Source organism: Longibaculum muris (assembly GCF_004343035.1).
In the GTDB taxonomy this organism is placed as follows: Bacteria; Bacillota_I; Bacilli_A; order Erysipelotrichales; family Coprobacillaceae; genus Longibaculum; species Longibaculum muris.
On record NZ_SMCQ01000003.1, the window covers coordinates 57,672 to 115,342 of the forward strand.

A 57,671-nucleotide genomic window follows, 5' to 3' on the forward strand; every position below is an offset into this window, starting at 1 on the left:
ATATATGTTATTATAAGCAATAAAGGAAGTGTAATTATGACAAAATATGAAACTGTTGCTAATAGTTTAGCTGATAGAATAAATAATCATGAATTTAATGAAACTAAAAAAATCCCTACTGAAGATCAATTGATGGAAGAATACAATGTTAGTAGAAATACTGTAAGAAATGCAATTAAAATTTTAACAAAATTAGGTTTACTCTATCCTGTACAAGGAAGTGGTATGTTTATTAGAGAATCTCGTAAATGTGATACAGTTTTTCTCAGTGGAACAAGAGGAATTACTAAAGATCATCCTGGTAATAAACTCACGAATAAATGTTTAAGTGTAGAAATTGTTGAAGCTGATGATAATTTAGCTCAAATTATGTTATGTGAAATCGGAACACCTATCTATTATATTGAAAGACTTCGTATTGTGGATGATATTCCTTATGCAATTGAATATACTTATTATAATAAAAATATTATTCCTTATCTTGATAAAGAAATTATTGAATCTTCTATTTTTAGATATATTAAAGAAGATTTAAAAATACCTTTTGGTTTTTCTGATAAATATATTAGTGCCAGAAAATTAACTGATCAAGAAAGTCAATTATTAGAATTAGAAAAAAATGATCCCGCTATCATTATTGAAGACGATATTTATTTAACAAATGGAACATTGTTTAATTCATCTCAAATTGTTTATAATTATAAACTTGCTCATTTCTTTATGACTGTAGAATAAAAGATAGAAAAATTCTATCTTTTTTATATTTCTATACTCTCCAAATCATCAGGAATGAATAAATTCCCTTGATAATACTGTAGACCTTCTTCACTATATAATCTTTTACGTTCATGAATATGTTGATCTTCACTATGATATAACACTAAGTTTTTAACCTTTAATTGTTCAGCTAAAAGACAAGCATCTTTAACTGTAGAATGGTGTTTTTCATAAGGTTTATAAATATCTGCTTCACTATATAAACAAAAAGCTTCATGAAGTAACCATTGACTTTCTTTAACATATTCCTGATTACATTCATTATATGGTTCATCTCCACAACAAGTTAACTTTTCCTGATCATTAAGTTGCATTGTAAAACCATATTGTTTTGCTTTCGTTGAATGAATATCAAAGAATGTCACTTCATGATTAAGAATCTTTTTCTTTTCTCCATCACCAATAACAACCAAATGCAATCTATCCCCAATAAATCTTGTTTCCTTTTCTTGAAGAACCATATGTGCAACATCATGAATAATCTGAATCACTTCATCATGTCCATAAATATAAACTTCACCCTCATATTTATTTTGATTCATTGCTTGGGTAATCAAACGAACCATCCAAAAAATACCCGTAATATGATCCAAATGTTTATGTGTAACAAAGATTGTTTTAATATCCTGCCATTTGATATGAGCACGTTCAAGTTGAGTAAGCAAGGTACTTCCCCCACCACCATCAACTAAAAAATATTCGTGATTTTCACTCAATACAAAACAAGTATTGTAACATTTTGTAACAACCGCATGTCCAGTTCCTAACATTGTTAATTTCATTTTCTCACGCCTCAAATCTAGCTTCATATAAATAACATCATCCATTGGATTTTCATAATAGGCTTCAATTTCTTTAAAGCCATATTTCTTATACAAATGAATTGCACTTTTTAATGGTTCTATTGTATCTAAAACCATTTCCTTATATCCTGCCTGTTTTGCTTCTTTAATAATTTCTTCAACCAAAAGTTGACCAATATGATAACTTCTCGATTCTGGTAAAACATATAATCTTTTCATCTCACATATTTCATCTTTAAATTGATGAAAAGCTACACAACCAACAACTTTTTGATTCATTAATGCAACCAAAAGTTTTCCTTGAGGTTCTTGATATTTCGTCTGTAAATGATTTAATTCTTCATCAATATTTTGAAAATCTAAATTTCTATCTAATTCCTTATAATAAGCTTCAATTAATTTTTTGACATCCTCAATGTATGTATATCCGTTAACAATTTCAATCATATAAATTCCCCCGATTTCTGTTATATATATTTTATAACAGCTATTCTTGAAATACAATATCTTATGAAAATGATGATAAATCATGTTTTTGTAAAACTGCATACAATAAATCAGGAAGTTTTAAAGGTGCACAGGCAAAACAAGGAATCCCTAGATTTGCGACTTTTTGTGCCATGTCTTTATTATAATATGGCTTTCCTCCATCTTGGATAGCTAAAAGACAAACAACTGTTACACCAGATTCTTGTATTTCTTGTAAACGATGCAATAAACCTGCATGGTTGCCACCTTCATCTAAATCAGATATCAAAAAGAAGATTGTTTGATCAGGCTGTTCAATGAGCTGTTCACAATATTTAACAGATTTATGAATATCTGTTCCTCCACCTAATTGAAAACCATATAACAAATCTACCGGATCCTGACATAAATCAGTTAAATCAACAACTGTTGTATCAAAAGCAATAACATTTGTTTTCACAGCATTCATACTAGCTAAAATACATGCCGTAAGTGAAGAATACATAATTGAGCTCGACATTGAACCACTTTGATCAATATCCAAAATAACATGAAAATGATTACTCTTTTGTTTACGATCAAAAAAGTAAACACGTTCAGGAATAATTGTTTTTAAATCAGGAGAATAATGTTTTAAGTTTTTACGTATTGTATATGGAAAATCAATAGCAGTGGAACTAGGTAAAACAGAATGTTCCCTTTTTTGAATAGCCGCAAATACACTACGTTTTAAATCTGTTGCGATTTGTTGATTAATAATATCAACAATTTTTTGAATATAGATTCTCGCTTGATCTTTTGATTTAGAAGGAATCATATCTTTTAAAGTTAATAAGACACTTGCCATTTCTAAGTTGGGTTCTAATTGTTCTAGTAACTCTGGTTCCATTAAGAGTTCTTTCCAGCCATTACGTTCAATGGCATCTTGTTGAATGACTTTAACTAAATCAGTATCAAATAACGAACGTAAATCCTTCATCCATTTAGAAATGTTTGGTCGACTTGACTCTTTGCCAGCCCCACCTCTTTGACTTTGTATACTCTTACTTCCATAAATAGCTGATAATGTTGCATCCATCAGTAAATCCTTATCACTTAACAAAAAGTTTTTATCCATGTCTTGAAAATCATTTTGTGTTTCTTCACCGAGAATCAATCTCCAACGTAATAATTCTTTATTCTTTTCCATTAAAAATCACCAAAATCAAAATCTTCTAATTCATCTAAAAGATCTTGTTCTTCCTTCTTTAAATCTCCATTTAATACTTCTGCAACACTATTTTCATCCAAATGCCATAAACTTCCTAAATTCTTAGCTATATCATGCTTTTCCTTTGCGCTATAAGTTCCAAAAGCTCTCCTTAAATATAACAATGCCCTTAAAAAATCTTGTTCCTCTAAATCTTGAATATATTCATCAAGTTGTTTCCAAACAAAAGAACGTGCAATCAAAGCATAGTGATTTCGCATCATAAAACCTTCAAACCAGTTAGCAGCAATATCTACAGATATTCCTTGGGATATATGATAAGTAAGAATCTGTTGAAAATCATTCTCCTGTAAGAATCCACGTTCTAGCAAAATAGCTGTAGCATAACCACTCAAGAAAGGATTCATATCATCACGATGAATCAGTTCAACTAAAACTTGTAGCCATTCTTCTTCCATATAATGATCATGTTGAATAGATAAGTCATTCATTGTTTTCATTGCTTCCATGATTGTATGTGCTACTTTATCATCACACTGACAACTTTCAACACATAACAAAAGCGCACGATAAAACAATTGATGAAATAAGGGTTCAATATTTTCATTGGCACTATGTCGCAAGGTTCCAAAACGCATAATTCGACTTAAACGTTTAGCAGTTGAAACAATATCTTCAAATGATGAAGAATCAATTGCTAAGGATTGAACAGCCTGCAAAGCATGTAACAAACTATCTGGTAAACCACATAAAAAAGCTTCTTCCATTAAAAAAGCACATTCACTCATATTAGTACTTTGTTCTAGTTTTTGTTTTATACAAAACTGAGTTGCATAGGCAATACTTTCACCATATAATGAATTTTCAATTAAGATAATTTCAGCTTCACTACTCCATTTTAACTCCCAAGTTTCCTTCCAATCTGCAGTGTCTTGTTTGCTAGGCAATAATGCACAAAAAGGAATCTCTAAAAAACGCAATTGATGTAAAAAACAAGAACGATGAAGATCTAAAAAAGCTGAATTTTTTGATTTTACAGTTGTGTTTTCACGTAAATCAAGTTCTAAAGGAGTGGCAACAATAGTTTGAAAACGTTCTAATTTTAATTGTTTTAATTGACTATAAAAATCATTTTGAATAGCTGTTTTGGACATACCTTTAGGTAAGTATCCCATTGTTGTTCCAATATCATTAGCTATAAAAGCTTCCATTAATTGACTTTCGCTTCCTTGTCCCATACAAGCAATTGCTGCATCTTTTAAATCTTGTAAAGATGGTAATGTTTCTTGATGCATAGCTGCTAGCATTTGTGCTAATTGCAGGGCTTCAATCACCTGCGCAGTTGAACAGTTATAACCATGTTCTCTTTGATATAAAGAGATTCTTGAAAGATAATCATAGGCAGCTTGTTTAGGTTGATTTTCTAACATATGTTGCCACAACAACTCATAATAAGCAGGTGCTTTATTTCCAGCTCCATAACCAGAGAGTGATGATAAACGAAAATATGAATAAGGCATCAATGTACGATTGACTAATTTTTGATTGATTTTTTGATACTCATTATCACTTAAACATGTTGCTTGTTGAATTCCTTCAATATGAAAAGCTCCACAAACCACAACAATATCATCTTCTAATAAACCTGTTTCCTTGATTTTTTCTATCGTGGTTTTCATATAAGCTTCACGTAAACAAGTTTGCCCATCAGGTGGATTAAGCTCACGCAAGTGATGAGCAAACAAAGTTATTGCTTCTTTAAACTGAAATGTATCATCTACATGCTCAAAAATACGTTCCCATTGATCATTAACATCCATATCCAAATCAATAACTTTATCTTGTTGTAATTGAGATTCTTCCATTGTTAAAAAAGCTGATGAAGGTAAATCCATAAAAGCACAAGGAATATGATGTTGATAAGCCCATTTCATAGCAACATATTCTGGTGAATAATTAGCAAATGGATATAACAAAGATTGAATCGGTGTATCTATTGTATATGACATCATTGCAAAAGGTGGTATTAAATCATCTTGTACAATATCTTCTATCATATCATTACAATCACTAGGTCCTTCAATTAAAACAAAGCGAGGCTTTTTTTGCTCAAGAAAATGCTTTAAGTGATAAGCCGATGCTGGTGATAAATGACGGATTCCAAAAATATTTTCCATCACTGATTAAGCTCCATGCAAGCATGGTAAAGATCATAATAAGACATGCCTTTTTTCTTTAAAATATTTTCTAAATATTCCTTCCAAGCCAATGCATCTTTTGATTCATCCTTTACAATTGCTCCCTGTAATCCTGCAGCAACATCTTGAACACGGATTTTCCCATCACCAAAGCTAGCTGCTAATGCCATACTATTAGCTAATAAAGAAATCGCTTCAGCCGAAGATAAAACCCCCGTTGTTGTTTTGACTTTTTGTTTACCATCTATTGTTATTCCATTTCTTAACTCTCTAAAAATAGTTACAACGCGTTCAATAACATCTACACTAGGAACTTTAGCTTGTAAACCAAGTGAAGCAGATAATTGTCCAACACGTTGTTCAACAATCTCCATTTCTGTCTTTAAATCTTTAGGGGCTGGTAAAACAACAATATTAAAACGACGTTTTAACGCTGCTGACATATCATTAACACCTTTATCTCTTGTATTGGCTGTTGCAATTAAAGAGAAACCTCTTTTTGCAGGAATTTCCATATTTAACTCAGGAATAGAAACACGTTTTTCTGATAGAATAGAAATTAAGGCATCTTGCACTTCACTAGCACAACGACTTATTTCTTCAAAACGAACAATGCTACCTGTTTCCATAGCGTTTAACAATGGACTTTTCACTAAGGCTTCTTCACTTGGACCTTTAGCAATCAACATCGCATAATTCCATGAATAACGAATTGCTTCTTCACTTGTTCCTGCTGTTCCTTGAATCACTTTTGTAGAATCACCATTGATGGCAGCACATAGATGTTCACTTAACCAAGATTTTGCTGTTCCTGGTTCACCAATTAAAAGCAAGGCGCGGTCAGTTACAAGTGTGGCAATCGCAATTTCAACCAAACGCTCATTTCCAATATATTTAGGAGTAATGTCCATATTCCCACTTTTACCTCCACAAATATAAGTTAAAACTGAACGTGGTGACATCTTCCATCCTTCAGGGATAGGATATTTTTCATTTTTAATTAAGGTCTCTATTTCTAATTGAAATAGGATTTCAGCAGGTAAACGTTGATATTCTTGTTGATTCATTTAGATTATTTCCTCACTTTCTTCATAACGATTAATAGCATTTTCAATTTCATAAAATTGCCATGCATAATCACTTTTTGTTTTCTTCTTTAAATAAGTTAAGATTTCTTTTAAAACATATAAACCATCATTTTTATTACAGAATGTTTCACACATTGAAACCATTTGATGATAAGATATACGATTACCGCTTAAAAATGTATTTTGTTTTTTAAAATAAGCGAGTAAATCATCTCTTAATGGTAATTGATATAATTTTTCAATATACAAATGACAAGCTGTAGATTTATGTTGTTCAAAATATGCAATCAAAGTATCTTTAAGTTCTAAATTATCCTTTGAAGCCAAATGAACCATAATACAGCTACATAATGGAATTTCATTACCATAGACTATCATTTCTTCTTTTTTAAACAATCCTTTTGTTATTTGTTGTTTTCCTAATAACAAATCAATCCAACGATGATCTAATTCATCACCTAAAACAATAGTTATAACTTCTGTTTTTAATGGATATGATATCAGTTTTGAACGATAGACATATTGTTTTGTTTCTTGGTCATATTCAACATATTGGAAGATACGTGAATAAAAATCTCTTGGTTTTTGACAGTCAATGAGCGTTGTTAATGTTTCATAAGCATGTTTATAATCTTTAATCAATAACATTCGTGCATAAGCTGATGTCATGAATTGTGGATAACGTTCATAAAGTGTCTTTATTAAAGTTTCACTTTCTTCATTTTGATAAACCAAATAGGTATTCAAGATAACTTCTGCAACATATTCTGCGATTGTGTAACGATTATTTTCAAGTTCCATATAGCTCAATGGAGTTACATTGCTATAATTATCCAATTGAACAAATAAATGTTGTTGACTATCCTTGACCATACATAACTTATCATCATGATCAAATATCCAAGCAACAATATCAATAATTTGTGGACCTGTTTTATATGCTAATAAAGATAATTTTTTTATGATTTCAACTGCTTCTTTATCTGTTTCAATTTGCTGATATTTCATTATTTTAGATAATTGTTGTTGAATATCTTCACATATTATTTGCTTAATATCCTCATTGTTAGAATAGAGTGTATAAAACAAAGTCTTTTGACTTTTCTTCATTTTCTTCAATAAATACTTATCTACTTCATCATCTTGGATATGACTCAATGCATAAAGTGCATATTCCTTTAATTTTCCTCTTTCTACATCAGCTATATTCATTAAAAAATCTCGATTTGTAGAGTTGTAAGATAATCCTATAATGATTTGCTTTTGAATATCTGTTTGAGATAAAGGATACATATCTAAATAAAATTGGTTTTCATCTTTACCAGCTAATTCTACAATCAAACTAATTCTTCTTAACATTTCTTTTTTACCACTAGGATTAAAGTTTTCTTTTAAAAGAGGTACAACTTTCTTACCACAGCTTTTTAAAATATCCACACATAAATTAGCGATTTCAGAATAAGAATCACCTAATCCGGCAATGACATAAGGTAAAACACGATAATCTTGAAATAAATCAGGATATTTATTCCAAGTTGATAAAATGATTTCATAGCGACCACTTCCTGGTTGACTTAATGCTTGAATCAATGGTTTTAATTGTGAATACTTGATATTGGTATAAGGTTTTTCCGTAAGAATTGTAATATCATAGGTATCTTCTTCATATTTCCATTGTGCCTGTGTCATAATTAAAGCATCTAAAAAAGACATAGCTTCCATAATATTGTTTTCTAAATGGTCTTGATCATTAAATATTGCTAGACAAAGATTATAGAGCTTTTGAAATACAGGTGATTTTTGAGCCAATGCCTCAACCTTTTTTAAAAGGATCGGAAGGCGTTCATCACTCAACAAAATATGACTACCTGCAATCAAGCCTGTTTGAAAGCGTGATTGTAATTCTAATAAAATTTGTTGTAACATTTTCAACACCTCCTAATAAAGTAGACGAACAATCTGTTCGTTACTAATAAGACTCATCGGTTTTGCTAATAAATGATGTGTATGATAATCATAAGAAAAAATAACTAAAGCACACTGTTTTGATAGTAGATTTTGTGAAGGGAGTGTTGTCAATGCATGTAATGATGTTCTTTCCATCGCTGTAAGTTTTAATTGATGATTGAATTCATCCACCATAACAAAATCATCTTGGTTTTGTTTGATTTGATCATAAGCCAATATAATTGCTATTTCTTGATCACATAAAGGATTTTTCAATTGATTTTTGACTTCCTTTATAACTTGTTCAAAATCTATTTTGGCAATTTCTCGTATATGTACATAATCTTGTGCTTCAATATCACAAGTTGTAAAGTTTTCATCATAACGCATACGACGATTGTTAACTCCAGGATAGAGATATAAACAGGATGTTCTCACTTTTTCTAAAACACTGTCATCTTCTTTTATGTATTTAGCAACTTTTAAAGGGCGCATATTGACTGTTTTATGTATCTCTTGGAGAGGGTGAACATACCAATAACCAATTTGTAATGTATCTTCATTTTTACTACAAAATCCTAATTGTATGAATTCTTGGTTTTCTTCATAAAAACCAGCTTCTTTTAATTCTTTTAAATTCCAAACATGTCCTAGTAATTCATCCATGATTTGATCATCCTGCGTAATTTCTTCTTCATTTATTTTCTTATCTAAATATTGTTTTCCTTTTTTAACAATTTGATAAAGACGAAGCATGTTTGCAATTACACCATCATAAACAGCATCACTAGTCAATGCATTTTTCGCTTCAATAACAAGTTCTAAGATGAGACGTTGGATTCCAGGTAAAAAATAATCATTCATTTGTTTTGCTATATTTTCATAATCTTTTAGTTGACTATTCACAAAAGCAGCAACTCCCATTCGTGTGATATCCTGCAACATTGTTTCACAGACAAACAACCCTTCTTTTTGTTTCATCCAACGTTTCTTTTGTCCTGTTTTATTAACTTTTTTAGGCTTTTTCTCTGTATTATCTTTAGGTTGAGCACGTTTTATAAGGCGTTCTCTTTTTTTTACAATATCTTCAGGAATTTCACAAATCTCAAAATTTGCTTTATCTTCAATAGCAAATAATAATCCAATGCTATGTTTACAAGGAAATTGTCTACTAGGACAATTACAACGAAAGATTGGATGAGATTGATCCTGAAAATCAACAGAAGTGATATAATTTTTACTTCCGCTACCAAGACATTCTCCCATATAAAAAGTCTCATCTGCTGAACGATATAATTTTATAAATTTACCACTTTGATAAATAGCTCTCCCATTTTTTAATGCATTTGCATTCACTGCTTGTTCTTCTATCCAAGCAACATTTATGCTCATTTGTTTTCCTCCCATCTTATCCTATATTTTATATATCATAAATCTATTTTAACATATATAGAGAATAAATAGTATAAGAGTTAAATTTGTAAAAAACTTACCAATTAAAAAGTATTTTTTCCATCTACTTTACGCATCAAAAGATAAATTTTAATTAAAAAATCTAGCGATATGTAACAATAACATTTAAAGCTTAAAAATACTGACATTTACTATTTATTACCTATAAAAAATATCATCCAAGAAAAAAATCATAAAAACGATATAATTGAAATAAAAAATCTATTATCAGTTGTAGATTAAAAAAACAATTCCTATAGCAAATGGATGTTATCGTGAAATAGATATTAGAAATCATAAATACAGAGATTTACTAGCCAAAGAATATGCCTTCTGTCAAAAAATATGATTTTTAGTAAAACAACTATAAAAAAAGTTTAACTAACGTAAAAAAACAACCAACACAAATGTTAGTTGCTAATGAAATGAATAGAATGTTTTCTATAAATTGAAAGCAAATCAGTCTGCTAAAAATTCAATAAACACTCTATTTATCAGTAAAATTGGCGTCCTTGAGCGGATTCGAACCGCTGACCTTTCGCTTAGGAGATTAGAAAATTCATGTTTCTTAAATCACTTAAAATGCTCTAAAAGCCCTTGTTTTATCACGCTTTTTCTTTGTTTTATGTTCCTTTAATACCCTCATGTTTTCTAAGTGTTTCTATGGTATTTTGGGGTGTTTGTTGAAAGAATATTGAAATATTCAAGTTGCACCCTATTGTTGATAAGTTGTGCCCTTTTGTTGAAATATATTTATATGTTAGTGAACATTATCCTATTTTTAATCAAAAAAGCATAAAAAGCCCACACAAAATATAAATTTTGTATGAGCTAATGAAATAACATATTCTGTTGTGAATGATAGGCTATAAAGGAGAGTTTTCTGATGTCGATCTGTGCTTAAAGCGTTCCATATGGCTAGCCTCCTCTACGATGCCATATCGTCTTAAATCTTTAGTTTTGTTCGATCGGAAATCGTGCAGATGTATTCTTCTGGTGTTGGCACACGATTTCAAAAATAACTTTTGTAGTTTTCCTGTACTGCTGGATCTTGACTATTCATCTGTTCGTCGGTTATCGTCTGCAATTCCACATGAAATTTCAACAGGGAAATTCCTCTGGCTTTTGCACCAACTCTCAATATGGACATTATATCACTTCTATATAATCTCATAGTCAGTCTCTGCTTTCTATTAATTTTTTCTCATTTTACGTTTTCTGCTTGTGATAATGATAATGCCAAGAACTGATAGTACAGCAGTCATGTTCCACAAGAAGATGTTCGTTGCATCGCCAGTTTCAATAATAATCTGTTCATTGTCGCCTTTTTCTGGCTTATTAACAGTATCTTGTGAACCAGCTTTTTCCTTGACAGTTACTGTGATTGCTTTCGTTGCAGTTGCCTTCTGGCTGTCCACAACTTGATATATAATCTTATATGTTCCAGCCTTTGTCATATCCACTGTATTCTTAATCACCTTGATATCTTTTGTTAAATTACCGTCCTCTTTATCAAATGCACTCACATCTTTCAACGGATCAAATTTATCTCCAACTGTAACAGTCTTATCTTTCGCTTGAATCGTTGGTATGCTGTTAAGTGGTATTATAGGTGCAACGACTTCAACAATGATATCAACCTCTACACTCTGATAATTATTTGTATCTTCTGGTGTGAAAATAGCTTTCAATGTATGTTTGCCTGATTCATCAAGCACCTTTGTATCATCTACCCATGCAAAGCCCTCTGGAAGTTTTACAGTAGATAATGTTTCGTTTTGCTTCATCATTAAGCCTTGTGGAACGTCATAGACAGGCACAGCCTTTGTGATTTCAAATACTACAGTTTGTGTCAAGCCAGTATAATTTACATTACTAGCAACACTTGCCTTGACATAATATATACCAGCATTTGTTGGTACTTTATCATTATATGTTCCGTTTTTTTCATTACTGTAAGTAAATTCAACTGTTCCAAATTTTGCGCTTGCAGTTGGATTATTGGCATTATTTCCATATATCCAGTCAGTGATAGATAAATTTTCTTTCCACTCATTGTCGGCTTTGGAAATCACAAATTCTTTTTCCGTAGAAGCAGTGTTGCAATTATCATCAGCTTCTACACTGATAACAACCTTATAGCTCCCGACAACCTTAGGAGCAGATTTAAGTTTTGTATAAGTTCCATCTGCTTCTTTCTGATACCACTTAAAATCAGGTGTTTTGCTACTTCCGGTTACTTTTATCTCTGGTTTAGCCATTTCTTGTCCGTCATAGACTTTATCCATATTCTTTGTAGTAATCGTCACTTGACTATCTATCTTAGCAATCTCGAATGATGTCTTAGCTTCCAATCCTGTATAGTTTTCTGTTCCGGCAATACTTGCCTTAACATACCATATGCCAGCATTTGATGGTACATCACTTGTATATGTTCCGTTTTCTTTGTTACTGTAAGTAAATTCAACTGTTCCGAATTTCGCGCTTGCAGTTGGATTGTTAGCATTATTTCCATATGCCCAGTCAGCGATAGATAAATTTTCTGTCCACTCATTGTTGGCTTTGGAAATCACAAATTCTTTTTCCGTAGAAGTAGCGCTGTAGTTGTCATCAGCTTCAACACTGACAACAACCTTGTAGCTTCCGACAACCTTAGGAGCAGATTTAAGTTCTGTATAGCTTCCATCTGCTTCTTTCTGATACCACTTAAAATCAGGTGTTTTGCTACTTCCGGTAACTTCTATCTCTGGTTTAGCCATTTCTTGTCCGTCATAGACTTTATCTATGTTATTCACTTTCATTTCGACTAATGTATCTGCTTTTGATACTTCAACACTCAACTTACGTTCTACATATTGTTTTTGTGCATTATAGCCGGTTATACCTGTAAAATCATAATCTGTTTCGAGTTCTTTTGTATCAAAATGAGCCTTAAAACTCTTTGTACCTACCAATAGTGGTGTACCTTTATTTTCCCAAGTCCAGCCAGTAAGTAGGGTTACATCTTTTAATGTCTGTCCATAGATACCTGTTAAATTCGTTGGTTCATCGATTACATCTTTCCCATCTTTCTTTGTAGAAACAGTTGCTGTTATTTCAGCAGATTGTAAGTAAATACCTTTTCCTTGATAGCGGACAGATACTGTATGTTTTGAACCAGCTTCTAAATCAGATAATACAGGACTTGTTCCCCAAGTTCCACTATCCCATTGATACTCTATATCGCCATAGGTTACCACATCAAACGTGCCATTGACTGTCAGTGAGCTCTTTGTTCTTTTAATATCATTTTCTGTAAAGTTTGGAGTTGGTGCTTGTGGCATAGGTGTTGCTTCTGTAAGTGTGATATTCACATCAGCGGTAGGAGTGCCAGAAATCTTAAAACCTGTATCTGTTGCCGTTGCAGTCAACCCATTCAAACCTTTAATACCGTCAATATATCCCTCAGGAAGATAATATTTATCAACTACTTCTACTGTTATATCTCTAATCGCACTACCTTGTACAACACCTTGTGTACCATTTGTAACAGTTAAATTATTGCCTGCTGTAATATTTACATCAAATCTTTGTTCTTCTGTCGCCAACGTTGCATAGGTCATTCTATTTGTTGTATCTGTTGTTTCCAGCCATACTTTACAATTCGCAAAGCTGTCTAAACTCATATCCCTTGCAGAAACTTCTGTTTCATTTGTGATTTGTTTCGTCCATGCTCCATTACTGTTTTGTACTACTAAATATGTACCATTTGGAACACCTTTTAATTCTACTTTTGATTTATCATAAGAAACCAAGGCAGAGCCGAGTTTATCTGTTTTGTATCGCAAAGTGAATGCCCCTTGCCCATCGGTATCCTGCAATGCCAAATTTCCCTCAGATGATGCTGCTTGCGCAGCCGATGCAAAGATGACAGATGACAGATTTAATTCAAAGGCGGGCACCAGCATGTAAGACTCGCTAATTTGCCCAAAGGTCACACTATTATGCGGATCCGCGACCAACCCACTAAAACTATTATTAATGAACGGCGTACGAATCCAAAAAGCAACACTGTTTCCCCAATATTCCGAATCTATAAAAAGCCCAGTATTTAGAGCATTCGGTATATTGGTACCGACTGTAAGTTTGGAGTCAGAATCAGTTCCATAGGCAAGATATAGCTTATCGGTTGTAGAATACACAGTATTGTTTTTCGTATCATTAGTATAGATTGTTGTATCTTTCATCAGATTTTGCTCTAATGTTGTAAAATAAGAACTTTCTAATTCTTTTAATGTATCTCTTAAAGGACTTGCTCCATAGTGATTTGGATAGACTTCATCTGGATCACTTGCATAATCACATTCCCAAGTTTCACTATATGTTTTATTAATATCCCAAGCAGGTTCAAACAACTGATCTGTTGCTAGTGGACTTGTCGCAAATAAAGTCAAACTATTCATTGTTTGACTTCCTGCAATCCACCATTGCTGAGCGTTATTACCGAAATAGACCTTGGCTGGATTTTTATTTCCGTCATTATTGTTTGTATTAAAGAGCATTAATTCATCTTTTATTGCAAATTGTGTATTGTCTGGCAGTTCTGCCGCATGAACCGGTGTACTTAGTTGTGGCAGCATGGTTAGGGTCATTGTCACCGCCAGCAGCAGAGCACTGGCTTTTTTCTTTAAATTCTGTAGTTTTTCCATTTCATTCTTCTCCTTTTCTCGTATGTTCCTTTCCTGTTTTTTCACTATCCTCAATGTCTGTTATGGTTTCTATTTGGTTGTATGCCAAAAGAACAGATTTTGTCTGTCAGTCTATCTGTCGCAAGCGTAGCAGTTTGTAAACATGGCTGTCAACCACTTATTATAAATATTTATAGTGTTGTATAAGGCTTGATAGGCTTTAAATAAGTATATCATTTCCATTATCACATCACAATCGAAATAGACTAACAAGGCAAAATATCTAATAAAAGACAGCCTCAACAAAAAACAGATTATTCATGAGCAGGAAAAAGCAAGACAATACTGCTTGTTTATGTTCTTATACTATAATCTTTCCGTAGGATTCTTATGTAGCACAAGCTCAAACTGCGAAACTAAAGTTAGTTGCCTTTGTTTGAGTGTCTATGAATTTCGCGGCAACTTTGACTTTCACATTGTTCCTTCAGCCGTAAACACAGGATTGGAATAAGAATCGCTTAATTCCATCATATCCTTATCTTCTCGCACTTTAAATGGATGATGAGGAAAGGCACTAATCGTATCAAGAGGAATATCAATAATTTTTATTGCATTATCCTCTCTTATTGACTGATCTGATTTAAACAGTATATCCTCATCGAGATTGAAATCGGGTATTTATACTGCGCTTAAAGGTTTTCTCGGCATTTTGTTCCACCTCCCTTGCTAAAGATAAATAGGCAAAAGCACCATCATTCTTCGGATCGTATGAGAAAATACTTTGACCAACACTAGATGCTTTGCTGATAGCAACACGTCGAGGAATACACTTTTTAAATACCGAAAAATGTTGCCCTACTTTTCGACAATCTGTCTTTGAATATTTCTTGACTGTGTTGTTCGATCATCAGTCATTGTAATAAGAATACCTTCAACAGATAAATCCGGATTTATATCACGTTTTGTTTTTAAAATTGATGATATTAAATTCGTTGTACTTGAAGATGATAGATATTCTGATTGTGTTGGGATAATCACACTATTAGCACAGGCAAACGCATTGATTGTTAGTTCACCCAAAGATGGACTGCAATCAATTAAAATATAATCGTAGTTATCTTTGAGTGGCGCAATAATATCTTTTAAAACAGTATCTTTGTTTTCAAGATTAGTAAGCGTTGTTTCAATTGCTGCTAAACGAGTGTTTGCAGGAATAAAATCAAATCCTTCATCATTATGGAAGATACTTCCATAATCACATTGATCATTCACAATTACTTCAAGCATCATATTGCCTATATTTTTCTTGATTGTATCAACATCATAACCTAATGCTTTACCTGAATCACCTTGAGGATCAAAATCAATCAGCAATACATTTTTCTTTTTCAAACTCAAGGCACTTGCTAAGTTAATACTTGTAGTTGTTTTACCAACACCGCCTTTTTGATTGGCAATTGCTATTATTTTTCCATATGTCATGTTTCACGACCTCCTTTCTTTTAAGACAACTTGAAAAGTTGGCTATGTAAATAAAAAACTATTCATCTAATGACAAATAGAATAAAATATGTTATGAATTTGTGTATTTAGTTCAAATATGTTCTCAAGTGCTCTTTAGGTGTATTGAATGTTCTAACGTATCTGTTGAAAACATTCAAAATTTGTTGAATTTTAATGTATAAAAAGGGCACCCCTGTGTTGAAAGAAAAAGGAGCAGTACAATCAATTTGTACAACTCCCTAATCTTAGGATAAATCCATTATCCTCTCTTAGTTAAATGGGCATAAAGCCCATAAAATAAGCTTAATTGGTACTCCGGATGCGATTTGAACGCACGACCTATCGCTTAGGAGGCGATTGCTCTATCCACTGAGCTACCGAAGTATATGTGTGATAATTTGCCCTAAAACAGCTCATAGGCAGGGAAATGGGGTGCGATTCGCTCTTTTCTTAGGAGGCGAATGCTCTATCCTACTGAGCTACAAAGACATTAAGCATGTTAAAATAACAACATGTTTATTCTAACATGGCTTAATAAAAAATTCAATTATGATTCATTGATATTGGGATATTCTTATTTGATTCCATTGACTTAATAATTTCTCAATATAATAAATTGTCATTTTTTCATACCATTCCCCAGTTTGTAAATCAACCAAACAATAAAGATGATTTTCTCTTTTTAACAATCCCAAACCATAATAATAAAGTCCTGCTTGAAGATCAATTGGCATAAAAAAACCTCCTTGTTCATTTTATGAAAAAGAAGGCCATTTATGATTCTTCATTAATGAAATCACGATACTTAAATAAGTGATAGAAAATAAAAATCCAGCAATAATATCACTTGTATAATGAACACCTAAATAAATGCGTGTCATACCAATGAAAATAGGAATCACCAATATCAATATGGCAAGATAACGATGACGAGGATAAAGCCAATAAGCAATCAATCCAAAAAGTGTCATTGAAACCATCGCATGAGCTGAAGGAAAGCTATAACTATTTTCTTCAACCAAATGGATAACAGATGGTCTTGGTCTAGCAACTATAACTTTAATAATTTGATTCATAATAGCAACTATAGCTACATGTACACTTACTAAAAGTCCCTTTTGAAAATGAAACAAGCAACATATCAAACAAACCATTACAACCCCAACAGTTGAACCAAAGAACGTAATTGTTTTCATCAACATTGTAATATGTTCACTTTGAAAGCTGGCTAGAAATTGATAGAAAGTCTCATCTATCTTTTCAAAATATCCTTGATAAAAACATATTAAATCAATCACCAATAACATCAATGATATCACAATATATTTTCTATAATTCTTTATCGACTCTAATCCCATTTTCTTTTACAATTCTCCCCGGTACCCCAACAACAGTACAATTTGGTGGTACGTCTTTTAAAACAACTGAAGATGCCCCCACAATACTGTTATCTCCAATTGTCACATCACCAATAATTCTTGCCCCTGAAGAAATCATTACATTATTTTGTAGAGTTGGATGTCTTTTAACCTTATGTTCACCAGTTCCAACACCACCTAATGTAACCCCTTGATACAAGGTACAATCATTACCAATAATCGTTGTTTCACCAATCACAACCCCCATGCCATGATCAATAAAAAATCTTTTTCCGATAGTCGCTCCTGGATGAATTTCAATTCCTGTTAAGAATCTTGCAAATTGACTTAAAAATCTTGCGAGTATTTTAAGATGGCAATTCCATAAAAAGTGATTAATACGATAAAAGAACATCGCATGTAATCCAGGATAGTTCAAGATGACATTCACACGATTACGAGCCGCTGGATCCATCTCTAAAATTCTTGAAATTAAACTCTTTTCCATTACTTTCACCCCTCTTTGTTTAACTATTTAACCACAAATAAACAAAAGAAACAATTTAAGTAATAATTTTTTTATTCTTCAATAATATCATCTGGACGCTTTAATGCCTTACGATAAAAGCGAATAAACATTGAAGTTGTGATACACGCTGCTAAGATATCAGAAACAGGTTCAGCAAATAATACCGCAAAAACTCGTGGTGCATCATAAACCATTGAAGCAATGGAAGTTGACATATGAAAGGCAAAACTTGTTTCTCCTAACAAATATGGAAAAATATAAATAAAAGGAATCAGCAATATAATTTTTCTTGTTATGGCCATCCAAACAGAAACTTTAGCTTGTCCTAATGCCATAAAGGCTTGTTGACAGGCTGTTTGTGCCCCAAACATACCAGCACCAATTAAAAAGACACGCAATGCCCATGATGAAAAATGAATAGTTGGTGCATCTTTTGTAAAAATAGATACAAAGAATGAAGAAAAGATAATCACCAAAATACACGCTCCCATAGCAAAGCCAAGGCAAAGCTTAAACATCAAATGAAAGGTTTCTCTTACACGCGTATAATTTCTTGCACCATAGTTATAACTTAGAATTGGTTGTGCCCCTTGACATAAACCTAGTAATGGCAAGGTAATAAACTGCCAAATACTCATCAAGATAGCCATCGTTGCGACTGCCATAGTCCCTCCATACATCAATAATTGATTATTGAATGATATTTGTAACAAACTTTCTGTTGCTGTTTGTACAAAAGGTGAAATACCTAATGACATAATTGCCAAAACAATCTTTAAACGCGGGATGAGATATTCTTTTTTAATTTTAATAATACTTTTTTGACCAAACAGGAAAATAAGCACCCAAATGGCTGAAACTCCTTGAGCAATAATCGTTGCTAAAGCAGCTCCAGCAACTCCCATATTAAAAACAAAAATGAAAAGTGGATCTAAAACAATATTAATAATTGCTCCAATCACAACTGTATACATTCCAATCTTAGCAAAACCTTGGGTATTAATATAAGCATTCATACCTAGCGTAATATGCACAAAAATTGTTCCTAATGCATATATACTAATATATGAAATAGCTGGTGCCAAGGTCTCCTCATTTGCCCCAAATAACAACAATAATGGACGATTAAAGAAAAGAATCAATAATGTTAAAACCAAACCACAAATAATTAATAAAACAAAACTATTTGTCATAATTTCTTCAGCTTTATCTTTTCTTTGTTCCCCCAAACGAATAGCACAAAGTGGTGCTCCACCCACCCCTACAAGTTGTGTAAAAGCACTCACAAAAGTAACAATGGGTAGAGTTACTGATAAAGCAGCCATCGCAATTGTTCCATTTGCCATTTGTCCAATATAAATACGATCAACAATGTTATAGAGAATATTTACAAGTTGAGCAATAATTGATGGAATTGCTAAAGAGAAAAGTAATTTAATAATTTTTTCATGTGCCAAACGATTATTCGTTGCCATGATATAACCTCCTATCATACATAAAGAAAGCAGGCAACATATTACCTGCTTATTTTGCTTAGATTTTTGAAAAGACGAGGATTTTGATCATCCACTCTTTCTTCAATTTTAAAGACATCTAATTTATAAATAAGAATATAAAGAATAATTGCTAAAACGCATGCTGAAATAGCATCTAAAATTGAATGTTGTTTAATAAACATTGTTGAAAGTGTAATCATAATAGCTGATACACTGGCAAATGTTATCATTCCTTTTGAATGCTTAAAATCATTGCATTTGATTAAAGCAATCGCACAGCCAATTGAATTAAAGACATGAATACTTGGAAAAACATTCTGACTCTTATCAGCTGTATAAATAAAGTTCACTAAAAATGTTGCAAGGGGACTTCCCTGAATGACTTCAGGACGATGATCAAAGCTTGTTGGATAAACGGTAAAAACAATCAAACAAACTGTCATTCCTATAAATAAGAATGCGACACATCTATAGAAATCCTTCTTATGAGTAAAAAACAAATAAGCGATTGTTCCAGCAACAAATAAGAACCAATAGACATAAGGATAAATAAACCATGAAACAAAAGGTAAAGCATGATCGATTGATGTATAAACATCATGGAATCCCATATTTCCTCTTTGCTGTAATCCAAAATACCAAGGTAAATAGATTACAAAATAAAGAAATACCCATGCATGTTTATATTCAGATAACCACTTCTTCATTAATTAAACCCAAATAACTTTTGTGAAATTGAATAACCTAAAGTAATAATCTTCTTACCAGCAATGCTATCCATTTCCATAAAAGTTCCTAGTGTTGTATGTTTCACTGCTTTATATAATTCAGGATTCTTTTGTTTCAAATATGCCCATAATTCATTCTTCTTTTGTAAATGTTCTTCAGTTCCAGACTTAATTAATAAAACGGTAGAAACAGTTGTAATCATAGTTAAATACTTCACCATATAATTACGTAACTTACGACTTTTTAACTGCATCACATCACAACAATCTATCATCATCTTATTGACTTTAATTTGTTGATCAATACGTGAAATCATTACTTTCTCATTGACTGACTGATCTTCTCTACCAATAAAATAACGATATAAATCAACATTTAAATAATAAAGTGTACTGACAAAAGGTAATGGTTGATAAACAAATAAATTATCAACATAGAAAGTATGTTGAGGTAATTGTAAATTACAATTTCTTAACAATTGCGTACGATAAATCACACTATGCATCAATAAATTTTGTTGTGGATAGAAATGTTTAACATCGTACCATCTAAATGTTCTATTTTGTGGTAATGCATTTGTATATCTAATGACACTCGATTTATTTTCACTAGGTTTTTCATACACATAGTTTGCAATTAACATATCAACATCATCAGCTTTTTGATGTAGTTGTTTAATTGTTTCAATAACCTTCACTAAAGCTGATTGATCAAACCAATCATCACTATCCAAAACCTTAAAATAAAGTCCTGTCGCATTTTTTAAACCAGTATTCACAGCTTGACCATGTCCACCATTTTCTTGATGAATACATTTAATTGTATCTGGATATTGTTTAACATACTCATCACCAATTTGAGCTGTATTATCTTTAAATCCATCATCAACAATAATAATCTCCACATCATCTTTAAGAATTAAACATGATTCAATGGCTTTAGCCATATATTCCTGTGAATTATAACACGGAATCGCAACACTTAAATATTTCATAGTTTTCCTCCTAAAACTGTTTTGTTAAATCAATGGCAGCTTTTACAATACCATCTATATTATAATATTTATATTGAGCTAATCTTCCTAATAAATAGAAATTTTCAAATGGTTTCATTAAATCTACATACTTTTGATGCATCATAATGTTTTCTGGATTTAAAATCGCATAATAAGGAACTTGACGATTATCCTTATAAACTTCAGGATATTCTTTAATAATTGTCGTTCCTTGACAAAGTTGTCCAGTTAGATATTTAAACTCAGTAATACGCGTATAATCCTCACTCACAGTATAATTAACAACCCCTTTAGATTGATAATAATCTTGTGGATAATGTTCAAAATCAAAACGTAAAGAACGATATGGCAATTGACCTAAACGATTATCAAAAAACTCATCAATTGCTCCTGTAAAAATAATCTTTCCTTTAAACTCTTGATTCAGATAATAAATTTTATGATTTTCAAAATCAAAAGTTAAATCTTCCTTCGCATCTTTAGATAATTCTATATCAATATTTTCATGATCTAACATTCTTTCGAATAACTTTGTATAACCATCCTTAGGCATTCCTTGATACTTATCTTGAAAATAACGATTATCATAAGAAATTAAGACAGGCACACGAGCTGTGACACTTTGATCAACTTCTTCTGGTTTTTGATTCCATTGTTTCATTGTATATTTCAAGAAAATATTCTCATAAACATATTGAGCAACTTCTTGAATTCCTTGTGATGAACTCTTTTGTAACTCTAAAATAGGAACCCTTGCATTTTCACCATATGTATCAATTAATTCTTGTTTTAATGCTTGTCCTTTTTCTTCACCAAAAACAATCATTAAAGTATTTAAGTTAAACGGAATAGGAATAATCTTTCCATAGACATTTCCAACAACTTCATGTTGATAATCATACCATGAAGTAAAACGTGATAAAAACTCAAAAACATCTTGATCATTTGTATGAAAAATATGTGGTCCATACTTATGAACTAAAATACCATATTCATCATATTCATCATAACAGTTTCCGCCAATATGAGGACGTTTCTCTATGATTTTCACTTTTTCCCCACGTTCAGCTAAAATTCGAGCAACTGTAGCTCCCGCAAAACCACTTCCAATAATTAAAGTATCCACATTCTCACCTCTATCGTCTATCATATCATAATCTTCTTGCTTTGAACATACTCATTTTGTAAAGTCGATTCAATTTGTATTGATGGAATCTTAGAAAAAGGGATAACTGGTAAAACCATATTTGAATTCCCAATGTGTTTTTCCATCCATACCATATCATGCCATTGATTAAACTTATAACCACAGGCATGAAAACATCCAACATATGAAAAACCTTGCAATTCATGAAATCTCTCACTTTTTTCATTAGGATGTGTAATACAAGCATAAACATTTTGAATATTCATCATTTTTAAAATAGCTATTAAATGTTGATAAAGTATTTGCCCATAACTGCGTCCATGGGTATGACTATCAACATAGATAGAAAGCTCACAATCCCAATCATATGCCTGACGACTAGCAAAAGAGCCAGCATAAGCATAACCAACAAGCTTGCCTTGATCTATTAATACCAAATAAGGATATTTTTCTAAAGTTGTCATGATGCGTCTTTGCATTTGTGCAAGACTAGGAACATCATATTCAAAAGTTATATTTGTTTTTTCAACATAAGGTGCATAAATCGCTAAAATAGCTTCTGCATCTTGTATTGAGGCCACTCGTACTTCCATTGATTCCCCTCCTCAAATCTTCTCAATTATACCTCAATTCCTACCGTGGTGCAATGAAACCATTCAAAAGATTTTCTAAAGAAAAAAGAAACAAATTTTATCTTTTTGTTTCTAATAATTTAAGATATTCATTTTCATGAATAATTTTTAAATCCTGTCCTTGTTTCATTAACTGTAATGCTTTTTTCACTTTTTTATTTTCTTTACCAAAACGAACTTTATGATAACCTTCTTTACCAATCACTAAATAATTTGTTTGTGTACTCACCTGATGTGATGGTAAGCCACTCATTTGTTTGGTTTTTTCTTCTAAGATTTCTTTTGGCATCGAAAGCTTTCCAGTAAAACAAACAGATTGATGATACAATAAAGAATCAGTTCGTTCATTCATTTCTAATAATTGAGGAGCAACTTCTGCAGAAATAATATTACGATAATAGTTTTCTTTCATTTCCCCAAATTCTAAACGAAATTTTTGATGTAAAGCGGTTATTGTGGAACAATCTTCATGCTTTAACATTTCAATTAAAATCTGCGCACATGCTTTAGCATCATCTAAAGCTTGATGAGCTTGAAAATTAAAACCAATCATTAATGATAACTCTTTAACATTATATTTATGTAAATGAGGATAAACCAAATGAGCTAAAACATTGGTACATGACATATAAAGATGAGGATAAGGAATACGATTTTGTTTAAAAGCCGCTCTTAAATTCATCATATCACCTTGAATATCATGTGAAACAACAATTGATTCTTCAAAATAATGATGAATTTCCTGCCAAACTTCACTAAATGTTTTTTCTTTATAAAGTGATTTTGGTTTAATTTGATGAACTTTATAGCGATAAGCATCATAACTTAAATTTTTAGGTTTAATAAGTGAATAATAAGTGGAAGTAATTTCTCCATCAATGAGTTCAACAATCCCAATTGCACAAATACTTGCAGGATCTTGATTTAAAACCTCAATATCAAAAACTGTTATTCTTTCTTTCATTGAATCCCCACTGCCTTCTTAGCTAATCCATCAGCCATTTCATTATAGAAATCACCACTATGTGCTAATACTTTGATAAAAACAATATCAATATGTTGACGTGCTTCTTCAATAAACTTTTGATAAGCAATTGTTCCTTCTTTATTAGCTTTCCACATCTTATTTGCCCACTTTTCAATTCCTTCATAATCATAGTAAATACAAATCATTGGATAGTGATGTTCAATTGCATAATCAATAGCACATCTTGCCCCAGCAATCTCACCAGCTACATTACGCATAGAAACATAAGCCAAGTGATGACCTTTACCATTATATTTTGCTATAACATTTTGTCCTTCCAATAAAACACAGCCATATCCATATTCTTTGGTTTTGATATTATAGCTACCATCTACATAAGCAATTAACCCATCAGCTGATGAAACAACTGGTGATTCATCTAAAAAAGTTAAAGCTTCTTCTTTTGATGCAAATGATTTATAAATAGCTCCTTTAAATCCTTTGACTTGTGCTTCACATTCCTTCCAGGAAGAAAATATTCCCGTTTGTCTCCCTTGTTTTACGGCATAAAATTTACTCATCTTTAAAACCTCCATTGACCATTATAATAAGAAATCGGTCATTTGGCTAGTATAAATACAATTATATTGTGATGATTTTGAATTATTGATATAATAATGTGGAAAGGAAGTTACATTATGAAAATAGAAAATAGATTTTTAAAATATATAAGTTTTAATACCCAATCTGATTATTATTCCACAACAACACCTTCAACTGCTTGTCAAAAAGAACTCGCTGAATTTTTAGTTGAAGAAATGCGTATTTTAGGGTTGGTCAATGTACATATGAGTGAATATGGGGTTGTTTATGGTACAATTCCATCTAATAATGATCATCAAGGAGATGTGATTGGTTTTATTGCCCATATGGATACATCACCTGATGCCAGTGGGGAAAACATTCATCCTCAAGTCATCAGAGATTATGATGGTAAACGGATCACTTTACATGATGATTTTATCTTAGATCCTCAAGAATTTACGGATTTACAAAAAGTCATTGGTCATGATCTTATTACAACTGATGGGACAACATTATTAGGTGCTGATGATAAAGCTGGTATTGCGATTATCATGAGTATGGCTGAATATATGTTCAAACATCCTGAATTTAAACATAATGATATTCAAATTGCTTTTACCCCAGATGAAGAAGTTGGACGAGGAACAGAACATTTTGATATTGAAACATTTCACGCCGATTATGCTTATACAATTGATGGTGGAGATATCAATGAATTTTATTTTGAAAACTTTAATGCTTATCAAGTGCTTGTAGAAATTACTGGTAAATCTATTCATCCTGGTAGTGCTAAAAACAAAATGATTAATTCTTTAGAAGTTGCTCAAACTTTTAATCAACTTTTACCAATTCAACAAAGACCTGAATTTACTGAAGGTTATGAAGGATTTCATCATTTGAATCATATGCAGGGAACTTGTGAAAAAACACGTTTAGAATATATTGTCAGAAATCATGATTATTTAAAATTAAAAAATCAAATTAATGATTTTAAACGTATTCAAGCTTATTTAAATAGTCTTTATGGTTATGAACTGGTTGATGTAACCATTCATGAACAATATTTAAATATGAAAGATGTCTTAAAAGATTATCCTGAAATTGTTGAACAAGTAGAAATAGCTATGCAAGATGTTGGTCTCCATCCAACAATAGTGCCAATTCGTGGAGGAACAGATGGTGCTCGACTTTCTTATCAAGGATTACCTTGTCCTAATCTTGGAACGGGTGGTTTCTATTGTCATGGTCCATATGAATTTGTTTCAATTACGATGATGAAAAAAGGTGTAGAGTTATTATTAAGATTAATTAGAAATAATGTTTACGAAAAACAAGATATTCCTTTCTAACAAAGAGATGGTGACATCTCTTTTTCTATGTTTTTTATTCATATTATGATAAAATAAGACAAAGAGGTGAACTGTATGCGATGTTTGTTTATTGTTAATCCAAGTTCAGGAACAAAGACAATTCAAAAGAGACTTGATAAAATTATTGGTCAAATGGTTCTTCAACAAATTGTTAATCATGTTGATGTGTTCTATACCCAAAAGAAAAATGATGCTTATCAGCAATGTCTTACTTTAAATCCTAGTGATTATGATTTTATTGTTAGTGTTGGTGGCGATGGAACGGTTAATGAAATCATTAGTGGAATGATTGAAAAAAATTTAGAAATACCGCTTGCGATATTGCCAGGAGGAACGGTTAATGACTTTGCTAATCATCTATCTTTGCCAAGTACATCACGTCAATTTATTCAAATGCTCAAAGACTTCCATACAATGAAAGTAGATGTTGGTAAAGTGAATAATGGATATTTTGCGAATGTGATTGCTGGGGGAATGTTTAGCGATATTAGCTTTCAAGTTTCTAAAACTGATAAAGAAAGATTTGGTCCATTAGCTTATTATGTCAATGGAATAAGACAGCTCCCGACTCAACTTCATACTTCATTACATTTAAAAGTGAAAACTGAAAATGAAGAATTTGAGGAAGATGCTCGTTTATTCATGATTACAAACACATCCCAAGTTGGTGGTTTTAAAGATATAACACCACATGCTTCGATTCAAGATGGACAACTAGATTTATTGATTATAAAAAAATGTTCTGCTACAGATATGATATCTCTATTTAAAGATTATAAATTAAATGCGCATGAAAAAAGTCCATTCATTCGCTATATTCAAGCTAAAGAAATGACGATTGAATGTGATAAGGATATTATTTATGATGTTGATGGAGAAGAAGGAACAACTTTTCCTATCCATGTCACAGTGGCAAAGCATGCCTTAAATATTATTATTCCGCATTATTAAAAGCTGCAACGATTTTAAATCGTTACAGCTTTTTTATTGATGATCAATTTTACAAACAAGATTTTTGGCTTATATCTCATTTCCTATGATATGTTTTCTTCCAATCTTGATTCCCTTCTTTTCATTTTTAAACAAAAAAAAGACAGAATCATTTCTGTCTCACATATTTTATTGATAAGGATTTTTAGGAATAATAATTGCTCCTACAAGATAAGCTAATAATCCAGAACCCCAACCAAAGATTAATACCACTGCAATTAATCTCACAATCGTTGGATCAATATCAAAATATTCAGCAATACCTCCACAAACACCACAAATCATAACATCTCGTCTAGATCTATATAATCTTTTACTATTCATTATCTATTCCTCCATTTCTATTTCAACATTGCCAAAACCAACATCAACTTTTATTTCTTTTTGATGAGTTGAATGCATTGACTCTCTATCAGCAATTCCTGAAAAACGCTGACTGCCTATTTTCGCATTTCCTAAACCAACATCAACATCATAATGGTAATCTTCTTCTTTACCATTTAATACTATTTTAGCATTTCCCATGCCAACGTCAACTTTTAATTTCTCATGAATTGAAAGATTATCAATATATGTCTGTCCCATTCCTGTATCAGTTTTTAAATCTTGAGCATTAAGACCATGAACTCTTAAATTTCCAGCTGCTGTTGCAAGTTTAATTGAATCAGCACTTAAATTAATAACTTTAACATTACCAGCATTTGTTTCAACCTTAGCATAATCAAATTGGTGATGCGCAGGAACATAAACATCAATAATAGATTTATCTCGACTTCCCCAATCAAACCAATAATGTGGCTGTTTAATAACCAGGCGATTCTGATCTTGATAAACTTCAAATCCACTATAAATTTGTTTTGCATCAACAACAACATGATTTAAATCATGACTTTCATGAAATTCTATTTGCGCTTTATATAATTCTACTTTTAATTCATTCACAGATTCATTTGATTCAAAATGTCTATCTCCAATTTCTTTAGAATGCCATTGCCAATGGAAAAAACTTAATCCAGTCATTTCATTCATCTCATTAATTCCATTTAAACTCATTCCACCAATAATAAAACAAATCCCTAAACCCAAACAAATCAAAACCTTATATATTGTTTTCATATTAGACACCCCTTGGGTGGAATATTTTTCCAAGCCCATCTGCAATCGCATTGATTATTGTAGGAATACAATCCTTAAAAAACCATGCTGCAACTTTCCCAAAAATACTTCCTAATGCCATTAAAACAAATCCAATACCAATACATATAAAACCCGCTCCTGGTAAAACAAAGATATTTGCAATTCCTACCACAATCATAACAACGGATGCAATATAGAAAATAAAGGTAATAATCCAAAATCCAAAAATCAAACAAAAGAATAAAGTAATAATCGAAAAACCAACACCAAATAATCCCCCAAAAATACCACCAATCACATGAAAAATAGAAAATGAAAATGGTACACATGCAAGCAAAGCTAAAACAATTAAAATCAAACGATCTCTTGAATCCATTTCATTCCATCGATTATGCATTTGACTCTCCTGCTTTTTCTCTTTCTTTGATTTTTTCGCTTTCTTATCATCAACATCAATCACTTCATAATTTTGCGTATATTGATCATTAGAAAATCCTTCATTACCAGCATAAATATGTTCATCAAAATGACCTTTTAAACCATCCTTGATAATCGCTGCAACACGTGCTGGACTATCTAATTCTTCAATCACTTGACTTTCATTCATACTTCCTGCTTCATCAAAATAGTTTTCATAAAACGCTAAAGCTTCTTCGCGTTCTTCATCACTAATATCCTGCAGTAAAAACTCCAATTCCTTCATAAATTCTTTTCTAGTCATTTTGATATCCCCCATCAAATAATTTATTAATCTTCAATGTATATTCATACCATTCACGTTTATACATATTCAATTGAACAATACCCGTATTCGTTATCTTATAATAACGACGATTTCTACCTTGAAACTCTTTATCATAACTCTCTAAACATCCATCTTTTAATAATCGTCTTAAAACTGGATAGAGCGTTGATTCACTGACACTTATAACAGCTTGAACATCCTGAGTAATTTTATAACCATATGTTCCCTCTTTATCTCTTGAGACAACTGATAACACAATTGCATCCAATAATGCTGCCCCTGTATTAAATATCATTCAATCACCTTCTTTTCATATAATACTATACGTCATATAATATTGTATGTCAACATATAAATAAAAAAACTTCATGAGAAGTTTTTTCGATGATCTATATAATGTGCAATTGCATAATAACAAGGCACAGTTAAAAAGATAATCCAAGCTGGATGCCACAAATACTGGGTAAAGCCATACCAAAGAAAAATCATTAAAGCCAAAACAGGATAAGCAAAATGTGATAACTTTCTTTTACGAATAGCACTTGCTAGTGAACTAAATAGAGGAATTATAAATAATATAATCCATGTGGGATGCCATTGTCCGGTCATAACGACATAAATTAAATATCCTAAAAAGACAATTGTTCCAAAAGGAAACTCATAACGATGTTCATATTTAAAATCATCCCAATCTTTCTTTTCACGTTTTTTTCCATTAATATAAACACCATCTTCATCAATATCAACTTTATCTCCACCCTTTTCATGAACATGAATACCTTTCCATGAAACATGAACTTCATCACCAGTATTTTCTTTAACATGTATTCCATCCATTCCAATATGCACATATTTTTCTGGTTGTTCATCCTCTTGAGATTCCGGCTTTTCTTCTTTTGTTGTTGGTTCATGCAACAACAATTCATCTAATGATATATCATAAAGTTTAGCTAATTCTATAAGATTATCTGTATCAGGTGATGCCTCAGCTCTTTCCCATTTACTCACAGCTTGTCGACTAATTCCTAATTCCTGTGCTAATGCTTCTTGTGATAAACCTTTTTCTTTTCTTAATTGTAATAATTTATTGGCAATTTCTATATTCATTTTATGTTCCTCCTACAAACTTATTATATGAAACTATTGCATGTTTTTACTATATATTTTAGGTTGAAACATGGAAACTATTGGTTGCATTCTTTAAAAACAGACATTTTTATCATTCTTTTTTTGTTATTTCCTAGGAAATAACAAAATTATAAAAAGAAAAAGGGATTTTCTCCCTTATCTTTGTTTTGCCATTTTTGCAAGTGCTAAAGCACCACAAACACCAGCATTATCTCCTAAACCAGGATAAACAACATAGTCTTTAATTTTATCAGTTGTAATTTCTTCTTTTTGAATATATCCATTTAATCTTTCTTGAAGATATTTATGAATCATAGGGAATAGTTGTTTTTGATGCATAACACCTCCACCTAAGATAATTTTCTTTGGTGAAATTGTTAAAATATAAATAGCTAATGCTTGAGCAATATACCAAGCTTCTAAATCCCATGCTGGATGATCTTCAGCTAATTCACTACCTTTAACTCCCCATCTTGCTTCAATTGCAGGACCTGCAGCTAAACCTTCAAAGCAAGTTCCATGATATTGACATTTACCAGCATAATGGTCATCTTCTCTTGTGATTAACATCATATGTCCCATTTCTGGATGAAGCAATCCATGTACAAGATTTCCTTCTACAATTGCTCCTCCACCAATACCAGTTCCAATTGTTAAATATAATGCACTATCTAAACCTTGAGCTGCTCCAAAATATGCTTCACCTAAAGCTGCCCCATTAACATCAGTATCAAATCCAATTGGTAAATCTGGATAATGTTCTTGAATAGCACCAACAATATTATAATTAGTCCATCCTTGTTTTGGTGTTGTTGTAATATAACCATATGTAGGACTATTTAAATCTGGATCAATTGGTCCAAAACATCCTAATCCTAAAGCTTCAATATCCTTACCATCAAAGAATTTAAAAATATTAGCGACTGTTTCATCAGGTGTTGTTGTTGGAAAAGCATCTCTTTCAATAATATTTCCATTTTCATCCCCAATCGCTACAACAAATTTAGTTCCTCCTGCTTCAATAGCTCCTAATCTCATTTCCTCTTTCTCCTCCTTTATTATCTTGACTCCTATTTTATCATGTCTATCTATAAATAAAAAGTCCTTTTCAAAAAATAATAATATACATAGAAATAGAAATTGATTTATTATTAAAACTCTTTCTCCATCATTTTCTTCATATGAGCTGAATGAACAATATGAAAAATAAATTCTTTAATATCAGTTTGTGATTGATATTGTGGTAGTTGTTCAAACACATTCATTTCATCATCAAATCTCTCCATTGTTTCTAAATATTCTTCTAATAATGATTCATCTAATTGTTGAAGTGTCAAATATTCTAAATGACTTGGATCTAACCTATGCTGTTTCATTGCATAACAAAGACGACGTTCACATTGACAACAGCCACTACCACTTAAACCACAATATTCACTTAAAAATTGACGCATCTTCTTACGTGAGCGTGATAAAATCTGACGATAATTTTGAGCACTGATATCTAGGATTTCACTAGCTAATTGACTGTTTATTTTAAACATTGTTCCTAAAATAAAGACACATCGACTCATTGGATCTAAACATTGTAACATAACATTTGTACATGAAAGTTTCAATTCTTTAGCTAAAACTTCTTTATTGAGACCAATAAGTTCTTCTGGGGAATCAATATATCCCGCCTGAATATCATTAGCATAAAACTCAAAGTTAAGTGGATGCTTAGCAAACATTGATTTTTTATAATCAATTAAATAATGACTTGCAAGACGATATACCCAAGTATGAAAATGTGATTGATTTTGAAAAGTTGATAATTTCATCATAATCTTCATTAAAATATCTTGGGTCGCATCCTGAGCATCACTTATATTCCCTAACATACGCAAAGAAAGATTAAAAACAAAATCATTAACCTCCATTAACACCTTCTCTAAAGCTATCTTATCCCCTTCTACTGCTTGTTTAATAAAAATATCTAGTTCTTCTTTTCTCATTTATTTTTCCTCCTATTTATTAGACTCTCTTTTATCCATTTTGTGACAACAAAAAGAGGATAATTTAACAATTCGTCCTTAAAATTTAATAGAAAGCTTTTGAGATGTTTTCTTTTCTTCTAATAAACTATTTAAATATTGCTGATGAAATTTCATTTTTTTATTATCTGAATTCATCAATAAACGATATCCTTTCATTGCTTTTAGTTCATCAATATGTTCACTGATATTCCCAGTAAAATAATAACGATTGGCTTTCACAAGTAAATCTAAAATATCTTTTGATTCGACTTCTTCTTCAAAACGATTTCTTGAAACTTGATCAAAATAATCATCAGAAGATACAGATATCTTTAATGACTCAGTATGATATTGCATTGATGCTTGATCTATTTCAACAATTCCATATTGAAGTGGTGTATCTAATAAAGATGATGAAGCAATATCATAAAGTCCATTTATTTCTTTAATATTTTGACAATGAATATGTCCACTCAAAACAAAAGGAACATGATATTGACTAAAGAGTTCAACCAAATGCTCAGAATCTTTAACTGTATAACCATTATTTAATAAAGAATTATGATTCACTAAATTATGATGCATTGCAATAATTGGTATCTGATTTGCCTCATTTATATCTTTTAATTGTTCTTCTATCCAAGCATATGTTTCTTTTGTGATTTGACCTCCAGTATCTAACTTTGTTCCTGTCGTTAACTCATGTGAATTTGAATCAACCATCAATAATGAATATTGCTTATTTAAATCCAAACGATAACTTAATGACTTCTCATGTTTTGTTATTGCTTGATCATACCCTAACTTCGCATATATTTCACTAAATTCCTTCGCAGTAGTTGCCTCTACTTTAAGATAATCATCTTTTCCATACCCCTTAGTAAATATATTATCAACATCATGATTACCAGGTATAACTGCAACTGTAATCCCAGCATCTTTGATTTTCATTAATTTATCTGCTAAACCTTGATGACTTCCCTTTTCCCCATTAAAAGATAAATCACCAGTTAACAAAACAATATCTGGTTTTTCTTTTTTTACCACATCAATAAATTCATCAATAATCTCATCCGCATATGTAACCATTTTCCCATCTTCATATAATAAAGATTCTTCAAACCATGAACACTCCTGATAATAATCTTTTAAAAAATAATGTATATCACTCGCAACAATCATTTTTACCTTATTATTTTTTGTTATTGTTTTATGCACACAACCACATAATAAAACCGCACTCATTAAAATATACGTTAACTTCTTCATTTTCATCACCTGTTATTATTCTATCATATCTTCTTTTTATTTACTAATCATTCACATATAATCATTTGATATAAGAAAAAACATGAACCGTAGTCCATGTTTATTTTGTATGATCAATAATAACTTTAATATTCTTATTAACATTAGTAGCATCTTCAAATGCTTCAGATATTTTTGATAATGGATAAGTTGCAGTAATTATTGGAGATAAATCTATTCCACTATCAAGCATACGAATAACTTCTTGATTTGCTTGTGATGTATATCCACAAGATCCTTTTATACTTACAGATTTAAATGCTAATTCAGAAGTAGAAATAGGAACTTGTCCATTACCTAAAGCAATACAAATAAGTTGAGAACCCATTTTGGCATTATCTAAATAATCTCTAATTGAACCAGTATATCCAGCACAATCAAATACAAGATCAGCATCATTCATATCCATTCCCATACCAGCAGTTAAATTACCCCATAAATCCAAGACAAACTGATTTGTTTTGGTTTTTGTAATATCACAAGGAATACCACCTAATTTTTTGACTGTTTCCAATCTTAAAGGAACACTATCAGCCACAATAACATCCTCAATACCTAAATGTTTTAAAGCCACTAAACATCCAAGTCCAATAGTTCCCGCTCCATATATGATTGCTTTTTGCCCTTTTTGAGGTTGAGCTAACATAACTCCATTCATAGAAACACTAAGTGGCTCTACTAATACTGCAAAATCCAAACTCACATGATCAGGAATTTTAAATAAATTAACATTCCACTGTGGATTTTCCACTAAAACATATTCTGAAAAAGCTCCTGCCATATCAGCACTCATAGTTGGCGTATACCCTTCTGGTATACTTCTAAAAGTAACTGGATTAACAAATACTCTTTGTCCAACTTCAAAACCATCAACACCACTACCAATACTATCAATAATTCCACACATTTCATGTCCAAACTGATTCCCTGGTAAAATTCCCACACTTTCTCCTTCAAGAGTATAAGCATGTAAATCCGTTCCACAAATCCCCGCTCTCATATTTTTGATAAGAATAGAGTCTTGTTTTAAGATTGGCTTATCAAATTCTGATAACTCTACATTTTTAATACCATTATATTGACCTCCACGCATATGAAATACCTCACTTTCTACATCCAATGATACATAATGACAAAGATTATTTCAATTGACACTTATTTATATTTATTTAGTTATCTAACAAAGTGTATAATAAAATTGGAGGTGTTATTATGAATAAAAATGATTTAAGATATCTAAAAACTGAAAAAAACATTATCAATTCATTTTTAGAATGTGTTGATGACTTAGGATTTGAAAAAACTCGTATTAGTGATATATGTCATAAAGCCATGATTAGTCGAAATACTTTCTATGCTCATTACGAGGATAAATATGCCCTTTTAAATGATATCATTTCACAATTAGAAAAAGAAATGATGGAAAGCTATCAAGATAAAATTATGATTGATATTATGCATAATGATGCCAAACAAGCTGTAACTTGGTGTTTTCATGAAGTAAATGAAAATCGTTATTTAATACAAATTTTATTAAAATGTTCAAAAGATAAAATGAAAACTGTTCTCTATAATGTATTTATGAATCATCCTATTGATATATTGATGAAGGACTATCATTGTAACTTAGATAATATCAAGATTAAACTTAATCAAACATATATTGCTGATGCATGGATAGGTTATTTAGAAGTTTGGTTAAATCATTATGATGAAATTTCTATGAATGACGCTATAGATTTTATGGTAAAACTTTGTGAACATCCTATTCAAATTTATTTTCAACAACTTGTTCATAGTATTTAAAAAACATGAACTTCATTTGAAGCTCATGTTATTTTTTAAATTCTTGATAATCTTGTGTATGTAATAGTTGATTAGCATTTTCAATACGTTCTTTCGTAGGTGGATTAATACCTTCTAATTGATATGGAATTTTTAATTCTTGCCATTTAAAAATTCCAAGTGTATGATAAGGCAATACTTCTACTCTTTCTACATTCTTTAATGTTTTAATGAATTGATCTAACTCTTTTAAATCTTCATCAAAATCACTTCTTTCAGGAACCAAAACATGTCTAATCCATACTGGTTTATTAATATCAGATAAATATCTAGCCATATCCAAAATATTATCATTATCTTTACTTGTTAATTGAATATGTCTTTCTTTATTGATTTCTTTAATATCAACCAATAATAAATCAGTATATTGCATTAATTCTTCAAACTTAGAAAAGAAAGGTTCTTCTCTTGTAAAACATCCACCACTTGTATCTATACAAGTATGAATCCCTTCTTTTTTTGCAAGTTTAAATAATTCTAATAAAAAGTCAATCTGTAATAATGGTTCTCCACCACTTATTGTCAATCCACCCTTTTTTCCCCAATAATTGCGATACTTCATCGCTTGGTCAAGAGCTTGTTGTGCAGTCATTTCTTGATATGTCTTTGAACCCCAAGTATCAGGATTATGACAGAATTGACATCTTAAAGGACAACCATGTAAAAAATAAATATATCTTACTCCAGGTCCATCAACTGAACCAAAGCTTTCAATAGAATGAATTCTACCAATAACGTTTTCCACTTTCTTCCTCCTCTTATAAAAACAGCCTCTTGGAAAGAGGCCGTTTCTTTTTTATAAAGTTCTATTGATTACATATGATCATGACAAGTTCTAGCGATAACATCTAATTGTTGTTCTCTAGTTAAGTCAATGAATTTAACTGCATATCCAGATACACGGATTGTGAAGTTTGCATATTCTTCTTTTTCTGGATGTTCCATAGCATCAATTAATTTTTCTCTACCAAATACGTTTACGTTTAAGTGATGAGCCCCTTGTTCAAAATATCCATCTAATACTTGAACTAAGTTGTTAATTCTTTCATCTTCATCATGTCCTAAAGCATCAGGATTGATAGTTTGAGTATTAGAAATACCATCTAATGCCCATTCATATGGTAATTTAGCAACAGAGTTTAATGAAGCTAATAAACCATTTTGTTCTGCACCATAAGATGGGTTAGCACCTGGTGATAATGGTTCACCTGCTTTACGTCCATCAGGTAATGAACCAGTAGCTTTACCATAAACAACGTTAGAAGTAATTGTTAAGATAGAAGTTGTAGGTTCAGAATTTCTATAAGTATGATGTTTCTTAATCTTAGCTAAGAATTCACCTAATAACCAAACTGCGATTTCATCAGCACGGTCATCATCGTTACCATAACGAGGGAAATCTCCTTCAGTTTCATAATCAACAACGATACCATTTTCATCTCTAATAGTTTTAACTTTAGCATATTTAATTGCACTTAATGAGTCAACAACATGAGAGAAACCAGCAATACCAGTTGCAAATGTACGTCTTACATCAGTATCAATTAAAGCCATTTCAGCTGCTTCATAATAATATTTATCATGCATGTATTGGATTAAGTTTAATGTATTAACATATAAGTCTGCTAACCATTCCATCATTTGATCATATCTTTCCATTACAACATCATAATCTAAATATTCATCTGTAATTGGACGATATTTTGGAGCAACTTGTTCTTTAGTTTTTTCATCGATACCACCGTTAATAGCGTAAGTTAAACATTTAGCTAAGTTAGCACGAGCACCGAAGAATTGCATTTCTTTACCAGTTTGAGTTGCAGATACACAACAGCAAATTGAATAGTCATCTCCCCATACAGGTCTCATAACATCATCATTTTCATATTGAACTGAGCTTGTATTGATTGAGATTTTTGCAGTATATTTTTTGAAGTTTTCAGGTAATGCTTCAGTATATAATACAGTTAAGTTTGGTTCTGGAGCAGGTCCCATATTTTCTAATGTGTGTAAGAAACGGAAACAGTTCTTAGTAACCATTGAACGTCCATCAGTACCAAGACCAGCTACTTCAAGTGTTGCCCATACTGGGTCACCAGAGAATAATTGGTTGTATGAAGGAATACGTGCAAATTTAACCATTCTACATTTCATAACGAAATGGTCAACTAATTCTTGAGCTTCTTCTTCAGTTAAGATTCCAGCTTCTAAATCTCTTTCGATATAAATATCTAAGAATGTAGAAACACGTCCTACTGACATAGCAGCACCATTTTGTGTTTTAATTGCAGCTAAATATCCAAAATATAACCATTGGAATGCTTCACGAGCATCTTTAGCTGGTTCAGAAATGTCATAACCATAAATAGCAGCCATTTCTTTCATTTCTTTTAAAGCTTTTACTTGTTCAGCTAATTCTTCACGTCTACGGATGATATCTTCAGTCATTGATCCACTTCCACAATGAGCGAAATCATCTAATTTTTCTTGAATTAAGAAATCAATACCATATAATGCAACACGACGATAATCTCCAACGATACGTCCACGTCCATAAGTATCTGGTAAACCAGTAATTACTTTGTTATGACGAGCTTTTTTGATTTCTGGAGTATAAACATCAAATACACCTTGGTTATGTGTTTTGTGATATTTTGTGAAGATTTCATGTAATTTTTCACTTGGTTCATATCCATAAGTTTGGCAAGCTTGTTCAGCCATTTTAATACCACCATATGGCATGAATGCTCTTTTTAATGGTTTGTCAGTTTGTAAACCAACAACTTTTTCTAAATCTTTTAAAGATTCATCAATATATCCTGGTCCATATGCAGTTAATCCAGAAACAATTTCAGTTTCCATATCAAGAACTCCACCTTTAGCACGTTCTGCTTTTTGTAGTTCTTGTAATTTTCCCCATAATTTATTAGTTGCTTCTGTAGGTCCAGCTAAGAAAGATTCATCTCCATCGTAAGGTTTATAGTTTTGTTGAATAAAGTCACGAGTGTTAACTTCTTCTTTCCAAAGTCTACCTTTGAAACCTTTCCATTGTTCTTTTTCTAACATGTTTCTTGTTTCCTCCTTGAATTAAATTCCTCACCCATTATAGCACTCTTGCTACCTATGCACAATGAAAAAAATCACTTTTTTTGATGTTTTTTCAAGGCTTATGAGCTTTTTTTATCCTATAATGACTATCATCTCGATGACAATTACACTATACCAAATATCTTTCCTTTCGTCCACCGATTTGCACTCTCAATAAAAGAATTATTTTAATAATGATAAAACTTTTCAGAAGAAAACTTAAATACATCTCTTTCTTATATATCTATTGAATTATCCTATTTATTTTAATCCAAATTAATCTCTACAAAAACTAAAACTCTTTATAAACACATTTTAAATATTTCTTCTATATCTGACTGTTGTAATGGCTTAAATCCTTCTAACACTCCTCCTCCACATGACTTCTTAGCCATAATTTCAAAATCAGTTTCTTTAATACTTATTTTCGTAAAATTATTATCTAATCCTAAAGTATTAAATAAGAAATCAGATAACTTATGAATTGCTTGTTTTGCAATTTCCATATCATCTAATTTTGAATCTATATTAAATACATTCATTCCAAATTGCACATACTTAGATACTGTTGTTTCATCTAAACAATATTTTAACCATCTTGGAGTCAAAATCGCTAATCCCAATCCATGGGTAATATCATAAAGAGCAGATAATTCATGTTCCATTGGATGACAACTCCATGCTAATTGTTTTCCACCATTGATAAAGCCATTGATAGCCCATGATGATGTCCACATTAAATTGGCACGTGCCTCATAATTATCTGGTTCTTTCATAGCAATAGGTGCATATTTAATGATTGTCTTCATCATACCTTCCATAAACGTATCTAACATATATAAATCTTGATCCATATTGAAGTAAACTTCTATAATATGGCTCATCATATCCGCAGCCCCACAAGCCGTTTGATATTGACTCACTGTATAAGTATATGTCGGATCTAGAAAAGATACTTTTGGCAATAAAGGGTCTGCTCCTAATCCAATTTTATCCTTTGTTTCAGGATTACTAATGACACCACCATTATCCATTTCTGATCCAGTAGCTGCTAGAGTTAAAACAGTTAAAATAGGTAATGCTTTTTTTACAGAGACTTTCTTGCTTAAAAAATCCCAAGGATCAAAATCTACACAAGCTCCTGCAGCTATCCATTTTGTAGCATCAATCGTTGATCCACCGCCAACAGCAAGTAAAACATCTATATTTTTATCTTTACATAACTGCGCCCCTTCTCTTACTGAATTAATTCTGGGATTTGGTTCAATCCCAGATAATTCATAAACTTCAAGGCCTGCCTTTTCTATTTCTTCAATGACTTTATCATAAAGTCCTATTTTTTTAATAGTACCACCACCATATGTGAGTAAAACTCGTTTTCCATATTTGGATAACTCCTCACCAAGGTGAATTAATTGATTTTCTCCAAAATAAACCTTAACTGGGATGTTATACACAAAACTATTCATTTTCTTTTTCCTCCTATTCATACCATCCAAATAAACTTTGATTCTTATCTAATAATTCAATTTCTTTCATTTCATTATCTGAAAGTCTAAAGTTTAAGATATCTAAATTTTCTTTCATTCTTTCTATATGTATTGATTTAGGAATAATAATTATGCCTTTTTGATTTAAAAATTTTAAGGCTACTTGAGCTATTGATTTGTGGTGTACCTGTGCTATTCTTTCTAAAGTTGTATTATGAAATATATTGTTCTTTCCACAGGCTAAAGGTGACCAAGCCTCTAATAGAATACTATATTGTTCCATTTCTTTCTGTAATTCTTTTCTTTGATGGAAAATATGTGCTTCAACTTGATTGATCATTGGTATAACAGTACATTTTTGTATAATTTTATTAAAATTATCCCCAAAGAAATTAGAAACTCCAATAGCCTTTAACTTTCCTTGTTTATAATAATCTTCCATTGCACGATATGTCTCATTTATATTGCCTGATGGCCAATGAAACAACAATAAATCAATATAATCTGTCTGTAATTTTTCTAATGCTTCATCAATAGATTGACATGCTTTCTGATAGCTATATGCACCAGCTATCTTTGTCGTTAAGAATATTTTATTTCTTGGTATACCGCTTTTTAAAATAGCACTTCCAACTTCTCTTTCATTTCCATAGTCTCTGGCAGTATCAATATGCCGATATCCAATCATCAAAGCATTTAAAACACATTGCTCAGTTTCTTTCTCTGGAATCTGATAGACACCAAAACCTACTGATGGTATTTTTGTTCCATTATTTAATCGTATCAATTCCATTGTTCAATCATTCCTTTCTTATAAATTGAAATAACTATGCAATAAATATTACGACCATTGTATAAACAAATAATGTGACAATCATGAAGATAGACACAAATGCACTGGTAAATGAGGCATCATCTTCATCTTTATATAATGGAGCAATCACCGGCATTAACCCAAATCCAGTTGGACACATAAAATAAATAATAGGTGCCATCATAAATGTCTTATCTGCCATCTGCTCAGGAAACAATACGAAGAATCCTGCAATCACTAGAGCATAGTACACGATTTTAATAGTCATAAGTTTTAATATTGGAACGAATGTTTTCTTATCCACATTTAAATCATATCCTAAAATAAATAGAATAAGCGAAACAATTGGTGTTGTTGCCTGAGTCAATGTTCCAGTGATCATTGGACCAAACTGTGAAACCATTAACATATTGTATATTCCCGTTAAGTTTAAAAATAACCCAATAATAACTGCAATAACAAATGAGTTTGTAAAAATACTTTTTACCATGTCTTTTACCGATGAACCCGTAGAGGCTTCTTTCGCAATAAAAACTGGAAAAACAATAAATGCTATAATTGTCCCTGCAATATCAAATAATACTGTATTGCTAGATGTTCCTACAATGGATAAATATAGTGGCAAAGCGACATTTCCACCTTCTACAACAGTCAATAGATAAGGTGAAAAATGAGCATATTTTTTATTCACTTTACTAGCAAATAATTTCCCTACAATAAGTGCAACAAGATAGACTACAAATACATAACCAATAATCTTGATATGTGACATCTCAATTGTTGCTGTACACATCAAATTAAGAACTAAAATTGGAAATAATATTTTAAAGATAATAGCATTAGCGCCTGCCTTTTGCTCGGGTGTAATCCACCCCTTTATACGTGATACAAATCCTAGTGCCAGCATGAAGAATACTGGAAATAATGTTGTTAAAGCTGCCATAATAACGTTCCTTTCGATTTTATTTTCATTATTCATTTACTTTTTCAAAATAATAGTTGAGCCATCTGTTATAAATTTTAATTCATCCCAAGAAGCATCGACAATGGTAATTGATCCCAAAAATCATTAGCTGTTTTGTTATCATATAGATTAAGTGTAAAAGTATGTTCATCAACTGATTCTTTTATTTTCCGATTTGTCAGTTGCCGAAGGGATGCGTTAACTTTGATTTGAGAAGCGACTTCAATATTAAAATCATCTGTCACAAAGTCATTTTGATTATTTATCTTTTCCTGTGATTTATTTTGTTTACTCTCCTGGAAATTTACTGTATTCTTTCTATTTGCTGTTTGGCATCCAGTTAGTAAAATATATAATATTATAGTCCTCAATATCATCAATTTATTAATCAACTTTTATTCCTCCCTATTCAATATTATATATATAATCCATTATATTACAAATACTTATATTTTATATATATTCATAACTTTTATTTATATATTGAACTCTAAAATAAGAATGTTTAATCTTTTTTTAAATTAAATAAGCCTATTCTATCAAGCTCTCTTGTCAAGTAATCTAAACAGTATAGTTTATCTTGTCCATCGTGAATACGTGATAATAACTCTATTCTTTGTCTCAAGAGTATTTCTTACTTTTTTCATAGTAGCCAGAGTTCAGACTATTTCTAAACTCGCTTATTATATGCAAATCCATTCCTGCATCTTTTAAAGCAGATATTAACCTATCCTCATCAAACTCTTTTCCATCCAATTTCATCACCTCTTTAAACATGTTTTCATTTCATCTTCTATTATCTTCTAAATTTCTAATTTTACAAATACTTATAACTCATACGTTATTATGCTTTTTATTTATGGTATAATAAATAAAAACAAAGTGAGGTTTTAAATATGGAAATTCGTATCTTAAAATATTTTCTTGCTGTAGCGCAAGAAGAAAGTATTACCAAAGCCGCTGAAATACTACATACAACACAACCAAATCTATCTAGGCAATTAAACATGCTTGAAGAAGAAATTGGAAAGAAATTATTTATAAGAGGGAGTCGTAAAATCACATTGACAGAGGAAGGAATGTTTCTTAGAAAACGTGCTAAAGAGATTATCGACTTGACAGAGCGTACTGAATTTGAATTAAATTCATATGGAGAAATCACAACTGGAGATATCTATATTGGTGCACCTGAAACTTATATCATGCATTTTATTGGAGAAGTCTTTAAAAAAATAAACGAAAGATATCCACAAATTAAATATCATATTTTTAGTGGAAGTACAATCGAGGTTTCTGAACAGCTTAATAAAGGGTTACTTGATTTTGCAATACTTATTGAACCTATTGATCTGCAAAAATATAATTATATAAAACTCCCCTATACTGATACCTGGGGTGTATTAATGAGAAAAGATAGCCCCTTAGCAAAATTAGAAGTTATTAGGCCTGAAGATATTAAAGATTATCCACTCTTTCTTGCTCAACAACAATCAGATGCTAATGTATTATCAGGATGGTTTAAAGATTATTATAAAAATCTTAATATTATTGGTTCATTTAATCTTATTACAACACCAGCAATGATTGTAGAAAGTGGTTTAGGGTATGTTTTTACTTTTGACAGATTGATTAATACAACTGGTGAAAGTCATCTCTGTTTCAAACCATTGAAGCCTAATTTTGAGACAGGATTTTATCTAGTATGGAAAAAATATCAAATATTTAATGGTGCTGCAGATTTATTTTTAAAAGAGTTACAAAATACACTATTTTAAGTAAAACTATTTTTAAACAAAAAAAGCAGAAATTCATTCTGCTTATAAACTATTCTTTAAATCTTGAGCTATCAGCGAAGACTGTTTTCCAAAAATCATTGAAAGATTTTCTTTTCCTTCAACAATTCCACTAGCTCCTAATTCTTTAATCTTATCAATATCAATTCCATTATGACTCTTTAATGTCACAGTCAATTTTGAAGGGGAACTATCAACATCCAAAATATTGTCTTTTCCACCTAATGCTTTTAAAAGTACATCAATATTAATAGTAGAAACAACCTCTTGACTTAAATCTTTATTTTTAATGAATCTAGTAAAACCAAAATAAAGAAGTAAGATAGCTAAAATAATTCCAATAATAATTAACACATATTGAAAATCCATATATTCACATCCTTTTTTGATTGAAGTATTTCTTTTTTATAGTATACTATAAGAAGATAAAAAAAGAAAGGAGCAACGATGTGGAAAAAATAAAAAATTTAATTAAACAACAACCTTTAATCTTTATTGTTTGTCTATTAGCAATCATTAGTTGCTTTGCGATATTGAATGCCGCTCCTTTGATTTCAAATAAAGTAGGAGATCCTGCTACGCTTTGGATAAAGCAAGGTGTTTTTTATATTGCCTCAGCGGTTTTAATCTTTATTATATATAAAATTGGAAATGAGCAAATCTATGATAAGATATGGCTGATATATGGAATATTACTTGCACTGCTTGTCATTCTTGCGATTGAACACTTTATCTATACACGTATTTGGCCTAATCATCATATTATTCCATTTACCCATACATCCGGTGGAGCAACTTCCTGGTTCAATTTTCCTGGTTTTAGTCTCCAGCCTTCTGAATTCATGAAAATTGCGATTGTTATTGCTTTAGCAAAAATAACAAAAGAATATAATGATTATTATTTGGTCCGTAATTTTGAAACAGAAATAAGATATATTTTAAAATGTATGGCAGTTGTATTACCACCAGCTTTACTGGTTTATTTACAAAATGATACTGGAGTTGTTTTAATTATATTAATTGGTGTTGTTTTTGTTTTATTTTCTAGTGGGTTAAGAGGACAATGGTTTACTGTTGGATTCATCCTAGTTGGTATTGTTATTGCTGTTGGTACTTATTTGTTTATTTATCAGCCTGATATTTTTGCTAAAATTATTAGTGGACATAAATTAGATCGTTTTTATGGTTGGGTTGATCCGGAGGGAACCTTTGGTAAAGAAGGTTATCAATTATTTAATTCATTATTATCTTATGGAACCGCTGGTTGGTTTGGACATGGCTTCCAAGCTGTGGTTAAAGTCTTTCCTGAAGCACAAACTGATTTTATTTTTGCTGTGATTTTAACTGATTATGGTTATCTTGGTGGATTTGTAACAATTTTAGCTATTGTTGCTTTTGATATTATTATTTTGAAAACTGGTTTTGAATCTACGAATGACCGTGATAAGTATATGACAATGGGAATTATTGGTATGTTATTGTTTCAACAGATTTGGAATATGGGAATGATTTTAGGGTTACTTCCAATTACGGGTATTACCCTTCCACTGATTTCATATGGTGGTTCTTCACTATTCTCATATATGATAGCAATTGGTATGTTCATTGATATGAACAGTCAAAACAATATCATTAAAAATCGTTCAATGCTTTAAAAGAGGAGTGAATTTTAAAATTCATTCCTCTTTCTTATGGTTATTATTCTTTTTGTTACCGGATGAATAAAAGCCACCATCACACTCGTCAAATCAAAAGTACCTTGCTGATTTCCATAAATTTCATCACCTATTAAAGGATGTCCTAAAGCTGACATATGTACTCTAATCTGATGAGTTCTTCCCGTTTCCAAAACAAAACGAACTAAAGAAATCCCTTTTTGATAATGTAAACATTGATAGTGAGTACGTGATGGTTTTCCTCTTTCATCAATAATTCTTTTCATATCTTTATTTTCACGATAAATCGGTAAATCAACAACCCCTTGTTCAACCTTCCCTTCAACATGAGCTTGATATTCACGATAAATATGCTTTAAATCTTTCATCATCAAATCATGAATCTCACGATACTTAGCTACAATCAATAAACCAGCGGTTTCTTTATCCAAACGATTCACTAAATGAATCGTTGAAAGCAAATTAACTTTTTGATAATACGCGGTTAATGCATTAGCAAGGGTATGATAAGGATGCGCACGAGTAGGAATGCAGGGCATTCCTTTTTCTTTATCAATAACTAGTAAATATTCATCTTCATATACAATCTTTAAAGGATATTCATAAGGCAACATATGATTTTCTTCTACAGGATAAACAAAAGTAATAACCTCTCCTGGTTTTAAAAGATATCTTACACTTTGATGAATCCCATCAACCAAAATATCCCCTTTCATCTTAATGGCCTTCAACATTTTCTTATTAATACCCTTTTGATAAGCAAAATCATCAATACGACTTAGCTTATCTACAATCCACTGTCTTTTCATTCACTTAAATAAGCCCTTTTTAATCTTTCAATATAAGCTACTCTTTTATATTGAACAAATCTTGCTTTTTGTTGAGCCAACGAAATATCAATCGAACCTTCTCCCTCTAAATCAAAAACCAAATTATCAATACCTAAAATAGCTCCATCAAAATCCTGTGATTCTAAATGAATTGTATGTGTCCAATCTAAAATCAATGGTGAGCCCAATGAACGATAAGCATTATGATGAATACCAGCAATCTCAGTCAATTGCATCAATCCTGCTCCTGAATTAATCACCGCTCCACCCAATGACTTATTATAAGCCGTAGAACCAGAAGCTGTTGATACACACAAACCATTCCCTCTAAATGTTTCTAAAAAATCTCCATTAATATAAACGCCTAAAACTTGTGAACGACGATTATTTTCTAATCTTACTTCATTGAGTGCCATATAACTCACATCACCCATTTTCACTGATAATAAACAACGATTATAAATATGATACTCACCTTGACGAATATCCTCAATCAATTCTAAATATTCATCTTTTTGATAATCCGTTAAAAACCCCAAAGTTCCACTATGAATCCCAATAAAAGAAACTTCATCTAATTGATGAATATATTTATGAACACTATAAATCATCGTTCCATCCCCACCTACACTAATCACTAACTCCGGATGGGCTTCATCATATGTCATAAAAGTATCTAGTTCTATTCTCATCTTATTAGATAATTCTATCGACTTTTCATCTTGCTTACTTACAATTGCATATGTTTTCATTCTCTCACCACCTTTTTCTATTATATAGTATTCACTTCTTTTTCACAATCTCTTTCATTTGCATTCTTATCATAAACAAGTTAAAATAAAAATGGTGATAAATATGCAACAAATAGAAATAGAATATAAAATTTTACTTACAAAAGATATCTTTACACAAATATTAAACGATTATCAAAATCAAATTCTTCATGATTATATTCAAATTAATGAATACTATACCCACCCTCTTTTACAACAAAAAAAATATATGTTAAGAATCCGTACTAAAAACAATCAATATGAATTAACATTAAAAAGACCTATCAATAATCATCGTTTAGAAACAAACATTCAATTAACTAAAGAAGAAAAAGATGCTTTTACTCACCATCAACTCAAAAATGAAATTACTCAGATTCTTGAAGATGAAGGTATTGCTTTAACTGAATTAAAACAACAATTCTCATTAACAACTCATCGCTATGATATTATTCTTCCAGAAGGAACATTATCATTAGATGAAAATACTTATTTCAATCAAAAAGATTATGAACTAGAATTTGAAGTCAACAATGAAAAAGCAGGCTATAAAAAATTTTTAGAAATCATTAAGCCTTATCAATTGAACTATACACATAATTGTCCTAGTAAAATCAAAAGAGTCCTAGATTCCCTCTAGAACTCTTTTTTAATCAATTGGTGATTGATAAAATCCACCAAAGAAGTTTTCTGTTTTTACAACATTCACAATAATATTTGAATCAACTTCACGCATTAAATCAACAATATCCTGAACTTCATAACTAGAAACAACCGTATGTAATAAATTCATTGATTTTTTACTATATCCACCTACCGCATCAACACATGAAATTCCATGACGATAATGAGTTACATAAGCATCTATCACTTCTTTTGCATGCATTGTTGTCACTTGTAAAGTCACCCGCTCATAACGATGATAGAAGGAATCGATTGTGCGAGTAGAAATGAATTGGAATAGAATTGAATATCCAGCATGTTCCCAGCCAAACATATATCCAAAGATAACCAATATAACTGTATTAAAGACAAAAACATATTCCCAAATAGACTTTCCTTTTTGATTAGAAACATATAAAGCAATAAAATCTGTACCACCCGTAGAAGCATTCCCACGTAATGCGATGACAGTTAATAAACCATAAGCAAAACCACCAAAAGCAATATTCAATAAAATATCATCAAAGATAGGTGGAAAGTTAATGACCTTTAAAAAGAAACTGGCTAAAAAGACTTCTAAAAGTGAAAAGAAAGTAAATCGTGGACTGATGCTTTTATAACATAATATAGCAACTGGGACATTGAGTAATATCATACCTAATGATGTAGAAAACGAAAAACCAAAAAATCTTGAAGTAATTTTTTCAATCAAAATCGCTACACCAGTAAATCCACTTGATAATAAATCAGCTGGTTGAATAAAGACTTTAATCACATAAGCTTGCATAAACGCGGCAAAAACAACACATATCAAAGTAATCAATAATCTGACTTTTTTATTTTTCCTTAAATTTCTTAACATATTTCTTCAACTATCTTCTCCACTAATTTCATATCAACAACATCATAATCCATTTGATGAGGCTCATCACCATAAGCAAAAGAAACTTGATTCATAGCTGTTGTTGGATCACAAATCCAACTTTTACATGAACTATGAACTTGATAAATTCCAGTTTGGTCCATCATTGCTTTTGCATTATCTGCATTAATTCCACTTCCAGCTAATATTTCAATTTGATGACCATATTTTCCTTGTAATTTTTGAATCAATTCAATACCATCCATTGCTTTTGATTGTAAACCACTTGTTAAAACACGATCAACCCCCATCTCAATTAATTTTTCAATTGCTTGATAAGGATCTTTTACACAATCAAAGGCACGATGAAAAACCACTTCTCCACCATATTCTTTTACAATATCAATGATTTGCTGACTTTGTTTAACATTAATACTTCCATCTTCTTTTAAACATCCAAAAGCAACACCATCAGCTCCATGTTCCATCATCAATAAAGTATCAGCTTTCATGACTTCAAATTCATCCTCACTATAACAAAAACCAGCACCGCGAGGACGAATCATTGTAATAACTTTTAAATCAGTATGCTTCTTTGTTAAAACTAAAGAAGCAAGACTTGGTGTCAGTCCACCTAAATGAAGTGCACTATTTAATTCTATACGTGATGCGCCACCACGATAGGCATTTAAAGCATCTTCATAACTACCACAACATATTTCTACGATTCTTTCCATAATATCCTCCTTATAAGTTTGCCAGATAATAGATTCCTAATGCATATATTTTTGCATTTTTAATTAAATCATCAACCTTCATCCATTCATTAGGCTGATGTCCAATTCCTTTTTGTCCTGGAAAACTAGGACCAAAAGGAACAATATGAGGCATCAATTTCGCATACGTTCCACCCGTCGTTGTCACGGGTGTCCCATCTTGATGAGTTATTGTTTCATAGGCTTTTTGTAAAACTTTAACCATTGGACAATTTGGATCAAAGCGTACTGGTTCAAAATGACTAACACATTCAACCTTGAAATGACCTGCTTTGTCTTGAATTTTTTCTATTAAATCAGCAAGTTTCATACTTGCTGGATAAGAAAATGTGACTGAAAAAATGATAGACTGATGTTGATGTTTCAATTTATATTGTCGCATTTCATTCATACCAAATTCTTCATCATAAAAATCGACACCTAAAGTTTCACCATTCATTTTAGCATTCATAAAATAAGTATTCACAAAACTAAAAAATTCATCCACATTCTTTTCATCAGTTGAAATTTCAATTACGGCTCGTCCTCTTTCTCCATAAACAACAGGATACTTACAATCCGGTGTCCATCCCATAATCGGTGGAGAAACATGCTTTAAATAATATTTTAAATCAACAAAACCACTTTCTTCATCACAACCAAAAAGAATACGTACTGGTCTTTTTAATTGAATATGTAATGATTTAATCGCATACAAGGCATATAAACAAGCCATGATTGGACCTTTATTATCAAGAATCCCTCTTGAATAAATCACGCCATCTTCCTCATAACCACTAAAGGGTGGATGTTTCCATCCTTCACCTACTTCCACAACATCAAGATGACCAATAATCCCAATATAATCATCACCTTCACCATATTGTGCCCAACCTATATAATAATCTAGATTATGTGTTTCAAACCCTAATTTTTCAGCAATCTTTAATGTTTCATCCAATGTCATAGCAATATCTTTTCCAAATGGTGCCATTGGTAATGCTTCACCTTCAACGCTAGGACAACGAACAATCTTTTTAATATCATCAATCATTTGTGATGATAAGGCTTCTACCTGTAAAATAATATCTTCTTCCATCTTATTTTTCTTCTAATGGGGCCATTCTTGTTTTCATATATTGATCTAACCATTCTTGGCTAGCCACTTCATGAATACAACGTCCATCAACAACTTTTGTCAAATAGACAATTGGTGGTTGACTCGCTGTTGCTACAGCAAAAGAAAACCCTTCAATATTCGTCGCAACACCCCATTCTCCTTTATTATTCATCGCAATCAATGAAAGATCTCCAGCTTTTCCTCGTCTTGCTTTTAATTTTTTATCCAATTCATTCACGGCTTTTTCACATGCCTCTTGTGGATGCATTCCTTCTTTCATAAGTCTTACAATCTCATAAGAAATACAACCCTTCATTAAATCTTCACCAAGTCCTGTTGCACTTGCTCCTCCAACTTGAGAATCCACATAAAAACCCGAACCACAGATTGGTGAATCACCAACACGACCTTTTTTCTTCATAAACAAACCACTTGTAGATGTTGCCGAAGTCATTTTTCCTTTGGTATCTAAACAAACCATACCAACTGTATCATGACCAGAATAAGGTTTAATATCTTGTTGTTGAACTTCTTTGAGACGATTTTTATAATGAATCTTTGCTCGACTTGTCAGCATATTTTTTCTTTCAAAACCTTCCTTATGGGCGAACTTTTCAGCCCCTTCACCTACTAACATACAATTCACACGCTCACGTGATAAACGACGTGCAATTGATACTGGATTCGCAAAATCTTTAATCGCTGCGACTGCTCCAATATCTAATGTATCACCATCCATATAAGCGGCATCTAATTCAACTTCCATTTCTTCATTAGGAAGTCCCCCATAACCTACTGATTTATAATATTCAAAATCTTCAACTGCCTGAATAGCCGTTTCAATTGCATCACCTGCATCCCCATTATTTTCTAAGATATGACTGGCTTCACTAATTCCTTCTACAGCCATACGCCAAGTTGCAATAATACCCCACATACTCAAATTCTCCTTTCATGCTACTATTATTATACTATGAAATAGAAAAAGAAAACAGACGAAGATTCATCTGTTTTCTTTTTCATCAAGACACCATCTCAAATTCTACATGACATTAGCCCATTTTTTTAAGTCACTTTATTTATCAATTTATAAAAATATTCAGTCAATTAAAAACAGATTAAGCCTTCGCTTAATCTGCTATTCACATCCTTCTGGACATTCTTTCGTTTTATCTTTATAGTATTCTTTTTTAATATCAGTAAATTGTGGACAGAAGTCACTGTTATCACATTCTTGAAGCCTTCTTAATTCACGAGGAATAAAAGCTCTAATTTCTTCAGCATTATATCCCACTTGAAAACGTCTTTCATCAATAATAATTGGTCTTTTTAAAATAGAAGGGTTTTCTTGAATAAAATGAATCAATTCATTCACTGACATCTCATCAATATCAACTTTATTTTCTTTAATAATTTTTGAACGTTTAGAAATAATATCATCAGTTCCATTTTCACTTCGTTCAAGCAACTCTCTTAATTCTGCTTCTCTCAATAATGTTGAAAAAATATTTTTTTCAACATAAGGAATCTGATGCTCCTTCAACCATGCTTTTACCTTTCGACATGACGCACAACTTGGTGCTGTATAAATTCTTATCATAACATCATCTCCTTATCTATCTCATTATACAACATTTTTATTATTTATGAAATTCTTTTTTTATTATCTATTGATTTTTCATTCTAACAATCTTATAATGTCATTATGACGAAGAAGGAATGAAGTAGTTTATAATCTTTGTAATAGAAAGCTTGTGGGTGATGGAAACAAGTCATGGTTATAGATGAAATTGGGATTCTGGAGTTATTGGTAGCAACAGTTATCAATCGTTAATCGCGTTAAGATAAGAGTGCATATCATTAGATATGAACAAAGGTGGTACCACGTATATTTACGTCCTTTTATAAGGACGTTTTTTTATTTCAAGGAGGAAAGTATATGAAAAGAATGTTAAGTGGAATTAAACCAACAGGGAGAGTCACTTTAGGAAACTATATTGGTGCTATTAAGCCATTTGTTTCTTACCAAGATGAGTATGAAATGTTTATATTTATTGCCAATCTTCACTCAATGACAATTTATCAAGAACCTAAAGAATTAAGACAAAATACAAGAGATTTAATTGCTTTGTATATTGCTGCAGGATTAGATCCAGAAAAAGTAACTTTATTTTTACAATCTGATGTCTTAGAACATGCTCAACTTGGATGGTATTTAGGATGTATGGTTTCAATGGGTGAACTTTCTCGTATGACTCAATATAAAGATAAAGCTTCTAAAAATGAAGTCATTGGTGCTGGAATCTTCAATTATCCTTCATTAATGAATGCTGATATTTTAATGTATGATCCTGATTATGTTCCCGTTGGTGAAGATCAAAAGCAACATGTTGAATTATGCCGTGATGTTGCCGAAAGATTTAATTCACGTTATAGTGAGACTTTTAAAATTCCTGAACCATTGATTGCTAAGGTGGGAGGAAGAATCATGGATTTACAAAATCCAACAAAGAAGATGTCTAAATCAGATGAAAATGGCAAAGGAACAATTTATATTTTAGATGATATTAATGTTTCTAAGAAAAAAATCAAATCAGCAGTAACTGATAGTGATGGTCATATTCATTATGATCCAGAAAATAAACCTGGTATTTCTAACTTATTAGAAATCTATTCTATTTTATCTAATCGTTCTATTGAAGATATTGAAAAACAATATGATGGTAAAGGTTATGGTGAATTTAAAACGGATTTAGCTGAAGTTGTTGGAAATGAATTAGAAAAGATTCAAGCACGTTATAAAGAAATTACAACCGGAAGTTATTTAGATGATGTCTTAGAAGCTGGTGCTGCTAAAGCAAGACCAATTGCTAGAAAGAAACTTTCTAAAGTGGAAAGAAAAATTGGTATTACAATTAAAAAAAGATAGTGAATGAAGCATGGATTTCCATGCTTTTTCATTACCCTTTTTGCACCAATTCTTGATATAACAATTCATGTAAAGAAGAATATCCCTTTTCAATCTTATGTTTTAAAGCAAGATATTTTTCACTTGGTCCTTCTTCCTTAATATTTAACTGTTCACATATTTCTAAAAACAATTCATAATGAACAACAAAAATTTCATCAATGACTTCTTCTAAACAAATCTTCTTTAATCTTTCATCACGGGTTAAGCCAAACTCTTTTTCATAAGCTTCTTCTATGATTCTATATTCAAAATAAGTCATTCCTAAAGTCTTTGTAATATCATTAATCACATCTCTTTGTAATAAATTCACAGTTCCTCTACGATAAATATGTCCATCTCTCATTTCAATAACAACACTATAATGACCATCACAGACAATGAAAATAGAATCCTCTAAATCATCAATACATAATTGAGCATAAATAAAATCATGTAATTGTTCTAATGACACATAATAAATTGGCAGATAATAAAATTCTTCAAAACAATCATCATCCTGCCATTCATAGGGTTCTAATAATTCTTCATCATCATAAACAAAATTAACTAAAAACATATGTTACCCCCTATACCTCATCATATGTTTAGTATTCCTCAAAAATGATTAAATATAATTCTTTCTATATTTTTCTCCTTATTTTCGTTATAATAAAGATATATCTAAAGAATAAGGGGAAATCATATGGAATTATTACAAAATATACTTGTTTATGGAATACTTGGAGCTATTCAAGGATTTAGTGAACCTATACCTATTTCTAGTAGTGGTCATCTTGTTATTTTCAAAACTATATTTGAACATTTAGGTTGGAAGTTTCCAACGACTGATATTACTTTTGAAGTTTTAGTGAATACTGGTTCACTGCTTGCGATTATGTTTTATTATCGTAAAGATATTGCCCGTCTCTTTGTTTCTTTTTTTAGTTATATCTTTAAAGCTGATTCAAGGGATGAGAAATTACCAGATTTTCGTTATTGCATGTTGTTGATTGTTGCGACTATTCCAGCAGCAATTGGTGGAGTTTTATTTAATGATTATATTGAAACAGCTTTTTCTAATGTTAAATTAGTCGGTTGTACACTTTTAATAACAGCTGTCTTTTTAATGTTAATTCATAAATATGGATATAAAGGAAAGCGTACGAAAAGAAAATTAAATTTATGGGATGCTTTACGTATGGGATGTTTTCAGCTGGTTGCTTTATTACCGGGTATTTCCCGTAGTGGTTCAACAATCACTGGTGGAATGTTAGGCGGATTAGAACAAAAAACTGCCCGTGACTTTTCTTTCTTTATGTTTATGCCTGTCAGTTTGGGTGCTATTGTCTTAAAATTAAAAGACTTTATTTCTAGTCCTACACTTTCTACTTTATGGTTACCTTATTTTATTGCTTTTATCATTAGTGGGGTTGTTACTTATTTAGCTTTACAATTATTATTTAATATTTTAAATAAACGTAAAATGAATTATTTTTCTTTCTATTGCCTTGCAATGGGATTATTTGCCTTAATCGTACTTTAAAAGATAGCCTCAACAGCTATCTTTTACTAATTCCTTTAATTTAAAATTAACATACATTTTAACTGCTTTGTCATATAAACCTCGTGATTGTAAAACCCATATATAAAATGGATTTTTTTCTTCAATATATCCAAGATTAATCCAACAACAAAGATTTTCCTTTTGATCAATTGTTGGATACAAATTTTGATTTTCTATTAAAATAGGATGTTTATATCCACTTTTCCCTCTATTTTGCTTAATATAATCCTGAATATTTTCATCTCGAAGTTCATAATGACCATCCGCATAATAAACCCTTATATAACAGTGAAACCTTTCTGCTAAAAGAACTTTGTTATGATTTAACCGCAATAACCTCTACCTCAATCAATGCTCCTTTAGGAAGTTTTGCAACTTCTACAGCACTTCTTGCTGGATAAGGTTCTACAAAATACTGTGCATAAATTCCATTAACAGTATTAAAATCATCCATGTTATCTAAGAATACTGTTGTTTTCACAACATGAGAAAAATCTAACCCTTGACTTTCTAATAAACCTTTTACATTTTCTAAAGCTTGTTTTGCTTGTGCTTCAATGCCTTCTGGCATTTCTCCTGTTTGTGGATTTAATGGAATTTGACCAGAAAAGAAAATCATATTCCCTAAATCGATTCCTTGACTATAAGGTCCAATAGCTCCAGGAGCTTTATCTGTTTTTACAACTGTTTTCATTTTATCTTACCTCCAAACACCATTATTATATCAAATTATTTTAACTGAAACTACCATTACTTTCCTTTAATGAGCAATATTCTAAATATCTTAAAAACAACATATTAACAATCAAGAAAAAATGTCCTGTACAACAATAACTCTTATCTTGAAAACCAGTATGAAAATCACTTGTTTCAAAACCAATATAATCATCAACATATTGTGATAACAAATTACGTTTATGTCTCGCAATTCCTAATGTTTGAATATTCATCTTATGTAAGTATTTTGCTAAAGTCACAACACGTTCATTATCCCCTGAAAGCGAAATAAGAATAAAGAAATCATCAGGTAAAATATTATTCAAAACTGTATCTAATTCTGTATTCCCCTCAATAACATGCATAATCTTATGACGATAAGCAAATTCCCTTTTAAATTCCAAGGCTGCATGATTTTGAACTTCACCTGTTCCAAACAAGAAGATTCTTCCAGCAGTATCAATATTGTGAAAAATATGATCTAAATCTCTATTTTCCATAACATCTAAAGTTCTTTTCAATTCATCTGAAGAATGACGCATACTGTAACTATCAAAGTCAAATTGTTTATTTAAACTCCATTTTAAATAAACTTTTAATTCACTATAACCATCTAACCCAATCTTTTTTGTAAAACGGATAATACTTGTATGAGAAACATTGCAGGCATGAGCCAATTGTTGAATGGACATTTTTTGACATTCTGTTTTATGATGAAAAATATATTGCCAGATATATAAATCATTTTCATTTAACTCATCATAATGAGATTCTACTAACTCATCTAATGTCACTATTCATCTTCCTTTCATAATAATCCATATATTTTACAAGAATAAAATCAATTAAGATAAAATAATTCACCAATCCTTCATAACGTGGTCCTAAAGGATTAACAATATTAGGAACATCCACATATAAAGCTTCATCTGCAAGATGTGATAGAGTATTGTTTTGGGTTGCAGTGATACTAATAATAGGAACACCTTTCATCTTTAATTTTTTAGCAAATTGAACGGCTTGTTCATTTTCTCCTGAATAAGAAATAATAACAATTAAATCTTGATCAGTAATAATTTCTTCAAAAGCATTTGTTTCATTCGTTGATTGAATGGTAAAAAACATTTTATTAACAATCAAAAAAGAACGTTTTAATTCAGCAGCTACATTATTTTGAATACTACCAGTTCCATAAGCATAAGTATTTTTAGCATTTGCTATCACTTCAATGACACGCGTCATATCGCGTTTTTTTATATCTTTGATATATGCTTGATATCTTTCATAAACCAATTCTACACCTGTTTGTTTATATTGATAATTTTGATTATCAATACGTAAATAAACTTTTAATTCTGCATATCCTTTTAACCCTAAACGTTTAGAAAAACGTAAAACAGTTGTTCTTGAAACATGACAACGTGATGCCAATTCATCAATTGATAACTTTTCACATTCTTTACGATGGGCTGAAATATATTGCCAAATATAAAGATCATTTTCATTTAATTGGTTATAGTTCTTACTAATCAATTCTTCTAGGCGCACAAGCTTTCCCTCCTGATTTTCCATTTTTTTACAAAGAACTATGCACAAAATACTTTATATTTTTTTATCAAAAAAAGCAAGAAATTTTTATTTTCTTGCTAAAGTTTGTTGTTTTTGAAAATGATAGAAAGCCCCTTTTAAATTTGCATCATTATGATACTGGCAAGCAACAATTTCTAATCGTGGCATAGCCACTGGTAATGATTCATAAAAAGCCTTCATAGCCGTTTGAATACCCTGAATGAAAATTGGATTTTCACTCACACCGCCACCAATACAAACACGCATAGGATCTAACATAATTTGCATATTAAAGAGTTGAATTGCAATATCATAACAATATTTTTGAAAGACTTTTAAAGCTATCTCATCACCTGAGGCAATCCAATCAAAAACTGTTTTTCCATCTGTAATATCAACCTTTTTTGCTTCACAAACTCTTTTTACAAAATGACCAATCCCACCAATATGTCCTAACACAGCATCCATTCCTTTGACTTTTATATCATCACAAATCAACATAGAAACTTCTCCAGAGAAAAGATGTGTTCCCTTATAAATCTCACCATTTATAATAAAACATCCACCAACTCCTGTGCCAAAAGTTAAAACAATTCCATTATTGATACCTTGCATATGACCAGCCGTCATTTCTGCTATTGCTGCACATCTGGCATCATTTTCAATCTCCACAGGAACTTGAAAAACTTCTTCATACCACTCTTTTAAAGCCAATCCATGATGATAAGTCAAAGAACCACCTTGGAAAATATAACCTTTTGATGTATCAATTGTTCCTGGTAGACTCATTGCGATTCCACCTTTTTTATCATCACATTGTTGCCAGATTTCACGAATTATCTTCATAAAATCTTCTTTTGATGTATAAGGTGTTGGCTTTTTCCCTTGTTGTAAGATATATCCATCTTCATCCATCCAGGCATACTTAATAA

The 57,671-nt window shown here is 31.2% G+C and carries 58 protein-coding genes, 1 tRNA gene and 1 other annotated feature (1 of these 60 only partly in view); of the genes, 10 read left to right on the plus strand and 49 right to left on the minus strand.

Features of this window, described 5'->3' with window-relative positions:
* The first annotated feature begins 36 nt into the window (after nucleotides 1-36).
* Nucleotides 37-735: a GntR family transcriptional regulator gene (locus EDD60_RS03610; RefSeq protein ID WP_066448880.1), complete on the plus strand. Its 699-nt coding sequence runs from the start codon at nucleotides 37-39 to the stop codon at nucleotides 733-735.
* A gap of 23 nt (nucleotides 736-758) precedes the next feature.
* On the opposite strand, the gene EDD60_RS16325 is transcribed toward EDD60_RS03610, so the two are convergent.
* From EDD60_RS16325 to EDD60_RS03640, 6 genes are all read right to left on the minus strand, one after another.
* Nucleotides 759-2,027 (minus strand): GNAT family N-acetyltransferase, encoded by a 1,269-nt coding sequence (locus EDD60_RS16325; protein WP_082787408.1) that lies wholly within the window; start codon nucleotides 2,025-2,027, stop codon nucleotides 759-761.
* 61 nt (nucleotides 2,028-2,088) lie between these two features.
* Nucleotides 2,089-3,237 (minus strand): VWA domain-containing protein, encoded by a 1,149-nt coding sequence (locus EDD60_RS03620; protein ID WP_066448883.1) that lies wholly within the window; start codon nucleotides 3,235-3,237, stop codon nucleotides 2,089-2,091.
* Nucleotides 3,237-5,435, minus strand: coding sequence for a DUF5682 family protein (locus EDD60_RS03625; RefSeq protein WP_066448886.1), 2,199 nt, complete (start codon nucleotides 5,433-5,435; stop codon nucleotides 3,237-3,239). The genes EDD60_RS03620 and EDD60_RS03625 overlap by 1 nt, the downstream gene beginning before the upstream one ends.
* The gene (locus tag EDD60_RS03630; protein WP_066448889.1) at nucleotides 5,435-6,523 is read right to left on the minus strand and encodes an ATP-binding protein; all 1,089 of its coding nucleotides are present in this window, start codon (nucleotides 6,521-6,523) and stop codon (nucleotides 5,435-5,437) included. The genes EDD60_RS03625 and EDD60_RS03630 overlap by 1 nt, the downstream gene beginning before the upstream one ends.
* Nucleotides 6,524-8,470 (minus strand): hypothetical protein, encoded by a 1,947-nt coding sequence (locus EDD60_RS03635; protein ID WP_066448892.1) that lies wholly within the window; start codon nucleotides 8,468-8,470, stop codon nucleotides 6,524-6,526.
* Nucleotides 8,471-8,482: 12 nt separating this feature from the next.
* On the minus strand, nucleotides 8,483-9,883 hold the full coding sequence (locus tag EDD60_RS03640) for an SWIM zinc finger family protein (protein WP_066448896.1): 1,401 nt from the start codon (nucleotides 9,881-9,883) through the stop codon (nucleotides 8,483-8,485).
* 310 nt (nucleotides 9,884-10,193) lie between these two features.
* Here EDD60_RS03640 and EDD60_RS16710 point away from each other — a divergent pair, with 310 nt between their 5' ends.
* Nucleotides 10,194-10,292 carry a hypothetical protein gene (locus EDD60_RS16710; protein ID WP_396627786.1) on the plus strand — a complete coding sequence of 33 codons (99 nt, stop codon included), beginning with the start codon at nucleotides 10,194-10,196 and terminating at the stop codon, nucleotides 10,290-10,292.
* Between the two features lie 844 nt (nucleotides 10,293-11,136).
* On the opposite strand, the gene EDD60_RS16330 is transcribed toward EDD60_RS16710, so the two are convergent.
* From EDD60_RS16330 to EDD60_RS03715, 13 genes are all read right to left on the minus strand, one after another.
* A complete protein-coding gene (locus EDD60_RS16330; protein WP_243646625.1) occupies nucleotides 11,137-14,631 on the minus strand; it encodes an MBG domain-containing protein in 3,495 nt (1,164 codons plus the stop codon).
* A gap of 834 nt (nucleotides 14,632-15,465) precedes the next feature.
* Nucleotides 15,466-16,092, minus strand: coding sequence for a ParA family protein (locus tag EDD60_RS03660; RefSeq protein WP_243646626.1), 627 nt, complete (start codon nucleotides 16,090-16,092; stop codon nucleotides 15,466-15,468).
* A 329-nt stretch (nucleotides 16,093-16,421) separates the two neighbouring features.
* Nucleotides 16,422-16,497, minus strand: a tRNA-Arg gene (locus EDD60_RS03665).
* Nucleotides 16,498-16,667: 170 nt separating this feature from the next.
* Nucleotides 16,668-16,847, minus strand: coding sequence for a hypothetical protein (locus tag EDD60_RS03670; RefSeq protein ID WP_066448901.1), 180 nt, complete (start codon nucleotides 16,845-16,847; stop codon nucleotides 16,668-16,670).
* Nucleotides 16,848-16,868: 21 nt separating this feature from the next.
* Nucleotides 16,869-17,471 (minus strand): phosphatase PAP2 family protein, encoded by a 603-nt coding sequence (locus EDD60_RS03675; RefSeq protein ID WP_066448903.1) that lies wholly within the window; start codon nucleotides 17,469-17,471, stop codon nucleotides 16,869-16,871.
* Complete coding sequence (epsC, locus tag EDD60_RS03680; protein ID WP_066448904.1) at nucleotides 17,443-17,979, minus strand: serine O-acetyltransferase EpsC; 537 nt, start codon at nucleotides 17,977-17,979, stop codon at nucleotides 17,443-17,445. The genes EDD60_RS03675 and epsC overlap by 29 nt, the downstream gene beginning before the upstream one ends.
* A 71-nt stretch (nucleotides 17,980-18,050) precedes the next feature.
* Nucleotides 18,051-19,475 (minus strand): MATE family efflux transporter, encoded by a 1,425-nt coding sequence (locus EDD60_RS03685; RefSeq protein ID WP_066448905.1) that lies wholly within the window; start codon nucleotides 19,473-19,475, stop codon nucleotides 18,051-18,053.
* Between the two features lie 41 nt (nucleotides 19,476-19,516).
* Nucleotides 19,517-20,203 carry a phosphatase PAP2 family protein gene (locus tag EDD60_RS03690; protein ID WP_066448906.1) on the minus strand — a complete coding sequence of 229 codons (687 nt, stop codon included), beginning with the start codon at nucleotides 20,201-20,203 and terminating at the stop codon, nucleotides 19,517-19,519.
* A complete protein-coding gene (locus EDD60_RS03695) occupies nucleotides 20,203-21,219 on the minus strand; it encodes a glycosyltransferase family 2 protein (RefSeq protein ID WP_132226218.1) in 1,017 nt (338 codons plus the stop codon). The genes EDD60_RS03690 and EDD60_RS03695 overlap by 1 nt, the downstream gene beginning before the upstream one ends.
* 10 nt (nucleotides 21,220-21,229) lie before the next feature.
* Nucleotides 21,230-22,390, minus strand: coding sequence for a UDP-galactopyranose mutase (gene glf, locus EDD60_RS03700; RefSeq protein ID WP_066448910.1), 1,161 nt, complete (start codon nucleotides 22,388-22,390; stop codon nucleotides 21,230-21,232).
* Nucleotides 22,387-22,980 (minus strand): GNAT family N-acetyltransferase, encoded by a 594-nt coding sequence (locus EDD60_RS03705; protein ID WP_066448913.1) that lies wholly within the window; start codon nucleotides 22,978-22,980, stop codon nucleotides 22,387-22,389. The genes glf and EDD60_RS03705 overlap by 4 nt, the downstream gene beginning before the upstream one ends.
* A 97-nt stretch (nucleotides 22,981-23,077) precedes the next feature.
* Nucleotides 23,078-23,983, minus strand: coding sequence for an exonuclease domain-containing protein (locus EDD60_RS03710; RefSeq protein ID WP_066448916.1), 906 nt, complete (start codon nucleotides 23,981-23,983; stop codon nucleotides 23,078-23,080).
* Entirely contained in the window at nucleotides 23,980-24,567 is a 588-nt protein-coding gene (locus EDD60_RS03715) for a ribonuclease H1 domain-containing protein (RefSeq protein WP_066448919.1), read from the minus strand. Before EDD60_RS03715 ends, EDD60_RS03710 begins: the two co-directional genes overlap by 4 nt.
* 117 nt (nucleotides 24,568-24,684) lie before the next feature.
* On the opposite strand from EDD60_RS03715, the gene pepT reads away from it, so the two are divergent.
* Entirely contained in the window at nucleotides 24,685-25,920 is a 1,236-nt protein-coding gene (pepT, locus tag EDD60_RS03720; protein ID WP_132226219.1) for a peptidase T, read from the plus strand.
* A gap of 75 nt (nucleotides 25,921-25,995) precedes the next feature.
* On the plus strand, nucleotides 25,996-26,892 hold the full coding sequence (locus EDD60_RS03725; RefSeq protein WP_066448925.1) for a diacylglycerol/lipid kinase family protein: 897 nt from the start codon (nucleotides 25,996-25,998) through the stop codon (nucleotides 26,890-26,892).
* Nucleotides 26,893-27,060: 168 nt separating this feature from the next.
* Here the strand turns inward: EDD60_RS03725 and EDD60_RS03730 are convergent, their stop codons facing one another.
* From EDD60_RS03730 to EDD60_RS03770, 9 genes are all read right to left on the minus strand, one after another.
* Nucleotides 27,061-27,255, minus strand: coding sequence for a PspC domain-containing protein (locus EDD60_RS03730; RefSeq protein ID WP_066448927.1), 195 nt, complete (start codon nucleotides 27,253-27,255; stop codon nucleotides 27,061-27,063).
* Nucleotides 27,256-27,258: 3 nt separating this feature from the next.
* A complete protein-coding gene (locus tag EDD60_RS03735) occupies nucleotides 27,259-28,047 on the minus strand; it encodes a DUF4097 family beta strand repeat-containing protein (RefSeq protein WP_066448929.1) in 789 nt (262 codons plus the stop codon).
* 1 nt (nucleotide 28,048) lies between these two features.
* Nucleotides 28,049-28,789, minus strand: a complete 741-nt coding sequence (locus tag EDD60_RS03740; protein WP_066448930.1) for a DUF1700 domain-containing protein — start codon at nucleotides 28,787-28,789, stop codon at nucleotides 28,049-28,051.
* Nucleotides 28,782-29,108: a PadR family transcriptional regulator gene (locus tag EDD60_RS03745; RefSeq protein ID WP_066448931.1), complete on the minus strand. Its 327-nt coding sequence runs from the start codon at nucleotides 29,106-29,108 to the stop codon at nucleotides 28,782-28,784. Before EDD60_RS03745 ends, EDD60_RS03740 begins: the two co-directional genes overlap by 8 nt.
* Nucleotides 29,109-29,179: 71 nt before the next feature.
* Nucleotides 29,180-29,920, minus strand: coding sequence for a helix-turn-helix domain-containing protein (locus EDD60_RS03750; protein ID WP_066448935.1), 741 nt, complete (start codon nucleotides 29,918-29,920; stop codon nucleotides 29,180-29,182).
* Between the two features lie 177 nt (nucleotides 29,921-30,097).
* Complete coding sequence (locus tag EDD60_RS03755) at nucleotides 30,098-30,979, minus strand: ROK family protein (RefSeq protein ID WP_066448939.1); 882 nt, start codon at nucleotides 30,977-30,979, stop codon at nucleotides 30,098-30,100.
* A 113-nt stretch (nucleotides 30,980-31,092) separates the two neighbouring features.
* A complete protein-coding gene (locus tag EDD60_RS03760; protein WP_066448942.1) occupies nucleotides 31,093-31,938 on the minus strand; it encodes an RNA polymerase sigma factor in 846 nt (281 codons plus the stop codon).
* Nucleotides 31,939-32,016: 78 nt separating this feature from the next.
* Complete coding sequence (locus tag EDD60_RS03765; RefSeq protein ID WP_066448944.1) at nucleotides 32,017-33,228, minus strand: metallophosphoesterase; 1,212 nt, start codon at nucleotides 33,226-33,228, stop codon at nucleotides 32,017-32,019.
* Nucleotides 33,229-33,328: 100 nt separating this feature from the next.
* Nucleotides 33,329-34,360 carry a zinc-dependent alcohol dehydrogenase gene (locus EDD60_RS03770; RefSeq protein ID WP_066448947.1) on the minus strand — a complete coding sequence of 344 codons (1,032 nt, stop codon included), beginning with the start codon at nucleotides 34,358-34,360 and terminating at the stop codon, nucleotides 33,329-33,331.
* 119 nt (nucleotides 34,361-34,479) lie between these two features.
* Between EDD60_RS03770 and EDD60_RS03775 the strand changes: the two genes are divergently transcribed.
* Nucleotides 34,480-35,073: a TetR/AcrR family transcriptional regulator gene (locus EDD60_RS03775; protein WP_066448950.1), complete on the plus strand. Its 594-nt coding sequence runs from the start codon at nucleotides 34,480-34,482 to the stop codon at nucleotides 35,071-35,073.
* Between the two features lie 28 nt (nucleotides 35,074-35,101).
* Here the strand turns inward: EDD60_RS03775 and pflA are convergent, their stop codons facing one another.
* The 7 genes from pflA to EDD60_RS16555 form a co-directional block, all read right to left on the minus strand.
* A complete protein-coding gene (gene pflA, locus EDD60_RS03780; protein WP_066448953.1) occupies nucleotides 35,102-35,857 on the minus strand; it encodes a pyruvate formate-lyase-activating protein in 756 nt (251 codons plus the stop codon).
* 68 nt (nucleotides 35,858-35,925) lie between these two features.
* Nucleotides 35,926-38,178, minus strand: a complete 2,253-nt coding sequence (gene pflB, locus EDD60_RS03785) for a formate C-acetyltransferase (RefSeq protein WP_066448956.1) — start codon at nucleotides 38,176-38,178, stop codon at nucleotides 35,926-35,928.
* A 323-nt stretch (nucleotides 38,179-38,501) separates the two neighbouring features.
* The gene (locus tag EDD60_RS03790) at nucleotides 38,502-39,668 is read right to left on the minus strand and encodes an iron-containing alcohol dehydrogenase (RefSeq protein ID WP_066448959.1); all 1,167 of its coding nucleotides are present in this window, start codon (nucleotides 39,666-39,668) and stop codon (nucleotides 38,502-38,504) included.
* Between the two features lie 13 nt (nucleotides 39,669-39,681).
* Nucleotides 39,682-40,482 (minus strand): aldo/keto reductase, encoded by an 801-nt coding sequence (locus EDD60_RS03795; RefSeq protein ID WP_066448962.1) that lies wholly within the window; start codon nucleotides 40,480-40,482, stop codon nucleotides 39,682-39,684.
* A 34-nt stretch (nucleotides 40,483-40,516) separates the two neighbouring features.
* The gene (locus tag EDD60_RS03800; protein WP_066448965.1) at nucleotides 40,517-41,446 is read right to left on the minus strand and encodes an AEC family transporter; all 930 of its coding nucleotides are present in this window, start codon (nucleotides 41,444-41,446) and stop codon (nucleotides 40,517-40,519) included.
* A gap of 77 nt (nucleotides 41,447-41,523) precedes the next feature.
* Nucleotides 41,524-41,859: a cyclophilin-like fold protein gene (locus EDD60_RS03805; protein WP_066448968.1), complete on the minus strand. Its 336-nt coding sequence runs from the start codon at nucleotides 41,857-41,859 to the stop codon at nucleotides 41,524-41,526.
* A gap of 229 nt (nucleotides 41,860-42,088) precedes the next feature.
* Nucleotides 42,089-42,223, minus strand: coding sequence for a hypothetical protein (locus tag EDD60_RS16555; protein ID WP_257528957.1), 135 nt, complete (start codon nucleotides 42,221-42,223; stop codon nucleotides 42,089-42,091).
* Between the two features lie 140 nt (nucleotides 42,224-42,363).
* Between EDD60_RS16555 and EDD60_RS03815 the strand changes: the two genes are divergently transcribed.
* Nucleotides 42,364-43,242, plus strand: coding sequence for a LysR family transcriptional regulator (locus tag EDD60_RS03815; RefSeq protein ID WP_066448970.1), 879 nt, complete (start codon nucleotides 42,364-42,366; stop codon nucleotides 43,240-43,242).
* A gap of 42 nt (nucleotides 43,243-43,284) precedes the next feature.
* Here the strand turns inward: EDD60_RS03815 and EDD60_RS03820 are convergent, their stop codons facing one another.
* Nucleotides 43,285-43,629: a PTS transporter subunit EIIB gene (locus EDD60_RS03820; protein ID WP_066448972.1), complete on the minus strand. Its 345-nt coding sequence runs from the start codon at nucleotides 43,627-43,629 to the stop codon at nucleotides 43,285-43,287.
* Between the two features lie 80 nt (nucleotides 43,630-43,709).
* Between EDD60_RS03820 and EDD60_RS03825 the strand changes: the two genes are divergently transcribed.
* A complete protein-coding gene (locus tag EDD60_RS03825; RefSeq protein WP_066448974.1) occupies nucleotides 43,710-44,915 on the plus strand; it encodes an FtsW/RodA/SpoVE family cell cycle protein in 1,206 nt (401 codons plus the stop codon).
* 14 nt (nucleotides 44,916-44,929) lie between these two features.
* Here EDD60_RS03825 and EDD60_RS03830 read toward each other — a convergent pair whose 3' ends face one another.
* Both EDD60_RS03830 and EDD60_RS03835 read right to left on the minus strand, forming a co-directional pair.
* Complete coding sequence (locus tag EDD60_RS03830; protein ID WP_066448982.1) at nucleotides 44,930-45,745, minus strand: RluA family pseudouridine synthase; 816 nt, start codon at nucleotides 45,743-45,745, stop codon at nucleotides 44,930-44,932.
* Entirely contained in the window at nucleotides 45,742-46,542 is an 801-nt protein-coding gene (locus EDD60_RS03835) for an NAD kinase (protein ID WP_318026098.1), read from the minus strand. Before EDD60_RS03835 ends, EDD60_RS03830 begins: the two co-directional genes overlap by 4 nt.
* 79 nt (nucleotides 46,543-46,621) lie before the next feature.
* Here EDD60_RS03835 and EDD60_RS03840 point away from each other — a divergent pair, with 79 nt between their 5' ends.
* On the plus strand, nucleotides 46,622-47,179 hold the full coding sequence (locus EDD60_RS03840; protein ID WP_066448989.1) for a CYTH domain-containing protein: 558 nt from the start codon (nucleotides 46,622-46,624) through the stop codon (nucleotides 47,177-47,179).
* A gap of 9 nt (nucleotides 47,180-47,188) precedes the next feature.
* Here the strand turns inward: EDD60_RS03840 and EDD60_RS03845 are convergent, their stop codons facing one another.
* The 5 genes from EDD60_RS03845 to spx all read right to left on the minus strand — a co-directional run bounded on the left by EDD60_RS03845 (nucleotide 47,189) and on the right by spx (nucleotide 51,539).
* On the minus strand, nucleotides 47,189-48,064 hold the full coding sequence (locus EDD60_RS03845; RefSeq protein WP_132226220.1) for a YitT family protein: 876 nt from the start codon (nucleotides 48,062-48,064) through the stop codon (nucleotides 47,189-47,191).
* Nucleotides 48,058-48,801, minus strand: coding sequence for a copper homeostasis protein CutC (locus EDD60_RS03850; protein ID WP_066448993.1), 744 nt, complete (start codon nucleotides 48,799-48,801; stop codon nucleotides 48,058-48,060). Before EDD60_RS03850 ends, EDD60_RS03845 begins: the two co-directional genes overlap by 7 nt.
* A 10-nt stretch (nucleotides 48,802-48,811) precedes the next feature.
* Entirely contained in the window at nucleotides 48,812-49,918 is a 1,107-nt protein-coding gene (locus tag EDD60_RS03855) for a Sapep family Mn(2+)-dependent dipeptidase (RefSeq protein ID WP_066449000.1), read from the minus strand.
* Nucleotide 49,919: 1 nt separating this feature from the next.
* The gene (locus EDD60_RS03860; protein ID WP_066449002.1) at nucleotides 49,920-50,876 is read right to left on the minus strand and encodes a N(4)-(beta-N-acetylglucosaminyl)-L-asparaginase; all 957 of its coding nucleotides are present in this window, start codon (nucleotides 50,874-50,876) and stop codon (nucleotides 49,920-49,922) included.
* A 201-nt stretch (nucleotides 50,877-51,077) separates the two neighbouring features.
* The gene (spx, locus tag EDD60_RS03865) at nucleotides 51,078-51,539 is read right to left on the minus strand and encodes a transcriptional regulator Spx (protein WP_066449005.1); all 462 of its coding nucleotides are present in this window, start codon (nucleotides 51,537-51,539) and stop codon (nucleotides 51,078-51,080) included.
* Between the two features lie 102 nt (nucleotides 51,540-51,641).
* Nucleotides 51,642-51,844 (plus strand) — a binding site (T-box leader).
* Between the two features lie 34 nt (nucleotides 51,845-51,878).
* Here spx and trpS point away from each other — a divergent pair.
* Nucleotides 51,879-52,868 (plus strand): tryptophan--tRNA ligase, encoded by a 990-nt coding sequence (trpS, locus tag EDD60_RS03870; protein ID WP_066449015.1) that lies wholly within the window; start codon nucleotides 51,879-51,881, stop codon nucleotides 52,866-52,868.
* A 31-nt stretch (nucleotides 52,869-52,899) separates the two neighbouring features.
* Here trpS and EDD60_RS03875 read toward each other — a convergent pair whose 3' ends face one another.
* Nucleotides 52,900-53,466 carry a hypothetical protein gene (locus tag EDD60_RS03875; protein ID WP_066449024.1) on the minus strand — a complete coding sequence of 189 codons (567 nt, stop codon included), beginning with the start codon at nucleotides 53,464-53,466 and terminating at the stop codon, nucleotides 52,900-52,902.
* Nucleotides 53,467-53,592: 126 nt separating this feature from the next.
* On the opposite strand from EDD60_RS03875, the gene EDD60_RS03880 reads away from it, so the two are divergent.
* Nucleotides 53,593-54,432, plus strand: a complete 840-nt coding sequence (locus tag EDD60_RS03880) for an undecaprenyl-diphosphate phosphatase (RefSeq protein ID WP_066449026.1) — start codon at nucleotides 53,593-53,595, stop codon at nucleotides 54,430-54,432.
* 9 nt (nucleotides 54,433-54,441) lie between these two features.
* Here EDD60_RS03880 and EDD60_RS03885 read toward each other — a convergent pair whose 3' ends face one another.
* The 5 genes from EDD60_RS03885 to EDD60_RS03905 form a co-directional block, all read right to left on the minus strand.
* Entirely contained in the window at nucleotides 54,442-54,786 is a 345-nt protein-coding gene (locus EDD60_RS03885; protein ID WP_066449029.1) for a hypothetical protein, read from the minus strand.
* The gene (locus tag EDD60_RS03890) at nucleotides 54,770-55,147 is read right to left on the minus strand and encodes a RidA family protein (RefSeq protein WP_066449031.1); all 378 of its coding nucleotides are present in this window, start codon (nucleotides 55,145-55,147) and stop codon (nucleotides 54,770-54,772) included. The genes EDD60_RS03885 and EDD60_RS03890 overlap by 17 nt, the downstream gene beginning before the upstream one ends.
* A gap of 40 nt (nucleotides 55,148-55,187) precedes the next feature.
* Nucleotides 55,188-55,964: a MurR/RpiR family transcriptional regulator gene (locus EDD60_RS03895; protein WP_066449033.1), complete on the minus strand. Its 777-nt coding sequence runs from the start codon at nucleotides 55,962-55,964 to the stop codon at nucleotides 55,188-55,190.
* A complete protein-coding gene (locus EDD60_RS03900; RefSeq protein ID WP_066449037.1) occupies nucleotides 55,951-56,718 on the minus strand; it encodes a MurR/RpiR family transcriptional regulator in 768 nt (255 codons plus the stop codon). Before EDD60_RS03900 ends, EDD60_RS03895 begins: the two co-directional genes overlap by 14 nt.
* Before the next feature lie 87 nt (nucleotides 56,719-56,805).
* On the minus strand, nucleotides 56,806-57,671 hold the 3' portion of the coding sequence (locus EDD60_RS03905; protein WP_243646627.1) for an ROK family protein. 37 nt of this gene lie beyond the right edge of the window; 866 of the gene's 903 nt are visible here — the last part of the coding sequence; its start codon lies beyond the right edge, outside the window; its stop codon occupies nucleotides 56,806-56,808.

What these genes read in the sequence shown, in the direction of transcription:
- EDD60_RS03820 (WP_066448972.1), bottom strand. Translation starts at nt 43,629, where the DNA reads ATGGATTTTCAATATGTGTTAATTATTATTGGAATTATTTTAGCTATC.
- EDD60_RS03690 (WP_066448906.1), bottom strand. Translation starts at nt 20,203, where the DNA reads ATGAAGAAGTGGTTATCTGAATATAAACATGCATGGGTATTTCTTTAT.
- EDD60_RS03745 (WP_066448931.1), bottom strand. Translation starts at nt 29,108, where the DNA reads ATGATATTTAATACAGGGGCAGCATTATTGGATGCAATTGTGTTATCA.
- EDD60_RS03765 (WP_066448944.1), bottom strand. Translation starts at nt 33,228, where the DNA reads ATGAAGAAGTTAACGTATATTTTAATGAGTGCGGTTTTATTATGTGGT.
- EDD60_RS03725 (WP_066448925.1), top strand. Translation starts at nt 25,996, where the DNA reads ATGCGATGTTTGTTTATTGTTAATCCAAGTTCAGGAACAAAGACAATT.
- EDD60_RS03830 (WP_066448982.1), bottom strand. Translation starts at nt 45,745, where the DNA reads ATGAAAAGACAGTGGATTGTAGATAAGCTAAGTCGTATTGATGATTTT.
- EDD60_RS03635 (WP_066448892.1), bottom strand. Translation starts at nt 8,470, where the DNA reads ATGTTACAACAAATTTTATTAGAATTACAATCACGCTTTCAAACAGGC.
- EDD60_RS03880 (WP_066449026.1), top strand. Translation starts at nt 53,593, where the DNA reads ATGGAATTATTACAAAATATACTTGTTTATGGAATACTTGGAGCTATT.
- EDD60_RS03675 (WP_066448903.1), bottom strand. Translation starts at nt 17,471, where the DNA reads ATGGGATTAGAGTCGATAAAGAATTATAGAAAATATATTGTGATATCA.
- glf (WP_066448910.1), bottom strand. Translation starts at nt 22,390, where the DNA reads ATGATAGACGATAGAGGTGAGAATGTGGATACTTTAATTATTGGAAGT.
- EDD60_RS03755 (WP_066448939.1), bottom strand. Translation starts at nt 30,979, where the DNA reads ATGAGATTAGGAGCTATTGAAGCAGGAGGAACTAAATTTGTTGTAGCG.
- EDD60_RS03670 (WP_066448901.1), bottom strand. Translation starts at nt 16,847, where the DNA reads ATGCCAATTGATCTTCAAGCAGGACTTTATTATTATGGTTTGGGATTG.
- EDD60_RS03795 (WP_066448962.1), bottom strand. Translation starts at nt 40,482, where the DNA reads ATGGAATTGATACGATTAAATAATGGAACAAAAATACCATCAGTAGGT.
- EDD60_RS03620 (WP_066448883.1), bottom strand. Translation starts at nt 3,237, where the DNA reads ATGGAAAAGAATAAAGAATTATTACGTTGGAGATTGATTCTCGGTGAA.
- EDD60_RS03875 (WP_066449024.1), bottom strand. Translation starts at nt 53,466, where the DNA reads ATGTTTTTAGTTAATTTTGTTTATGATGATGAAGAATTATTAGAACCC.
- EDD60_RS03740 (WP_066448930.1), bottom strand. Translation starts at nt 28,789, where the DNA reads ATGACTAGAAAAGAATTTATGAAGGAATTGGAGTTTTTACTGCAGGAT.
- EDD60_RS16330 (WP_243646625.1), bottom strand. Translation starts at nt 14,631, where the DNA reads ATGGAAAAACTACAGAATTTAAAGAAAAAAGCCAGTGCTCTGCTGCTG.
- EDD60_RS03890 (WP_066449031.1), bottom strand. Translation starts at nt 55,147, where the DNA reads ATGAAAACAGTTGTAAAAACAGATAAAGCTCCTGGAGCTATTGGACCT.
- pepT (WP_132226219.1), top strand. Translation starts at nt 24,685, where the DNA reads ATGAAAATAGAAAATAGATTTTTAAAATATATAAGTTTTAATACCCAA.
- pflB (WP_066448956.1), bottom strand. Translation starts at nt 38,178, where the DNA reads ATGTTAGAAAAAGAACAATGGAAAGGTTTCAAAGGTAGACTTTGGAAA.
- EDD60_RS03775 (WP_066448950.1), top strand. Translation starts at nt 34,480, where the DNA reads ATGAATAAAAATGATTTAAGATATCTAAAAACTGAAAAAAACATTATC.
- EDD60_RS03625 (WP_066448886.1), bottom strand. Translation starts at nt 5,435, where the DNA reads ATGGAAAATATTTTTGGAATCCGTCATTTATCACCAGCATCGGCTTAT.
- EDD60_RS03860 (WP_066449002.1), bottom strand. Translation starts at nt 50,876, where the DNA reads ATGTGGGGTATTATTGCAACTTGGCGTATGGCTGTAGAAGGAATTAGT.
- EDD60_RS03815 (WP_066448970.1), top strand. Translation starts at nt 42,364, where the DNA reads ATGGAAATTCGTATCTTAAAATATTTTCTTGCTGTAGCGCAAGAAGAA.
- EDD60_RS03790 (WP_066448959.1), bottom strand. Translation starts at nt 39,668, where the DNA reads ATGAATAGTTTTGTGTATAACATCCCAGTTAAGGTTTATTTTGGAGAA.
- EDD60_RS03845 (WP_132226220.1), bottom strand. Translation starts at nt 48,064, where the DNA reads ATGTTAAGAAATTTAAGGAAAAATAAAAAAGTCAGATTATTGATTACT.
- EDD60_RS03710 (WP_066448916.1), bottom strand. Translation starts at nt 23,983, where the DNA reads ATGAAAGAAAGAATAACAGTTTTTGATATTGAGGTTTTAAATCAAGAT.
- EDD60_RS03760 (WP_066448942.1), bottom strand. Translation starts at nt 31,938, where the DNA reads ATGAGAAAAGAAGAACTAGATATTTTTATTAAACAAGCAGTAGAAGGG.
- EDD60_RS03855 (WP_066449000.1), bottom strand. Translation starts at nt 49,918, where the DNA reads ATGGAAGAAGATATTATTTTACAGGTAGAAGCCTTATCATCACAAATG.
- spx (WP_066449005.1), bottom strand. Translation starts at nt 51,539, where the DNA reads ATGATAAGAATTTATACAGCACCAAGTTGTGCGTCATGTCGAAAGGTA.
- EDD60_RS03705 (WP_066448913.1), bottom strand. Translation starts at nt 22,980, where the DNA reads ATGGAAGTACGAGTGGCCTCAATACAAGATGCAGAAGCTATTTTAGCG.
- EDD60_RS03640 (WP_066448896.1), bottom strand. Translation starts at nt 9,883, where the DNA reads ATGAGCATAAATGTTGCTTGGATAGAAGAACAAGCAGTGAATGCAAAT.
- EDD60_RS03800 (WP_066448965.1), bottom strand. Translation starts at nt 41,446, where the DNA reads ATGGCAGCTTTAACAACATTATTTCCAGTATTCTTCATGCTGGCACTA.
- EDD60_RS03770 (WP_066448947.1), bottom strand. Translation starts at nt 34,360, where the DNA reads ATGCGTGGAGGTCAATATAATGGTATTAAAAATGTAGAGTTATCAGAA.
- EDD60_RS03715 (WP_066448919.1), bottom strand. Translation starts at nt 24,567, where the DNA reads ATGAGTAAATTTTATGCCGTAAAACAAGGGAGACAAACGGGAATATTT.
- EDD60_RS16325 (WP_082787408.1), bottom strand. Translation starts at nt 2,027, where the DNA reads ATGATTGAAATTGTTAACGGATATACATACATTGAGGATGTCAAAAAA.
- EDD60_RS03730 (WP_066448927.1), bottom strand. Translation starts at nt 27,255, where the DNA reads ATGAATAGTAAAAGATTATATAGATCTAGACGAGATGTTATGATTTGT.
- EDD60_RS03850 (WP_066448993.1), bottom strand. Translation starts at nt 48,801, where the DNA reads ATGGAAAGAATCGTAGAAATATGTTGTGGTAGTTATGAAGATGCTTTA.
- EDD60_RS03610 (WP_066448880.1), top strand. Translation starts at nt 37, where the DNA reads ATGACAAAATATGAAACTGTTGCTAATAGTTTAGCTGATAGAATAAAT.
- EDD60_RS03695 (WP_132226218.1), bottom strand. Translation starts at nt 21,219, where the DNA reads ATGAAATATTTAAGTGTTGCGATTCCGTGTTATAATTCACAGGAATAT.
- trpS (WP_066449015.1), top strand. Translation starts at nt 51,879, where the DNA reads ATGAAAAGAATGTTAAGTGGAATTAAACCAACAGGGAGAGTCACTTTA.
- EDD60_RS03630 (WP_066448889.1), bottom strand. Translation starts at nt 6,523, where the DNA reads ATGAATCAACAAGAATATCAACGTTTACCTGCTGAAATCCTATTTCAA.
- EDD60_RS03750 (WP_066448935.1), bottom strand. Translation starts at nt 29,920, where the DNA reads ATGAATATAGAAATTGCCAATAAATTATTACAATTAAGAAAAGAAAAA.
- EDD60_RS03685 (WP_066448905.1), bottom strand. Translation starts at nt 19,475, where the DNA reads ATGGCAACGAATAATCGTTTGGCACATGAAAAAATTATTAAATTACTT.
- epsC (WP_066448904.1), bottom strand. Translation starts at nt 17,979, where the DNA reads ATGGAAAAGAGTTTAATTTCAAGAATTTTAGAGATGGATCCAGCGGCT.
- EDD60_RS03840 (WP_066448989.1), top strand. Translation starts at nt 46,622, where the DNA reads ATGCAACAAATAGAAATAGAATATAAAATTTTACTTACAAAAGATATC.
- EDD60_RS03660 (WP_243646626.1), bottom strand. Translation starts at nt 16,092, where the DNA reads ATGACATATGGAAAAATAATAGCAATTGCCAATCAAAAAGGCGGTGTT.
- EDD60_RS03735 (WP_066448929.1), bottom strand. Translation starts at nt 28,047, where the DNA reads ATGAAAACAATATATAAGGTTTTGATTTGTTTGGGTTTAGGGATTTGT.